The following is a 57671-nucleotide window of genomic DNA, read 5'->3' as shown; positions in this document are numbered from 1 at the left end:
GCCGTTGCTAAGGTTGAAGGTTCTTATACCAATGTAATGGGACTTCCAACTGCTAAAGTTTATGAATATTTGAGTACTTTAGATTAAAAAATAAGATTATGTTTACTTTTAAAGAGTATAGCCAGGAAATTATAACGACGGGAATTCTCCTTTTTACACTGATTAGTTTAAGAATGATTATTGCTAAATTAATCCGTCGTTATGCCAGTTCCAGTCAATTATTAGAGCATCGGACAAATTTGGTGATCAAATACATTCATTTGTTAATGAATATATTAGTGATCATCAGTCTGATTGTAATTTGGGGTGTTGATACGAAAGACATTTTTATCACTGTATCTTCAATTGCCACTGTAATTGGTGTCGCTATGTTTGCGCAATGGTCTATACTGAGCAATATTACTTCAGGGATGATTTTGTTCTTTTCATTCCCTTTTAGAATTGGTGACACCATAAAAATTCACGATAAAGATTTCCCGATCGAGGCCGAAATTGAAGATATCAGTGCCTTCCATGTGAATTTAAAAACCAAAGAGGGCGAGAAAATTATTTTCCCAAACAACTTATTGCTCCAAAAAGGAATTTCAATCATGCCGGTTCATTACGAAGAGAAAGAGTTTTTTGATTAATTAATTCAAATTCACGACTACACAATAACATTACGTTAAGGACTATCAAAAAAAGTCTCACGCAGATTTTAACGGATTAAAATAAAAAAATCCGCAAAATCTGCAGAATCTGCGTGAAAAAACATTTTAACTTAATCACATAATAGTTGAATGGGAATTTTATAATCTAAAGAAGAAAAGCTAAAACAATAGTATTAGAATAAAGTATAATATTTGTTAAGCAAACTTTTTAGTTTTATTTAAATCTCAAAAAATGACGGAACCTGTACAATTGCCATTTTATGCTAAACTTCCCCTTATACTGGTAAGTCTGCTGTCTTTTGCCTTTATTTTTTGCATTGGAAAAGATGTAATTACTCCTGTGTTAATGGCATTTCTGTTTGCAGTACTGTTACTTCCGGTATTTACACTTTTAAACACCAAATTCAAATTTCCTAGATATCTCGCTGCATTACTTTGTGTGTTGCTTTTTGCTTTATTTGTTGCCGGAATTTTCATTTTCATTTCTTATGAAGTCACGGATATGGCAAATGATTTCGAGACGATCAAAAAGAACGCAAGTGCATTTATTACTGACATTCATAAATTTATAAAAGACAATTTTAATGTTAGCATTGGGGAGCAGAAAAAATACATTACGAATGTGACGAAAGACTCTGTTGCCAATGGAAATGCAACTTTGGGCTCTGCCATAATCTCACTAAGTGATCTCCTTTTAGATTGTACCATTATTCCGATTTACACCTTTTTATTTTTACTGTATAAAGATCATTTTATACTCTTTCTCGCCAAACTAATCGACAGAGACAATCATTCCGTATTAAAGGATATCTTGACTCAGATAAAAGTTTCGATCAATAATTATATCGTAAGTTTAATTTTAGAAATGATTGTTGTTTCTGTTTTAACCAGCTTAGGTCTTTGGATTATTGGTGTCAAATATTTTATACTGCTGGGATTAATAACCGGCCTCTTAAACCTTATACCCTATATTGGGATCACAGCTGCAGGAATAATAACAATTTTAGCCTCACTTACCGGCTCAGCGGAAACATCCATAATACTGGGTATTTTAATTGTGAATCTTATTGTTCAGTTAATTGATAATAATGTACTCGTACCTTTAATTATCAATTCTAAGGTAGAAATTAATGCATTTGTCTCTATCATGGGAATTATAGTGGGAGGCGCGGCAGCCGGAATTTCAGGCATGTTCCTGGCAATACCGCTTTTGGCCATTTTAAAAATTATTTTTGACAGAATCGAATCACTGGAACCCTGGGGGTATTTAATGGGCAATCACATGCCAAAAAGGTTTATTTGGAGAATTAAAAAAGCAAAGATTGAAAACTAAATTACAAGCGATACAAAATATGAATAATATTTAGCTTATATTTCATTTAAAAATCATCTTAAGCTATCAAATAGATCTGAATGTTTCGAAAAATAAAAATAGTTATTATCTTACTCCTTTGTTTTAGTCTGCAAAGCCTCTGCGCGCAGGATACGAAACAAAAAAAAGACAGTACCGAAATATATACCAAAATTCGAAACTATTCTAAAAAAAACAAATTTACCAAAACGTTACACAAACTCTTTTTCAGAACCAGCAAACCTCGAAAAAAAGAAACGGAACCGGTAGAAAAAGACACCACTGATTACAATGGTAAAATCATTCGAAAAATAACAATTGTTACTTTAGATCCCTTTGGACATTCTGTTTCAGACACCACTGCCATGCCTCGGAATTGGGGAGAAAGAACCGGTAACAGGCTTCATTTAAAAACAAAAAAAATAGCCATTTACAATTTATTGCTATTAAAAAGGAATGCACCTTACGATTCCTATAAAATGCAGGAATCGGAACGTATTATACGATCGCAACGGTATGTAACTGCTGTGAAAATTTCAAACAAATTAGCCGGCAAAGCATCAGATTCTATCGATGTTACCATCCGCGTTTTAGATTCGTGGAGTACTATTCCGAGATTTTCAATTTCGAGCAGTCGGGTTGGTATCGGATTAAAAGAAAAGGACTTCTTCGGAACGGGTCAGCAATTAGATTACAAGTTCACAAATCGTTTTGCCGATGGTGCAGATGGGCATGATGGAACCTATACTATACCTAATATTGCACGCACTTTTGTCAGCACTGTACTGAAATACAATATAGACTTTGACAATAACTATAACAAAAGCATTGATATGGAACGTGCTTTCTATTCCCCTTTAACCAAATGGGCTGGCGGTGTTTACTTAGGTGAAAATTATAAAAAAGACAGTTTGCAGGGGCCGGATCTAAAATTTGCATTTCAGCCCTTTAAATACCGTTTTCAGGATTTTTGGGTCGGAAATGCTTCAAAAGTTTTTGAAGATGAACATCATGGAATAACCAATCTAATTGTCTCTACACGTTTCCTTAATATCGATTACAAAGAAAGTCCAACTATTGAATACGACTCTATTAATTTTTATTCTAATGAAAAACTCTTTTTAGGCGGAATCGGATTTAACACCCGGAAATTCGTTAAGGACAGTTATATCTTTAGAAATGGACGGACAGAAGACATTCCTATCGGGCGAATTTATGGTATCACCTTCGGTTATCAATACAAAAACACCATTTGGCGACCTTATCTGGGTGCTCAATTTTCTTTTGGTAATTATTACAGATTGGGTTTCTTAAGTATGAATTTTGAGGCCGGTACTTACTTTCATCAATCTAAAACCTATCAAACCTCAATATTGCTCGAATCCAACTACTTTACAAAATTATACAGTATTGGTAATTGGAAATTAAGGCAATTTGTTAATCCACAATTGATATTGGGAATCAATCGGGCAGACAGTATGGGAGATCGCTTAAATTTAAACGAACAGAATGGATTAGCAGGCTTCAATGCCCCACTCTACGGAACAAGTAAAATGGTTTTGGCACTGCAAACCCAAACCTATTCTCCTTATGAACTTTTGGGTTTTCGTCTGAATCCGTTTTTTAATTACGCGATAGGTGTTCTCGGAAGCCAGAATGACGCCATGTTTAAGAATAAAGCGTACTCTAAATTGACTATAGGTTTATTGATTAGCAATGACTATTTGGTTTTCAGCTCGTTTCAATTATCACTATCCTACTACCCTACTATCCCCATGCAAGGCGATAATCTATTCAAAACCAACACATTTGAAACCACTGATTATGGCGGTTTACAGAGTTTTGAACTTGCCAAACCAAGAATTGTAAAGTATAAATAAGCTGCAAGCTCCTATTTTGCTTTCCATTGAACTTTTTTTTAGATTTTTTTTAAATTCGCAACACTTTAAAAATCAAATACTTTACAAATCATTAACAAAATAATATCGATAAAAAGCATCATTTATCGATTAAAATGCATTTTGTTTTTATTTTTGGCACAGTATATGAATATTGCCTATTAGAGTTAAAATTAACAAAAAACTAAAAAAATGAAAACAGTTAAAATAGCAATCGCAGGATTATTACTTTTGGTTGCAAACGCCACGCAAGCCCAGGTATCTGTAAATGTTAACATTGGATCTCCACCAGCATGGGGTCCTGCAGGTTATGAACAAACAGAGTACTATTACTTACCCGACATTGAAGCTTATTATGATGTAAGAGCCTCGCAATTTATTTGTTATGGAGGAGGAAGATGGTCCAGAGTAAACCGTTTACCAAGACAATATCGCAACTACGATTTATACGACGGATATAAAGTAGTATTAACAGATTATCACGGTAGAACTCCTTACACCTACTTTAACAGACACAAAGTAAGATATTATAAAGGATATCACGGAGCGCCACAAAGAAGTTGCAGACCAAGACCGGTTTACGGTTATAATGACAATCACAGAAATCACAAAAACTATGATAAACATTATAAGAAACGTGACAGAGATGATGACGATGACGACGATGATGATGACCACGATCACGATCGCAGACATGATGGTCCTTACCGCCCGGGAAGAAGGTAATTCTTTCCTAAATAAAAAGAGAGTATCAGGATCCTGATACTCTCTTTTTGTCTATTTTAATAGCAAAAAAATCAACCGTTAACATTTCATTTGCACTATCTTCAATAATATAATTAGTATTTTTGAACTTCTTTCAAAAAACACCTAAACCAACCATGCGAAAAATACAGATACAAATTCTTCTTCTTTTTTTAGTCGGAACTTCCATTTCTTTTGCACAACAACCACAGAAACCAAATGCCGTAGAAATTTACAATCAAATCAAGAAATTAAACTTTCTGGGATCTGTATTGTATCTGGCTGCACATCCTGATGACGAAAACACCCGTCTGATCTCTTATTTCGCTAATGAAATGAATGCCAGAACCGGATATTTGTCTTTAACTCGTGGTGATGGAGGTCAGAATTTAATTGGTCCTCAATTGCGTGAATTATTAGGTGTTATACGAACTCAGGAATTAATTGAAGCAAGAAAAGTAGATGGTGGAGAACAATTTTTCTCCAGAGCGAATGACTTTGGCTACTCAAAAAATCCAGAGGAAACTTTGCATATTTGGGACAAAGACAAGGTTTTGGCCGATGTTATCTGGACGATCAGAAAATTCCAGCCGGATGTAATTATCAATCGATTTGATCACCGTACACCCGGTTCAACGCATGGGCATCATACTTCGTCTGCTATGTTAAGTGTTGAAAGTTTTAAATTGACCAATGACCCCAAAATATATCCTGAACAACTAAAATATGTAAAGCCTTGGCAGGTAAAACGCCAATACTTTAATACTTCGTGGTGGTTTTATGGAAGTCAGGAAAATTTTGAAGCGGCCAATAAATCTAAATTTGCAACCTTAGAAACCGGTGTTTATTATACCGGAATTGGTAAATCAAATCAGGAAATTGCTGCCCTAAGTCGCAGCCGCCATCAATCACAAGGTTTTGGAAGTACAGGAGTTCGCGGAAATGAAACTGAATATTTAGAACTGATTAACGGAGAAGCTCCCAAAGATCCGAATGTATTGTTTGAAGGAATTGACACCAGCTGGAATCGCGTTAAAAACGGAAAACCTATCGGTGAACTGATTTCTAAAATTATAACCAACTACAATTTCAGCAACCCGTCGGCAAGTATACCAGATTTGGTAAAAGCGTACACGATGATTGAATCTTTAGAAGATGAGCATTGGAAAAGTGTAAAATCTGCTGCCATAAAAAATATTATTGCGTCTTCTGCCGGCTTGTACCTTGAAGCTGCAGCAAGCGAACAGGAAGCTACCCCAGGAAGTATTGTTAAACTAAGTCTTGAAGCGATTAACCGATCTGCTGTAGAAATGGTACTGACAAGTGTAACGACTTTACCGGAACATAAAACTACGGTTCAAAACACGGTTCTAAAAAATAACAACGATCAAAAAATAAGCCTGCAAACTCAGCTACCCTCCACAATCGAGTATACGCAACCGTATTGGCTAAAAGAAAAAGCTTCAGAAGGAATCTATACCGTATCCAATCAAGAAAATATTGGAATTCCTGATATTATAAGAGAAGTAAAAGTTCTTTTTAATGTAAAAATTAGTGGTGTTGAGATTCCGTTTGAGCGTACTGTTATTTACAAATACAATGACGGCGTAAAAGGTGAAATGTACAATTTTCTGGATATTGTACCTGAAGCAACCACTTCAATCGTAGAAAAAGTATTGATCTTTAAGGATACCAAAAGCAAATTGGTTCCGGTAAAAGTTCGTGCCGGAAAAGACAACATAAAAGGAAACGTGCAATTAGAATTAGGAAAAGGCTGGTTGATTTCGCCAAACCAAATTTCATTTGCCTTAGAAAAAAAGGGAATGGAACAGACCTTTTATTTTGAAGTGACACCACCCGTTCAACCCGAAGAAGCCATTGCAAAAAGTGTCATTACCATAGATAAAGAACGTTTTGACAAAAGCATAACGATCATTGATTACAGTCATATAACCAAACAAATGATCCTGAAGTCAGCGGAATCAAAATGTATCCGTATTGACTTAAAAACTTCAGGAGATGCCGTTGGATATATTATGGGAGCGGGTGATGAGGTTCCTGAAAGTCTTACACAAATGGGGTATAAAGTAACTCTTTTGAAACCTGAGGAAATTACACCTGAAAAATTAGATTCTTTTAATACAGTGATTACCGGAGTTCGTGCTTATAATACCGTCAATGCTCTAGCCAACAAGCAAAAAGTACTCTTTGACTTTGTGAAAAGCGGTAAAAATATGATTGTGCAATACAATACATATGGTAGACTAGTAACCGATCAACTTGCACCATATCCATTAAAAATATCAAATGACCGAGTAACAGAAGAAAACGCAAAAATCACATTTTTAGCGCCAAATCATCCTGTTTTAAACACCCCAAATAAAATCAGTACTAAAGATTTTGAAGGCTGGACACAAGAGCAAGGTCTCTATTATCCGGATCAATATGACCCTGCCTTCACTCCTATTTTATCGTCACATGATAAAGGAGAGTCTGCTAAAAATGGAGCCTTATTAGTGGCACCATATGGAAAAGGATATTACATTTACACCGGTTTAAGCTTTTTTAGAGAATTACCTGAAGGTGTTGCGGGAGCATATCGTTTGCTTTCGAATATTATCTCATTGAAACAGCCTATTGAAGCTCCTAAACAGCAATTAAAGCAATAAATTTTCAAAAATGGAAGATAAAAAAACAAAAAAATGGAAAAAAAGCTACACCTACGTTTTGGTGGCCAATGCCATTTACATTCTGATTTTTCTCTTAATCATGCAATTATACTCATAACCTATGCAACTATTTGATTGGATCGTTCTAATTGTTACACTTTTATTTATTGTTGGATACGGCTCTTGGAAAACCAAAGGAAGTAAAAATGTCGAGGATTTTATTCTCGGCAACAATGAAACACCTTGGTATACCGTCGGACTTTCTGTAATGGCAACTCAGGCAAGCGCCATCACTTTCTTGTCAACACCCGGACAAGCGTATCATGACGGAATGGGTTTTGTACAGTTTTATTTTGGATTGCCAATTGCCATGATTGTCATTTGTGTAACTTTTATTCCGCTGTATCATAAAGCAAAAGTTTATACTGCCTATGAGTTTCTGGAAAAACGATTTGACCTTAAAACTAGGTCTTTAGCCGCAATTCTTTTCCTTGTTCAAAGAGGATTAGGAACCGGATTGACCATTTACGCACCGGCAATTATCTTATCGGCCCTTTTAGGCTGGAACCTGACCTTTATGAATGTTATCATTGGTTTGCTGGTAATTATTTATACATTTTCCGGAGGTACAAAAGCGGTAAACGTAACTCAAAAACAACAGATGTTCGTCATTATGACCGGAATGTTTATCACCTTTTTCCTAATTTTACATTACCTGCCAAATGATATGACGTTCTCCAGTGCCATGCATATTGCCGGAGCAAATGACAAAATGAATATTGTAGATTTCTCTTTTAATCCTGAAGAAAAATATACGTTCTGGAGCGGGATCACAGGAGGTTTTTTCCTTGCACTTGCTTATTTTGGAACAGATCAGTCTCAGGTGGGTCGTTATCTGTCCGGAAAATCAGTTCGCGAAAGTCAGATGGGACTAATAATGAACGGGCTTTTAAAAGTGCCTATGCAATTCTTTATCCTGCTAACGGGAATTATGGTTTTTGTGTTTTTTCAATTTAATCCGGTTCCGTTAAATTTTAATCCAAATAATAAAATTGTAATCGAGAAATCGGCATTCAAAGAAGAGTATCATACGTTAGAGAAAAAATTAAACACGCTTTCTGAGGATAAAAAAGTAATCAATCTGTTGTACATCGATCAGTTGAATCAGGATTATGATAACCCGATTCTTCGAAAAGAGTTGGTTGCTTTATCCAATAAGGAAAAAGACTTGCGTGACCGTGCCAAAGAAATCATTTCTAAGGCAGACAGCAACAGTGAAACCAATGATAAAGATTATGTATTTTTTCATTTTATTCTTCACTATCTGCCAAAAGGCCTTATCGGATTATTGTTAGCCGTAATTCTTTCGGCAGCCATGTCTTCAACCGCCTCCGGATTAAATGCATTGGCTTCAACAACCGCCATTGACATTTACAAACGAAACTTAAAAACCGAAAAATCAGAAAAACATTATCTGAATGCAACCAAATTTTTTACCCTTTTCTGGGGAATTATCGCCATACTTTTTGCCTGTGTAGGAACATTATTTGAAAACCTTATTCAGTTGGTCAATATTATCGGTTCTATTTTTTACGGAACAGTTTTAGGAATCTTTCTGGTTGGTTTTTACTTACGTCATGTTCAGGCAAAAGCCATGTTTTACAGCGCCATTATCAGTCAGATTACCATTTTTATCATCTATTATTTCATGATTCATATTTATCCGAGTGGTCAGGAAAAATTAGGGTATTTGTGGTTGAACTTTATCGGGGCAATTTTGACAATTGTTTTGGCTTTATTGATGCAGTTATTTGTTTTTAAGCGAAATGAGCTTGAATTGAATGAGTTATAGATTTGTTTTTTCGTGAGCAAAATTTCACGCAGATTTAGCTGATTTGGCAGATTTTATTAATCGAAAACTGAGCTTGGATAATCTTAAATTTATTTTTTTTATGAAAATTGTATTCGGAAAATCAATCGTACTTATTTTGTTCTGTTTTTGTCTGCACGTTGAAGGTCAAAATGTAAAGGACACTATATTTGAAGATCAATCAATTTCAACAAAACTGTATACGAAATGCTTTGAAAATTTAAATCAAGGAGCGGTTATTTTTGAAAAATATCCAGATTTTAAGCAAACAAATATATGTTCCTTGTCTTATTGTATGCTATTACTATCCTTTCCTGAAATAGATATACAATTGGCAGCTGAAGAGCTACTAAAGGGGATTGCTACACAACTTTATCGTGAAGGCAACCCCGTTTTTATGATCAACGGTATGGAAAGCTACACTTCAGCAATGAGAGAAAATGAAAATTTAGAAGATAATAATCATCTGGTTTATATCAGTTATGCAGAATGCCAAAGTCCCTATTTTCTATCAAGAGGTGCCAATGTGATAAACAAAGAAACTTTTAGATTAATAAATCAAAATAAAGTCGTTTCAAAATCCAATGTCACACGTATTCCTCAAACAGACTGAAATTAAGATAAAAAACAAATAGTCCTTAATTTCAAGGTTATTTTTCAATCTCAAAATCTCTATCTTTGAAAAACTAACCATTCCAAAAACGCCAATATGAAAGACTTAAAAAAATACAGCAACAAAACCAAAGCGGCTTTCATTCTGCTTATTGTCATGCTTCTTATTATTTTGAGTAATTTCAACACCTTACTAAACTCCAAAAATGTTAACGAAAACATTAATGCGATTTATAAAGATCGTTTAGTAGTAGCGCATTATATTTTTCAATACTCCAAAGAGCTTCATTTTATAAAAACAGAAGCCGAAAAATTAAACCTCAGCGATACCATCAAAAAGAATGAAATCGCAAGTACCTTAAAGATTATCCACACCATAGATGATCTATATGCCAAAACAGTTCTGACACCCAAAGAGAAAACTTATTTTCAAGCCTTTCTAAATTCATGCGAGACCATCCATAAACAATCCCAAGCTAAAAACTGGATTCAGATTTCAAAAGCAAGCGATGAAGCTTTAAAAACGTTAGAATTACTCTCTCAAATTCAAATTACAGAAGGAAAGGAAAAATTAAAAGCCGCGAATGCCATGCATAGCGGTAATAATAGTCTTGGACAACTTCAGATAGCCTTACTTGTCATTTTGGGTGGGATTACTTTTTACCTGCTGATTATTAAGAAAAAGAAAACTGTAAAAATTCCTGAATCTCCTAGCTTGAATTAAACTTAAAAGGGGGAGGGATTTTTTGTTTCTTTTGTTTCTTTTGTTTCTTTTGTTTCAGGTTTGAAGTTCCAGGTTTGAAGTTTGAAGTTTCAGGTTTCAGGTTTCGATATCCTAAGCCTCATCTTCGATTTAAGGCTTTCCAGGATCGTAAAGTTTATTCCTGATTTTTCTTTAAAGCTTTACCTTTTACGACCTTACCACTCACTTTTTGTCATTTCGAAGAATGAGAAATCACACAAGAAACTCCATCCAGTTTGTCATTCTGAGGAACGAAGAATCTACGTTTGCTGAATTGATAACGTTGAGCTTCACTTTACGGAATTACTTGTGAAGATACTTCGTTCCTCAGTATGACAAAATTGAGGAAAATAAAAACCCCATACAATTTATCATCCTGAGGAACGAAAAATCTACGTTTGCTAAATCGATACCGTTGAGCTTCACTTTACGGAGTTTCTTGTGAAGATACTTCGTTCCTAGGTATGACAAAATTGTGGAAAATAGAAACTCCGTACAGTTTGACATTCAAAGGAACGAAGAATCTACGTTTGCTGAATCGATACCGTTGAGCTTCACTTTACGGAGTTACTTGTGAAGATCCTTCGTTCCTCAGTATGACAAAATTGTGAAAAATAGAAACTCCGTACAGTTTGTCATCCTGAGGAACGAACAATCTACGTTTGCTGAATCGATACCGTTGAGCTTCACTTTATGGAATTATCTGTGAAGATACTTCGTTCCTCAGTATGACAAAATTGTGGAAAATAGAAACCCCGTACAGTTTGTCATCCTGAGGAACGAAGAATCTACGTTTGCAGAACCGATACCGTTGAGCTTGACTTTACGGAATTACTTGTGAAGATATTTCGTTCCTCACTATGACAAAATTGTGAAAAATAGAAACCCCGTACAGTTTGTCATCCTGAGGAACGAAAAATCTACGTTTGCTAAATCAATACCGTTGAACTTCACTTTACGGAATTACCTGTGAAGATACTTCGTTCCTAGGTATGACAAAATTGTGGAAAAGAGAAACTCCGTACAGTTTGTCATCCTGAGGAACGAAGGATCTACGTTTGCTGAATCGATACCATTGAGCTTCACTTTACAGAATTACTTGTGGAGATATTTCGTTCCTCGGTATGACAAAATTATGGAAAATAGAAACGGAGCAGCTAGTGTGATTTCTCATTCTTCGAAATGACAAGGTTGCAAGAAAAAATGCGTGACTAAGAATAAAATACTATTAGCTAATCCATTCGACCAAAGAAAAATAGCACACAAAAAAACCATATTGCAAAGCAATTTAAACCACAAAAAAAAAATCCCAAATCCCACTAAATTTGGAATTTGGAATTTTTAATATTTTGAAATTTTAAAAAGATTCAAAGAATCTTTTTTTATCTGCTCCACTCTGTGATGCTGTCTTTGTTCATTTTTACGTAATCCTGATTCTTGGCCGTTTCAGCAGCTGCTAAAGAGGCTTTTGCTGTTTCAATTGCTCCTTTTTTATCGCCTTGTTTTGCCTGAATTAGTGATTTTAATCTTAAAATGTAATATGGTTTTTCAGCACTCATGTCCAATGATTTGTCCACATAAGTTCTGGCATCGGCAATATTTCCGTTTGACTGAAATGTATATTGCGCTGCATCAAAGTAATCTCCTGATGATGGTCCTGCCAATACTTTCTCGATACTTGCCGTAGCTGTTTTTGCAGTTGGAACTTCAAATTTTAAAGCAACATGTGAGTTTTCCCATGCAATTTCCAGAAAACCAAAATTAGGATCTAAACCATTAATACCAATTGTAAAAGTTTCAACCGGTTTTGGCAAAGCGTCCTCTTTCACTGTAGTTCTTAAGGCAACATAAGCATCGTTCCAATTTTCAGGCAATCCCCAGTTGTCAGTAGAAAGATAGAAAATCACTTCCCAGCTTTCTATTTTAGGAATCGTATAAATTGCATATTTCCCTTTTTTTAATGTTTTACCATCAATTACAACATCATCGCCGAAGTTAATGATCGTATTTTCATTAGCGCCTGTTCTCCACAATTTTCCAAACGGAACTAAATTTCCAAATACAGCTCTACCTCTCGCTCCGGGTCTTGAATACGTAACCTCAACATCGGTTAAACCAACCGTTTGTTTGATATAAGCTTTTGGACTTGCCTGTGGTGTTCTAACCTGTGCTTCTGAAGCAAAAGGAGCCATAAAAAGGGCTAATGCAATAAGTAGTTTTTTCATTGTTTTAGGTTTATTTGTTTTATTCAAATTTACAATTCAATCAGCTAACAAATGTTAAATTTTACATAATTCAAGCGCCTAATTGCGATATTTTTTCAGCATTTAATTCCTTGAAGTCGTTGATAATTAAATCCGAAGCTGACAAATCCTGCATTTTAGAATGAGGGCTGTTGTAACCTACACAAAAGATGCCTGCTCCTTTGGCAGCCAGCACACCATTAGTGCTGTCTTCAATCACGATACAGTTCTCTTTCGGTGCTTTCGAAAGGGATGCCGCATGCAAAAAAATAGCCGGATTGGGCTTTGATTGCGGGAAGTCTTCCCCACTCACAAGATCCGTAAAATACTGATGTAAATTAAATCGGCTAAAAACACGTTCAATGGTTACTTTCGATGCTGAAGATGCTAAAATTAATTGGATTCCGCTCGTATATAAATCTTTAATCAAATCTTCCACACCCTCCAGCAGATACAAATCTTCTTTAGTATCGAAAGCATCGTTGAAAATTGTTCTTTTTCTTTGAATCAAATCCTCTACTTCCAGTGTTATAGTCGGGAAATGTCCTTTTAAAGTTTGAAATGTATTTCGCGTCGAAAATCCGGTAAACGAAGTGTACATTTCTTCTGAAACCTCAATATCGAGCTCAGAAAATTGTTTGTAATAGGCATAACGGTGAACGGGTTCCGTATCGACAATAACGCCGTCCATGTCAAAAATTACTGTTTTTATCATTTTTTTTAAGTCTCTGAGGTTCTGAGCTACTAAGGTTCTGAGTTTTTTTTAACTGTGTCTGTAAACTGTGACTGCAAACTGTGACTGCAAACTGTGACTGTAAACTGTGACTGTAAACTGTGACTGTAAACTGTGACTGTAAACTGCGACTAAACTTTAGTAAGCAAATATCTAATCACCGTCTCGGCAGCATGAAGACCAAATAAACCGGGCATATAACTGTTGGTTCCGTAGAATGATTTTTTGAAGTTTTTTCCGTCTGTTAATTTCAAACTTTTCTCGTCTTGAATTTCTGAAGAAAAAACGACTTTCAATTTATTGATTTTTGCCTCTTTCAAACGCTTGCGAATGGTTTTAGAAAAATAGCAATTTATGGTTTTAGAAATATCAGTAACTTTTACTTTCGAAGCTAACATTTTTCCACCGGCGCCCATGCTACTGATGATTTTTACTCTTTTTCGTTTTGCGGCAAATATTAAATTTAACTTCGGAGTAATACTGTCAATACAGTCCAGAACGTAATCAAATTCAGAAGTAACAATTTCAAAAGCACGCTCAGGGGATAAAAATTCCTGAACTCGCGTCAGTTTTAATTCCGGATTAATATCCAGCAAACGGTCTCCTACGATCTTTATTTTTGGCTCACCAACTGTAGAATGCAAAGCCGGTAATTGTCTGTTTATATTGGTAATATCTACTACATCGCCATCCACAATGGTCATACTCCCTACTCCTGCTCTGGCCAAAAACTCAGCTGCAAATGATCCTACACCACCTAAGCCAACTACCAAAACATTGGAGTTTTGCAGGTTTTCTAATCCTTCTTTGGTAAATAAAAGCTCGGCTCTTTCTGTCCACTCTGCCATATTATCTGTATTGTTTAAAAAATTAATATCTTTTGTTCTTTTTGTTCTTTTGTTTCTTTTGTTTCAGGTTTCTTTTGTTTCAGGTTTCGGGTTTCAGGTTTTTTGGAAGACTGCTTTATAGTTGTTTGAAATGATTGTTTCCAGTTCCTTACTGTTTAAATTCTTGTATGCTGATGCAAGCGTATATACTTCCTGAATTGTTTCTTGAGTAGTGTCTGTTTCCAGGAAAAAACGATCGTTTGGGACTTGCTGGAAAACCGTTTTCAATTCAGGATTTCTGAGTAGATACTTTCCAAACGAAATATAAAATCCTTCTTTAACAAGTTGGTTCGCGATCTGACTGTTTTTCGAAAAACCATGTACAATCATAGGAACAGTGATTTTCATTCTTTTTTTTATTGCGATCACTTCCTGAAAAGCAGCTACACAATGAATTACTACCGGTTTTCTGTATTTTTCTGCAAGAATCAATTGTTTTTCAAAAACTGTTATCTGCAAATCCAACGGAACTTCTGTACGTTTGTCTAAACCACACTCCCCGACAGCCAGACAATTTTTTGCTTGCAATTTTTCTTCAACAATTTTCAAATCGCTCTCTAGTCTGTCTTCCATAATGTACCACGGATGAATTCCGATGGAATAAAATGGAATGCTATCATCAAATTCTTGTGGATATTGATTCACCAATTCTAAGATATCAGATTGATTGGTAAACTGATGTGTATGAAAATTGAAGAATTCCATTAGTGAAAGGTTTTCACACCTGCTTTAATTTCAACCTTCAAATCATTCTCCAACGGAACAATCGGGCAAGAATATTTGTGATTATAGGCACAATACGGATTGTAGGCCTGATTGAAATCGATAGCAATTGTATTGCCTTTCGGAATTTCTAAGTCAATATATCTTCCTCCTATATAACTTTCTTTGCCACAGGTTAAATCTGAAAATGGCAAGAATAAATGATTCTTATACTCGGGATTTTTAGAGAGTTCTATATTTCTGTAGACATTTAATTGACATTGAACTCCATTTATCTTAAAAGTAACTGTTCCGTACTTAATATATTTTGGTGTTCTTGTTCCGGTGGTTTTCATTTCAAAAACCTTTTCATTTACTGCTTTTTCAAAAACAGCATTCACAAAAAAGGCTTGATTTATTGGATAAAAATCTAAAGCTTTAAAAGTTTTAAGATCCTCCGCCATTAACGGACTTGTCTTAGCATCAGCATATTCTGAATTAATTTTCTTCTGAAATTTTTCAGCATCGCTCTGCTTAAATTTCTTTTGGCTAAAACCTAAAGCACAGGTCAACAACAAAACAAATGCAATATATTTTTTCATCTTTAAAATTTTATGCAAAAATAGTTTAAAAGTAACAAAGCAGCAACCGCTCTACGTTACAAAGTTTTCTAACTTTGTTGTAAATAACCAATTTACAATGCTCAAAACTGCTTTTACCCACTACATCAATAATTTTAAAGGATTTTCAAGAGAAATTTGGATACTTACACTAGTCACTTTTATTAATCGTGCCGGTACTATGGTGCTTCCATTTTTATCAAAGTACTTAAAAGAGGACCTGCATTTTTCATACAATCAGGTAGGTTGGATTATGGTTTCATTTGGTTTAGGATCTATGTTAGGATCTTGGCTCGGAGGAAAATTATCCGATAAAATCGGGTTTTATAAAATCATGATTTTTAGTTTATTCACTAGCGGAGTATCACTCTTCTTTATTCAATATGTAACCACTTTCTGGGCACTCTGCGCTTCCATGTTTCTTCTAATGATCATTGCAGATATGTTTAGACCTGCCATGTTTGTTTCTTTAAGCGCTTACGCAAAACCGGAAAACAGAACCCGAGCCTTAACATTGGTTCGTTTAGCCGTAAATCTTGGCTTTGCTGCCGGACCCGCTTTAGGTGGTTTGATCATTATGGGAATCGGTTATTCAGGTTTGTTCTGGGTTGATGGAGCGTCTTGTATTGTTGCCATATTGATTTTTGCTTTATTGGTAAAAGAAAAGAAAAAAGTTCCACATAACGACAAAACTGAAAGTCCTGTGGCTATAAAATCTGTTTTTCATGATAAGATTTTTTGGGTTTTCTTATTTGTAAGCTTTGTAACAGGCATGATTTTCTTTCAGCTTTTTACGACCTTACCTTTATATCATAACGAAAAATTTAGTTTAACCGAATTCCAAACCGGTTTATTAATGACGTTAAACGGACTTATGATTTTTGCTTTTGAAATGCCAATAGTCGGTTTTATGGAGCGAAAAAGTTTCCCTAAAATAAAAATCATCTTACTGGGTTCACTTGTAATGTCTTTAAGTTTCTTCATGTTGCTTATTAATGTTTGGGCCGGAATACTGGTCATTAGTATGATTTGCATCTCTATTGGAGAAATCTTAACCTTTCCTTTCTCGAATGCTTTTGCTTTAAGTCGCGCTCCACATGGTCAGGAAGGCCGCTATATGGCACTTTACACCATGAGTTTTAGCTTGGCACATATTATGAGTTCCAAAATTGGTTTTGAAATTATTGCCAGACTGGGTTATCAGATAAACTGGTTTTTCATGGCTTCTATCGGAATCATCGCTACTCTTTGTTGCCTGTGGATCAAGAAAGCTTTGATTGACGAAAAGATTTCTTAACTACACATTCCTATTACAATAAGCCCACTTTCAATTTAACGCTACTAAATTGAGGCTTTTGCGTACGCTTAATTTTAACACATAGAGACATAGAAAAAGACTTTTTACAAGACTAAACTAAAACCGTTTACTACGATTAATTTCAACATATAGAGACATAGTTGGCAAAGCTTTAAAAAAGAAGTTTCACTTATAATAAATCACATAAACTATGTGAAAAAATCATGATTTTCTAAAACCCCTCAAATCATAAGCACTAAAATCTATGTTTCTATGTGTTAAAAAACATTTAGCTCAATTACGCTCTACAGGCCAATTTGAGAGGCTTTACAGCGCTTCAAACACAATACAAACGTAAAAAATAGTTAAATAACTATTTTTATAGTTGCGTAACTATAAAAATAGTTGTAGTTTTGAATTAAAATTAGAAAACATGCAAAAGCTAACGAACAAAGAAGAGGAAATCATGCACATTTTATGGAAGCTAAAAAAAGCTTTCGTAAAAGAAGTTCAAGCCGAGATTACAGAAGACCAACCGCACTACAATACGCTTTCGACTATAGTGCGTAATCTGGAAGAAAAAGGATATGTAAATCATAATGCCTTTGGAAACACCCACCAATATTATCCGATTGTAAGCATTGAAGACTATCGTAAAGGTTTTATGAGTACTGCTATCGATAATTATTTCAATAGTTCGTATAAAAGTATGGTGTCCTTTTTTGCTAAAGAAGAGAAAATTTCTGCCGCTGAATTACGCGAAATCTTAGCCATGATCGAAAGTCCAAAAGAAGAAAAATAATCATTTTATGGAAGCACTATTCATTTATATCGCAAAATCAGGTGGACTGTTATTCTTGTTTTATACTGCCTATTATTTTTTACTGCGCAAAGAAACCTTCTTTACCAGTAACAGATGGTTTTTATTGACCGGTTTAATCACTTCTGTAGTATTGCCCTTTATAGTGTACACCAAAAATGTATGGGTTGCCCCTACTTCAACACAAAATCCGGATTTTCAACCTGTTTTTGCGCAAACAATTGAAAATCCTCTTTTTGAAATCAATTGGAATTATGTGCTTTTAGCCTGTTATGGCATTGGCTTCCTGGCTTTGCTGATAAAATTCGCAATAGATTTTTATAGTTTAAATACTATTCTAAAAGGCAAAAAGGTAAAACAACAGGCCGATTTTAAATTTATTGATGTCAAGGAGAATATAGCTCCGTTCTCTTATTTTGAATACATCGTGTATAACTCATCACTATATACGGCTTCAGAATTAGAGAATATTATTGAACATGAAAAAGTACACAGCGATCAGAACCATACCGTAGATGTTTTAGTTTCCAGAATCTTCAGTATTTTGTTTTGGTTCAATCCCCTTGTCTGGCTTTATAAAAAAGCGATTACTCAAAATCTCGAGTTTATTGCAGATAATGAGGCAGCAAAAAGACTTTCCGACAAAAAAGCGTATCAGTACACGCTTTTAAAAATAACAACACACGAAAATTGTGTTGCCATCACCAATCATTTTTATCAATCATTAATCAAAAAACGAATCGTTATGTTAAATCAAAATCAATCAAAAAAGCGGAATTACTGGAAGTATTATACCGTAATTCCGGCACTTGTAGCATTTGTACTTCTATTTCAGATTGAAGTCGTAGCCCACGAAAAAGAGCAAACTCAAAAAAACAGTGCTACTGAAAAAGTAAAAGGAATGGATGTTTACGAAATCAAAAAAACAACCACAGATCAGGAGCTTGCAACAATCACCGAAAAGCTAAAAGCGGAGCACAATGTTGATGCCGTTATTTCTGAAACAAAAAGGAATTCAAATAATGAATTGACCTCTATTAAAGTTGATCTTAAAAACGGTAAAGAAGAAACGCAGGCCCTTCATATTTCGGGTTCTGATGCTATCAAAGACTGTGGCATTATCATTAAAACTGAGGAAAACGGGGCTAAGAAAATAATTGTAGTTACAAAAAACGAATTTCAAAAAGACGCGACCGAAGGATCAAAGATAAAAATCAAGAAAACTCAAAAAACTAATACCAATACCGATGTTAAAACTAATACTACTACTGGCAAAAGTGATCCTACAAATGGTACAACAAATACTCATGTAATCACAACCTTCAAAACCAATGTAAATACAAACGTGAATGTAAGTACTGATGGGGACAAAAACGAAACTACTTCTATAACCTACTACAGTCAATCTAAGCCAAAAGTTATCGTAAAATCAGGCGGAAGTTCTGCTAAACAACTTATCATCGTAGATGGTGTTGTACTGACAGATGGTACTTCTATGGATGATATTGACGCACTTGATATAGAAAAAATGAGTGTTTTTAAAGGCACTCAGGCTATAGAAAAATATGGCGACAAAGGGAAAAATGGTGTGATTGAAATCACAACCAAAAAGTAAGCACTACAGCTAATTTACAACCTTAAAACTATGCAAAAGCTAACCAACAAAGAAGAGGAAATCATGCACATTTTATGGAAGCTCAAAAAAGCATTTGTAAAAGAAGTTCAGGCCGAGATTACAGAAGAGCAACCACATTACAATACACTTTCGACTATAGTACGTAATCTGGAAGAAAAAGAATATGTGAGTCATACTACTTTTGGAAATACCCATCAGTATTATCCAATTGTAAGCATCGAAGAATATCGCACAGGGTTTATGAGTACCGCTATTGATCATTATTTTAATAGCTCTTATAAAAGTATGGTGTCCTTTTTTGCTAAAGAGGAAAAAATTTCTGCAGCTGAATTACGTGAAGTTTTAGCTATGATTGAAAATTCAAAAGAAGAAAAATAGTCGTTTATGGAAGCACTTTTCATTTTTATCGCAAAATCAAGCGCATTAGTTGCTTTGTTTTACCTTGCTTATTATTTACTATTACGCAAAGAAACTTTTTTCACCAGCAACAGATGGTTTTTACTAGCCGGATTAATTACATCGGTAATACTGCCCTTTATAGTGTATACCAAAATTGTATGGATTGATCCTGTACCGGTTTCAAATATGAGTTACTCTCCTGCTTCTATTGTCCATGCAATAGAAGAAGAGTCTTTCGAAATCAACTGGAATCTGGTTTACATTGCTATTTATACCATTGGTTTTATTGCTTTCTTAGTAAAATTCGGATTAGATTTTTACAGTCTGAATACTGTTCTTAAAGGCAAAAAAGTGCAACAACAAGCTGATTTTAAATTTATCGATACAAACGAAAACATTGCTCCTTTTTCTTATTTTGATTATATCGTTTACAACTCATCACTGTATACGGCATCAGAGTTAGAGAGTATTATTGAACATGAAAAAGTACACAGTGATCAGCATCATACAGTTGACGTTCTGATTTCAAGACTATTCTGTGTACTGTTTTGGTTCAATCCAATCATCTGGTTTTATAAAAAAGCCATTATTCAAAACCTTGAGTTTATTGCGGATAACGAAGCTGCAAAAAAACTTTCGGACAAAAAAGCGTACCAATACACGCTTTTAAAAATAACTACACATGAAACTTGTGTAGCAATCACCAATCATTTTTATCAATCATTAATCAAAAAACGAATTGTCATGTTAAACAAAAATCAATCAAAAAAGAGAAACTATTGGAAGTATTACGCCATACTTCCGGCACTTGTAGCTTTCGTAGTTTTATTTCAAATCAAAACAGTAGCGCAGGAAAAGAAACAAATTGAGGCAGTCGCCAAAGAAAAAGAGCAATCAGTAGAGATTTACAAAATCAAAAAAAACACCACAGATCAGGAATTAAAGGAGCTTTCCGAAAAATTAAAAGCAAATCATGATGTTGATGTAGTGGTGTCAGAAGTAAAGAGAAATTCAAAAAACGAATTAACCTGTATCAAAGTAGCTCTTAAAAAAGGAGCCGGAGAAGCACAAACTATTCAAATTAATGGTGATGAAGCCATTAAGGATTGCGGAATTGCCATTACAACAAACGATAATGGAACGAAAAAAATCAAACTAATCGCCGATGGACAACTCGATGGTTTAACCGATGAAGAAGGTCCTGCACAGGTTAGAGAAACCAGAACCGTATATCAAAACGGTACTTATACTGCACCTCCAACTCCGCCAACACCTCCGGTTTTCCCGGCCGGTGCAATGCCATCACCTCCAACTGCTATGGCCAATATGCCAAAACCTCCCGTTCCGCCTACAAATCTAAATGATAAAACGGCTATGAAAAATTACGAGAGAGAAATGGATGAATTCGAAAAGAAAATGGATGCCTTTGAACCGCAAATGGCTGCTTACGAAAAGGAGTTAAATGAAGTCATGTCAAAACGTGAAGCTATTTTTGAAAAAGAAATGGAAAAATACGAAGTAGCCATGGAGCAATTCAATGCGGATATGGGGAAATACGATCAGCAATCGAATGTTGATATGAAACAACATGAGATCGACATGAAACAGCATGAAAAAGATATGCGTCAACATGAGAAGGACATGAAACAATATGAAAGAGATATGAGACAACAAGAGCGAGACATGAGACTGCAACAAAGAACTATGATTCAGCAACAAAAGAATATGGCTAAAAAACAGCACTAATTAATACTCAGAAAGACTTTGTTAAATGACAAAGTCTTTTTTTATATCTTTGAAAAAAAATTAACCTACTATGTATAAAATTTTAGCCAAACTAAATAAAATTCTTTTACCAAGTTTGACCAAACAAGGTTTAGATATTACCAAAGCAAAAAAATGGCAAATGGCACTTATAGGGTACCGCTACTTTGTAACTAAACGTGCTTTAGATTAATTTTTTAAACTATTTCTCGCGGAAACGCGTAACTTTTCACGTACTACCTGCCGAATGTGTTGACTGTGATTGAGCTAAATCAATTTAACACATAGAGACATAGATTTTGACACTTATAACTTGAGGTGTGTTAAGAAAATCTCCATTTCTCCACATCGTCTTATACTACGTAAGATGTCTTTTTTAGGCTTTGTACTAGGCCTCTTTCTGTAAAAATTAATTGCTCCCAACGGATTAATTTTATACTATCCGAAAACCTTTTGTGCTTACTTATTTGTAGTTTTGCGTTTCAGCATAGACTTTCAATGAAAAACAAAGAATTCAACCTCCCACCGGTTCCGGCTGTGTTATTAGCCATCATAAGCGTACAATGTGGCGCTGCTATTGCTAAAACAATCTTCCCGGCTCTTGGTGCTGCAGGAACAGCTTCAATAAGAATCGGTATCTCTGCCCTGATCTTATTTGCTGCTTATCGTCCGAATCTGTTTAAAATTACGAGACAACAATGGAAAATTGTAATTCCATATGGTTTGAATTTGGGTGCGATGAATTTAATATTTTATCTGGCAATAGAAAGAATCCCAATTGGTTTATCTGTTACTTTAGAATTCATAGGTCCTTTATTACTCGCCATAGTCGGATCGAAGCGTTTACTTGATTATTGCTGGGTTGTACTGGCAGCAATCGGAATCCTTTTAATCGCCCCATGGACGAATAGCAGAATAGATACCTTAGGAGTAATTTTTGCCCTTTTAGCAGGAGGACTTTGGGCCAGTTATATTGTTCTGGATGGCAAAGTCTCTAAAATTATGAATAGCGGTGAGGCAGTTTCCGTCGGAATGCTTTTTGCTTCACTTTTAATTCTTCCTTTTGGTTTTTACGAAAATGGACTCATTAATCTTACTCCAAAACTTTTTGGATTAAGCATTGCGTTGGCTCTTTTATCAAGTGCTATCCCTTTTACACTTGAAATGAAAGCTTTAGGACAGCTACCTCCGCGAACGTTTAGTATATTAATGAGTTTAGAACCTGCTGCGGCCGCTATTTGTGGTTTTATATTTCTTCAGGAGCGTCTAAACTTTTATGAAATAATAGCGGTTGCCTGTGTTGTTATTGCTTCGGCAGGATCAACTTTAATGGCTAAACGATAAGATTCTTAGCCATCTAAAATAAAAAGAACCGTAAATAGTCATTTACAGTTCTTTTTATCTTGGCATTTAAATGCTGTTAATTAGCTTTTTGGCAATAATACAGTATCAACTACATGAATTACTCCATTAGATTGATTTACATCTGCAATTGTCACTTTAGCTTTGTTACCACTCTCATCGCTGATGTATAACGTTTTACCATCCATCCAGGCAGTTAATGTGCCACCGCTTACGGTTTTTAGCGTTGCTTTACCTTTACCCATTTTTATCGCTTTTGCAATATCCGAAGCATTCATTTTTCCAGCCACAACATGATAGGTTAAAATTGTTTGAAGCATTTTTTTGTTTTCCGGTTTCAACAATGTTTCTACTGTTCCTGCCGGTAATTTATCAAACGCTGCATTTGTTGGGGCAAAAACGGTGAATGGTCCTTTACTCTGTAAAGTTGCTACTAAATCTGCTGCTTTTACGGCAGCCACCAAAGTAGTATGATCTTTTGAGTTTACTGCATTTTCAATAATATTTTTGTTCGGATACATCGCCGCTCCACCAACCATTACTGTTTTTTGTGCGTTTGAAGTAAATGCAAATCCTAAGACTAAAACTGCTGCTGTTAAAAATTTTCTAGTTTTCATAATTAATGTTTTAAGTTATAAAGGCATTTACGCTGTAATAATCGTTTTGGTTTTAGGAAAAATTCAAAAATGCAAATCTTACATTGAATATTCCTCAAAACACACTAAACAACAACGCTTTAGAAAAATAATTAAATTTTAAAAATCGAATTCTTTTTTTCTTTTAACTTAAATCGCGGACTCTGTTTTATGAAGTAATTTTAATTATTGGTTTGTTTATATTTGAAATCAGATAGCATACACTCCATATTCTGAATTAGAATAGTATATTTTTTAATGGTCAAAGCATTGAAAAAGCAATTTAATTAGATGGGGCCATTTAAATTGGCGTAAAAATATTGCCCTTTTTCAAAGAATAGAAGTATTATTTTGGATTGCCTCCTGCTTTAGCTCAATGTCATTAAGTTAAGAGATTTTTTCACGCAGATTCTGCAGATTTTGCGGATTTTTTTTATTACATTCTGCAAAAATCTGCAGAATCTGCGTGAGACTTTTTTTAAACGATCCTTAACTTAATGACATTGTGCTTTAGCTTGAGGTTATAGTTTGATGGAAAAGTTAATGGCTTTAGCCAAAATAAGCCGCTAGTTTGGCTAAAGCCTATTATGCCTATCCGACTATTTAACTTCAGCTAAAACGCAATGCCATTAAGTTAATGTTATTTTTTCACGCAGATTCTACGGACTTTTTTTCAATCCGCTAAAATCTGCGTGAGACTTTTTTTTACATGCTTAACTTAATGATTATGGCAAGTGCAATTCCCCTATATCATGTATTGAATGATAACCCAATTTGCGATAGCTCTCAAACTGTGCTTCATCAAAAAACTGATCTGCTGTAGACTGCTGTGGAAAATCGGGATTCGCCAAAGCATATTCTCGTATATCAATAGGTTCATTACCTGTCAAACTAGCTTTGATATAAATTAACGTACCTGTGCTTTTTATACCCGGATAAGTGATTGTTCCTTTAATAATATGTTCCTTCGATATACCTTGATGTTTTGTAATATCTTCAAAATTATCAAAGGTAATTTCTACACCAAAATCAATTCGGCATCTCCTAATGGCGTTTGCTAAACCTTCGCAAGCGACGTCCTGATCCTGCTCACCATCTCCTAATATAATGTAGTGACAGCGTCTTCTGATGAGTTCGTACAAGCCCATATTATCGAAATGACCTCCATCCGAAAGGCAAACATAATCCATATTGATATCGGATTTACCGGTCAAATCATGAATTAGATACAATAAACCACCTCTTGGATCAGAGTCTTTCCATCTTTTAAGTCTCGTATTACCAATCCACCATCCCAGACGGACATTAAAGATTGTCAGTAAAAAAGCCATAGGTGCTGAAGAATGATAGCCCCAATTAGGATTCACTGCTGCTCCGGATATCGCCATTGCTGTTCCTATAGTTGGCCCACCTTTTTCATTAGAAAATTTATTGGTAGGACGATAGCCGTATTCATAAACATGGTCAACATCGTAAGTAGACGGACGCGTAGGGCTAAAATCATAGCCACAATATAAAGGTGTGAACACGAATGATTCTGCTTTTCGATCTTGCCGGTCCAAAGCAGAAACAACAGTCGCATTGAGGGCTGTATTAAGAATAGGATACGGACCAAAATAACCATCATCAACCTTCATAGACGATAGCAATATGTCGTCATTGGTATCAAAACCCGTAAATGCATTTGCTGTTTTAATACGATCTTCCCTGCTACGCGTGGCGCCCATGAAAGCTCTTATAAGACGGTTGCGATAAAAATGGTGAAGGGAAAACTCATTAACCCCCACACGCCAGCTAAGAAAAAGTGTTATCAAAAACAATCCTCCCGTTGTCAGGCGATTTATAACATCGCTATTCCCCTCTCTTATAAGGTTTATAATCCCGGAACCTATAAGCAGTACCCCAATCATGAAAATAAAGGGTACCACCTTAACAACAATATTCGTAATACCCTTAGACTTACCTGGATCATCATCCCCTTTGGATGCAAATGCTATTTTTACTCCCCAGGCAACTATACCGGCCCAACCTCCCCAGGCAGACAAAGTAATTTCCAAATTCATCCATAAAGAAGGCCATAAATTAGGCATAATGAATATGGCAAAACAAATAATAATCCAGAAAAGTACAAACCGGTTGATATAACCTCCCGTTCTTCCCCACCACTCGCGACGGTAATCGGGAAACATTTTGCCTAATATTGCCATTCTGGTTATTATCGCAAGCGAAAAAATCTCAAGAACGATGGGAAGTCCAAACAACAACATTACTTTATCTAAGCTTATCCTTCCGTTGAAATTTTTAATTGAAATCAATATCAAATCATAATTTTTCCAAAACAAGTACAGTAATACGCTTAGAATGGCTGCGGCCACAGCTGAGGATACTATTAATATTATTGGAAACCAATTGATAACTCCAACTTTGTGTATTTCATTTTTAACCTCTATTTTTTCTTCATCAGACAATTTTTCCTTCACTACATTGGCCTTTCCTAACTGAATAAGATCATATCTTTTGTGATAATTCCCCAGCAATGCCACTAAAATCAATGCGATAAATGCCGGCAATGAGACATTAAGACCAAACCATACATACAGGTTTTCACTCTTACGACAAATTTCATCTATACTTATATTAAACATAAATGTACTGACCAAAAAGGCGCAAATAATCGTCCAAACGATAAGCAAATATGGCAGAACACTTGTGATATTGGTAAGAAAGGGAATGTCAATATTAAAAATATTCCAAATCTTGGTAACCCGGGCAACTTTTCTCTTCTGTTTTACTTTATAAAACGATCGCATGGCAAAAGCAGCTGTAAGCGCTCCAAAAATCAGCATTGCTGTATTCAACCAAAAAAACGGAATTTCATCCTTCTTCTCCAATCCTTTAAATAGGAGTCCGAGAATTTCCCATCCTTTGTAAAGATCCAGAATGAAAGAGAAAACGGTTAATAACACCAATAATAACAAGGTCTGATTGACTAAAGTATTTCTTAACCAAGTCATTCCCGACGTCCAGGCATCGGGAGACATCATACCTACGTTTGGAGAAAGATAATTACTGAACATTCTAAGCCATCGGATCGGACGGACTTCATCAGCAAACGGATCGGATGATTTCTCCGGGCATAACTGATCCGTAACTTTACTGAAAGAACCGGATCGTTTTATCCACGATGTATACCAGGTACCGATATAACCACCTCCGGATACTGTCGATATATAATCAATTTTTTCTAAAACGTCCAGACTTGCCAGTCTTTGCAGTATACCAAGATTAAATGTGGCTGAACGAATACCTCCTCCGGAAAAAGCGATACCAGTAAGCTTCATATCTGTAGCCCGTACCATCGGATCGTATATTTTATCTCCGTCAGAAGTTACTTTTAGCAGATTCTCATTTGTACTTTCATCAACAGTTACGGATGCCTGCCATTCCTCGCCTCTCTTCTTACGTGCTTTATTAATTTCATCCAGCTCGTCATTAAATAAGGTTTCAAACGGTAAGGGAAACTCAGTTCTGATTTTTCTTTCCGAACTATTATTTAGCAATTGTCTAAGAAGTACTCTATCATCAGTGAGGTACTTTATAGCATCATCCTCGTTTTCATCCCACCATGTTTTATGATTTTTAAGATCGGTATCATTTAGAATATTTGAATAATCATATTCCTTCTCTTTTGCTGCATAAAATTGATAGAGACGAATATCATATGCTGATTTGTGCTGTCCGGTAATGGCCTGAACCACCTGTACCGGCATGTATCGAAGTACCGTTGCCAATTTTTTTCGCTCCTCTAAATTTTCTTTATAAAGTGCTGCCCGTATTCGCTGCCTCCAAAAAAAAGGCACCCTAAACAATAAAAGTTCACTGGATTCGGTCTTATCCATATACTTTTTATCAATATTGGTGGCGAGCCATTCTAAAAGATCATAAACGATGTCTAAATATACTTTTGTCAGATTCTTTTCTCCATTTTTATCAGCGCTATGCCAGACCAGGTCAGTTATTTCGTCTATCTGACCGGGAGTCAATTGATTTATACCATAATGGTTTTTGTCCATATTTTCATCCTTACTTACAAGGGTACTCCAAGAATCTTTTTTAAGAAACGCTTTAGGAAAAGTGTTCTGAGGATTGCTTTTTAATATATCCTGAAAAAGGGTAAGATAGGATATCGCTTCAGCGGTGAGGTCGGTTACAATGTCCATAACAAATAAGATTAGGTAATTACTATACTATAGATTCCGGGAGAAAATTCAAACTATTTAATCCTCAATAAAAAAGGAGAATTAATTATTCATTCCAATTATCAGTATTTCAAAAAAAGGATTTTCCAATTTTGAAAACCACATCTAAATTACGTCAAAAGCCCATTTAAAAAACGAGTATAATTACCTGTTTAGAAACCGTTTACTATCATTAAATTAAATACTTTACAACTATCATGTTAAACCACGTATAATCTTATATATTTTTTCTACTTTAACAACAAATTCACCAAACATGCAGCAACTCCCTAAAAAAGTCAGAAGTAAAAAATTAGGCCCAAAAATCGACTTAACTGCTATGGTAAGTGTCTCCTTTCTGTTGATAATATTCTTTATGGTTGCTACTGAATTGGCAAAGCCAAAAACACTGGATTTAAGTATTCCTGATTGTCGTGATACTTGCGGTCTGGGTTCTTGTGGTGAAAATCGTTCGGTAACAATATTACTGGATGATAATAATAAATTGGTAGTATATATAGGACTTCTGGCATATCCGATTATGGCTCCAAAAGAATTAAATTATGGAAAAGAGGGAATTCGCAAAGAACTTTTAATTAGAAATAAAAGTATGCTTGAATATTCTTCCCGTCGCGGGAAACCCGGAATTGGAATTACAGTAATTATAAAACCTACCAAAAAATCTAATTACGGCAATCTGGTCGATATTCTGGATGAAATGAAGATAACAGGAATTAACTCCTATGCAATTGCAAATGATTTTACTCCTGAAGAAACTAAATTATTAGCCTCTAACTAGTTTTGTCAACTTACGAAATCGCAAGTACATCCGATTTTAAATAAAAATGAGGAAACCGAAATCTCCTCATTTTAAAAAAGAACTTACTAAATAATCTGTTAATTCTCAGAACAGATCAAAACCTTGAGCAAATATCTTTCTTAAATAGACTAATTTTTATCCAAAAACGCTTTTAAAATAACAGTATAAGGTTTTTTCCAGCTATTATTTGAATAGTGAGTCTTCTGAAACCTAATTCTAAAAATTAGAACATAAAAAAAGTCCCACATTGCTGTGGGACTTTCTGTATGGATGTGTAAAGACGCACTGCTGTGCGTCTCTGAGAATTATTTTTTCTCAGTTTTTTCCATTTTAGCTTTTAATGCAGCTAATACATCATTGTTATCTCCTAAAGTTGCAGCTGGTGCATTTGTAGAAGTAGATGAAGTATTTTCAGTTGCAGTTTTCACATTTTTCTCTTCTTCTTCACGGAAGATAGCAGTGTGAGAAGCAACTACTCTTTTGAATTCTTTGTTGAATTCGATTACTTTGAAATCAGCAGTATCACCTTTTTTCAATTTCTTTCCGTCTTCTTTTTCAAGGTGACGAGTAGGAATGAAAGCAACGATATCATCTCCGAATTCTACAGTAGCTCCTTTGTCAACGATTTCAGAAATCTCACCATTGTGGATAGTTCCTACAGCGAAAGAATCTTCGTATTGATCCCAAGGATTAGCAGTAGTTTGTTTGTGACCTAAAGATAATTTACGTCCTTCAACATCTAATTCTAATACTACTACATCAAGTTTTTCACCAACATTTACAAATTCAGATGGGTGTTTGATTTTCTTAGTCCAAGATAAGTCAGAGATGTAAATTAATCCATCAATTCCTTCTTCTAATTCTACGAAAATACCAAAGTTTGTAAAGTTTCTAACGATACCTGTATGTTTAGAACCTACTGGGTATTTAGAAGTGATATCAGTCCATGGATCTTGAGTCAATTGTTTGATACCTAATGACATTTTACGGTCATCTCTATCTAAAGTTAAGATAACAGCTTCAACAACATCTCCAACTTTTACGAAATCCTGAGCAGAACGTAAATGAGTAGACCATGACATTTCAGAAACGTGGATTAAACCTTCAACACCTTCAGCAACTTCGATGAAAGCACCGTAATCAGCGATTACAACTACTTTACCTTTTACTTTATCACCAATAGTTAAATTAGCATCTAAAGCATCCCATGGGTGAGCGTTTAATTGTTTCAATCCTAATTGAATTCTTGTTTTCTCATCATCGAAATCAAGGATTACAACGTTTAATTTTTGGTCTAATTCAAGAACTTCACTTGGGTGGTTGATTCTACTCCAAGAAAGGTCAGTAATGTGAATTAATCCATCAACACCACCTAAGTCAATAAACACACCATAAGAAGTAATGTTTTTAACAACACCTTCTAATACTTGTCCTTTTTGTAATTGACCGATGATTTCTTTTTTCTGTACTTCGATATCAGCTTCGATAAGCGCTTTATGAGATACAACAACGTTTTTGAATTCGTGGTTAATTTTTACCACTTTGAATTCCATCATTTTGTTTACATATACATCGTAGTCTCTAATTGGCTTAACGTCAATTTGAGATCCAGGTAAGAAAGCTTCAATACCGAAAACGTCAACGATCATACCACCTTTAGTTCTGCATTTTACAAAACCATTAACGATTTCTCCTGTTTCATTTGCAGCAATAACTCTATCCCAAGATTTGATAGTACGTGCTTTTCTGTGAGATAATACTAATTGACCTGTTTTGTCCTCACGGATGTCGATTAATACTTCTACTTTGTCACCTACTTTTAAGTTTGGGTTGTAACGGAATTCGTTTAAAGAAATAACACCTTCCGATTTTGCGTTGATATCAACGATAACGTCTCTATCTGTAATTCTAACAACTACACCTTCTACTACTTCTTCTTGATCTGTAGCGATGAAAGTTTTTGAAACTAGTTCTTCGAATTCTAATAAGTTTTTCTCATCTACTGCATCAATTCCTTCTTGGAAGTTATGCCAGTTAAAATTTGCTAAAAACTCTTCTTGTGATTTTAATTGTTCAGACATGCTGATAAAAAATTTGTATTCTGTTTTTCTTGAGTTTCATAAAGCGATAGAAAAAACAGAAGTTGTTTTACATAAATTGTTGATACCTAGTGGAAACTCTACTCTGCCAAAAGGACTGCAAAATTACTACATTTATTTGTACTGACAAAATAAAATACAAATGATTATCAGGCTAGGCTTTCTGCGGTAGTACAGTTGGTGTTTTTTAAGTTCTAAAACCTTAAAAAATAATTAAACCCGACAGGTTTTAAAAACCTGTCGGGTTTGTAATAAAAAATAGTTTTACTATTTTAAGACATCTGGAAACTCTGGTCCTCTAATTTTACATTAAAATTAATTTCTGCCTTCAGCGCTGTAAAAACCTTAATTATAGTTGCAATTGTAGCGCTATTCGCACTGCTTTCTAACTTTGAAATTTGTGCCTTTTTCACACCAACCAATTCACCTAATTGTTCCTGAGTCAAATTTCGTTCTATTCGGACTGCTTTAATCATTTTGCCTAAAACATCCATTCGAAGCTCATATTCATACGCATCTCTTTCCTCGGTACCTGTTTCTCCGATATACTTATCTTTCATCTCAGAAAGAGAATAGGATTTGATTCCTGTCTTTGCCATTTCTTTCTATGTTATTCTTTTATAAAATAGTTCTTTCTTATTTTTACAGCTCTTTCAATTTCGTTCGCAGGAACTTTATCCACTTTCTTGATAAAACCATGAGTTGCAAAAACCAAAGTTTCTTTATCATCGGATTTATCCCAAAATGCTAGAAACCGAATTTGATTACCATAAAACATTGTTCTAAATTCCCAGATGTTGTTTTGCAGTTTCTTAAAAAGTCTTGGGTCATTTGTCTGTTCTGCTAAGTCAATAGTATACAAAACCTTAGCTATGGTTTTCCGATCCAATTTCGATAAAAATTCCTCCGCTTCTTCCAAAAATTTTGTTTCAAAATACCTCATGTAATTATCTATTAACAAAAATACCACAAAAGTTTCTAAAATTAGAAACTTTTGTGGTATTTTTTATGTTTAACAAATAAATTAAAATCAAAAATGACTTAACATTATATTTCATTTAATCGCTAAAATTAATCTCATTTAATGCCTTAAATTCTCAACCTCCTTTGGATCATGTTTATACTTAAAAAGAAAAGCAAACAAAATTAGAATTACAAATGCATAACCAGCAAATGAAAACCAAACATTAGACCATTGCACTGTATTTCCATCAGTAAAACAACCTACCGTTCTTCCAGCAAATTCGCCTCCTAAAATTGCTCCAATACCATTAGTCATTAGCATAAATAATCCTTGAGCACTTGATCTAATTTTGCTATCCGTTTCTCTTTCAACAAATAATGAACCTGAGATATTAAAAAAGTCAAAAGCCATTCCGTAAACGATCATTGATAAAACAAGGAAAATCACACCTGATCCAGGATTTCCGATACCAAATAAAGCGAAACGTAATACCCATGCAATCATACTAAAAACCATTACCTGTTTAATACCAAATCTCTTCAAAAAGAAAGGAATAGTCAGAATAAAAAGTGTCTCTGAAATTTGAGATAATGAAATAATAAATACGGAGTGCTCCACTCCAAAGGTTCCTTGATACTCAGGATTAGAACCAAAACTTCTTATAAAAGTATCACCAAACATATTAGTAACTTGTAATGCAGCACCTAAAAGCATCGCAAAAACAAAAAATATAGCCATTTTCTTTTGCTTAAAAAGCACAAAACTATCTAATCCGAATCTACTAGAAAATGATTGGTTTGTGTTTTTATTTTCAGCAGGAACATCAGGCATAGAGAATGAATATATACCCGTAATAATCATGGCAACGGCCGCAAAAACAAACTGATTCGTACTTGATTTCCAGTCTGTCAAATCGGTTACCCACATTGCTATAATAAATCCAACTGTTCCCCATACGCGAATTGGAGTAAATGCTTTTTGAACATCAAAACTAAATTTATTTAAGACCGCGTAACTAACGGAGTTGTTTAAGGCTATTGTTGGCATATAAAAACAACTTGTTACAAAAATAATCCAATACATTTCTGTTGAATTAGTCGCTTTAGTAGCAAAGAAAATTGCAATTCCCGCAATAACGTGAGCAATTCCCAAAACTTTTTGCGCACTAAAATATTTATCAGCAATGATCCCAAGTAAAGCAGGCATGAATAAACTTGCCCATCCCATAGAAGCATAAGTTCTTCCTATAGACAAGCCAATACTACCTCCTTCTAAAGGACCAAAAACCTGGCCCATATATCCACCTAATGAAATCAACCATATTCCCCAAACAAAAAATTGGAGGAAATTCATAATTGTCAGCCTTAATTTTATACTCATATAATAAAATTGTCTTTGTAAAATAATAAATGAAGCGGTAAAACTACCATTAAAAATGATATCTGCAAAAAATTAAACCGTTTTAACAACATCATTTACTAATTCAAGAACAGCTGAAAATTGTTCTTCTCTATTTAAATAAGAATTATCGATTTCAATTGCATCATCTGCAATTACTAATGGAGAATCTGCGCGATGTGTATCAATATAATCTCTTTCGACCACATTTTTCAAAACCTCTTCATACGAAACAGCATCGCCTTTTTCTTGCAATTCATCGAAACGCCTCTGCGCACGCGTTTCTGCACTTGCAGTCATGAAAATTTTAAGCTCAGCATCAGGAAAAACTACAGTACCTATATCTCTGCCATCCATAACGATAGCTTTGTTTATACCCATTTCTTTTTGTTGCTCTACCAATTTAGCACGCACTTCTGAAATTTCAGCCACTTTACTTACGTAGCTGGACACCTCAATGGTTCTGATTTGTTTTTCAACATTTTCATCATTCAGATACATTTCTGCAAATCCTAAATCTACATTGAATTTAAACTCTAATTGAATTTTTGGAAGGAAATCCACAAGGCCTGTTTTATCGAAGAATTCAGGTCCTATTAATTGATTTTGCATTGCAAATAAAGCGACTGCTCTGTACATTGCTCCCGTATCGACGTATACGTATTCTAATTCTTTTGCCAATTGTTTTGCTAAAGTACTCTTTCCTGTTGACGAAAATCCGTCAATTGCAATGGTTATTTTTTTCAAAATAATCTTTTTGATTTTATAAATTAATAATAAGTGTGGACGATTTTTTAGTAGTAAATATCTAAAATAATTCTTGATCTGGAAGTATCAATTATTTTTTCTATTCTTTTGAAGAAGGCTTCACTAACCATTGGGCAACCCTGGCTGCGTGAAATATAATAATCCTGTTCGTTTTCCGGAACAGCTGAATATCGATGTAAAACTATAGCTCTTTTCAAAGCGTTATTATTGGTTTCATCCAGACCAGCCAGTCTGTAGGCCTTGCCAAAAATTCCTTTATAACATTTTTCGATGGAGTATCTTCCTAATGCAGTTGCTTTAGATTCCGGTGTATTGCTAAATTTTAACTCCCCATCAACTCCTGTTTCTGATCCGGATCCGTGGGCAACAAGTCCTTGATCTATAATTTTATCATTTTCAATGTCGTACACAAAAAAACGATTTCTACCGGATTTGATTTTCATATCAACCAGAAAAGCAATTTTTTGATTGTAATTAGAGCTAATCGCAATCTTTTCCTTTACCTCATTGATATGGGTATTTATCCTTTCAATATCTATAGCAGTCAATACATCCTCATCTTCCAAAGCAATATTCGAGGTATTAAAAAAACCTGCAGTTACCAAGAGAATTAAATAAAATAGCTTCATAAAATCACCTATTGAAAGTTAAACATTAGTCCAAAAAGACTAGTATTAGCCGCTAAAGTATATTTTGAATATGAGTAATTAAACTTTAATCGATTCATTTTTAAACCAAACCCTAAAGAAACTCCCGAAAAATTACGTTGTTCTTCAATTCTTAACTCCTCACCTCTTCTAAAATTATACCCCAATCTGATATTAAATGCTTTTTTAGGAAAAAGCTCGACACCAACAATAACATGTCGTAAGGCGTTGTTTACAAAAGAAACTTTCTCTTTACTCGCCGTACCGTCTAAGTTTGTTTCGCCACGAACCGGATTCGAGAACGAAACATTCCATTGTTGCAAATTCTCTAAAGTAAGATGCCAGCGAAGCGGCACGTGCTCTAGTTCTTGCGATACTCCTGCAATAATTTCAAGGGGCAATTTTTCCTGTATTCCGGAATAAGTTGTGAACTGAGTTCCAATATTTCGAATTACAAGAGCCAAATTTAAATCATTTTTTTCAATTATATACAAAAAACCTAAATCAATTGCACCTCCAATAGAATTATAAGTTTCTAACGTTGAAGTTATTAGCTTCACATTCGCTCCAACATGAACATCTGTAAAAGGAATATTATACGCATACCCTAACGAAAGCGCTCCTTCATTACCTGTAAAATCTGAAGTGGCCTGACCGTTTTCGTCATACCCTTCAAATGTACCGTAATTCACATAACTTACTCCGGCATAAAAAGTCTGCAAGTGCCTGTCATACGTATAAGCATAGGAAGCCGTCCCGTAAGAGGCCTGACCGTAATAACTTCCGTAATTCATAGCCAGATGATTGTCCATATCTTCGTTTAAAGTCGCCGGATTAAACATAACCTGATTCACATCGTCGTCGTAAATTGTAATCGTTTTTCCACCTAACGCTGCCTGCCTTGGTGAAGTCGTTAAATTAAGAAACTGATACGTGTAACGTCCTCCTATTTGCCCGAAAGAAATCGAACAAATCAATAACATAAAAAATACAACAAGTCGTTTTAACATGCTTTTTGAGGCGTTCCTATAGGGAGATAACGCAACTGCGAAGATAAAATTATAAACTTATAAAAATAAATAAATCCCAAAAATATAAATTCCAAATTCCAAACTAAAAAAGGATCAGTTTATTGGAATTTGGAATTTATATTTTTGGGATTTTATATCGAAATTTATTTCAGCGTTTTAGCGTTTTTAACATTTTGATCTGTCAATGCCAAAGCCAATACTTCACTCATTTCTTTTACATAATGAAAGGTCAGTCCTTCTAAATATTCCGCTTTTATTTCGTCAATATCACTTTTGTTTTCGTGACATAAGATAATCTCTTTGATGTTGGCTCTTTTGGCCGCTAAGATTTTCTCTTTAATTCCACCTACCGGTAAAACTTTTCCACGAAGTGTAATCTCTCCTGTCATAGCAAGACTTTTCTTTACTTTCTTTTGCGTTAACAAAGAAACCAAAGAAGTCAACATAGCGATACCGGCACTTGGACCGTCTTTTGGCGTAGCTCCTTCCGGAACGTGTAAGTGAATGTTGTATTTCTGGAACAACTCAACACTAAGACCTAACTTCTTAGCATTTGCTTTGATATATTCTAAAGCAATTGTAGCCGATTCCTTCATTACATTCCCTAGATTTCCTGTAATGGTAAGAGCTCCTTTTCCTTCAGAAATCAAAGATTCAATAAATAAAATATCTCCTCCAACACTTGTCCAGGCCAAACCTGTTACAACTCCTGCAACATCGTTATTTTCGTATTTATCACGTTCTAATCTTGGTACACCTAAAACAGTTACGATATCTTCATCTGTAACTTTTTTATTGTATTCCTCTTCCATTGCAACTGCTTTTGCTGCATTACGAATGACCTGAGCAATTTTATTCTCCAGATTACGAACACCGGATTCACGTGTATATCCTTCTACAATTTTCTCCAATTGTTTTTTGCCAATTGTCAAATCTTTAGTCGTTAAACCGTGTGCTTCTAATTGCTTTGGAAAAAGATGTCTTTTTGCAATTTCTACTTTTTCTTCAATCGTATACCCTGACATTTTAATCACTTCCATTCTGTCACGTAACGCCGGCTGAATGGCTGACATATTATTTGAAGTCGCAATAAACATTACTTTAGACAAGTCATATCCCATTTCAAGGAAATTATCATAAAAAGAATTGTTTTGCTCCGGATCTAAAACTTCTAATAAAGCAGAAGAAGGGTCACCGCTGTTTCCACTTGAAAGTTTATCAATTTCATCTAAAATAAAAACCGGATTTGATGTTCCTGCTTTTTTCAAACTCTGGATAATTCTTCCCGGCATGGCACCGATATAGGTTTTTCTATGTCCGCGAATTTCTGCTTCGTCACGTAAACCACCTAACGAAATACGCACATACTCACGTCCTAAAGCCTCGGCAACAGAACGACCAATAGAGGTTTTACCAACACCCGGAGGTCCTGTTAAACAAATAATTGGCGATTTCATATCGTTACGAAGTTTCAGTACAGCCAAATGTTCTACCATTCTTTTCTTAACTTCTTCAAGTCCGAAATGATCTTTGTCTAATATTTTCTGAGCGTGTTTTAAATCAAATTTATCTTTAGAATATTCACCCCAAGGCAATTCTAAAAACAACTCTAAATAGTTACGTTGAATCCCGAAATCAGGAGATTGTGGATTCATTCTACGCATTTTTGACAGTTCTTTTTCGAAATGTTTTTGCGTTTTCTCGTCCCATTTTTTAGTTTTTGCTTTCAGCCCCATTTCGTCCATTTCCTCTTCCTGCGAAACGCCACCCAATTCTTCCTGAATGGTTTTCATTTGCTGATGAAGGAAATACTCGCGTTGTTGCTGATCTAAATCAAAACGAACTTTTGACTGAATGTCATTTTTCAATTCTAATTTTTGCAACTCTACATTCATATAACGCAAAGTTTCAAGGGCTCTGTCTTTTAATCCGTTTATCGATAATAAACCTTGTTTTTCTTTTACCGATAAATTCATATTAGAAGAAACAAAATTGATTAAAAACGATTGGCTTTCAATGTTTTTAATCGCAAAAGTAGCTTCGGAAGGAATGTTTGGACTTTCCTTTATAATTTGAATAGCCAACTCTTTAACAGAGTCTAAAATCGCTACAAATTCGGTATCATTTTCATCGGGACGTTCTTCTGAAACTTCTTTTATAGTAGCTGTAATATAAGGATCTTCTGAAACGACTTCGTCAATTTCAAAACGTTTTTTTCCTTGTAGAATTACAGTAACATTCCCGTCGGGCATTTTCAGAACACGCAGAATTCTTGCTACCGTTCCGATTTTATGAATATCATCTTTAGACGGATCTTCATCTTCTTCATTAATTTGAGAAACAACACCAATGATTTTTCCACCGGCATTGGCATCATTAATTAATTTTATAGACTTATCCCTTCCTGCCGAAATAGGAATCACAACACCAGGAAATAAAACAGTATTACGCAAAGGCAAGATCGGTAACGAAAGCGGAAGCTCTTCGTTATTCATTTCTTCTTCGTCTTCTGGAGTTAATAATGGAATTAATTCTGCCTCTGAGTCAAATTCTTGAAGTGACAGATTGTCAATAGTAAGTATTTTATGGTTTGACATAATAATATATAAGTCGTTTTGTCATTAAAAGTTCAATCCTAACTGTAGATATGGTCTTAGATATGCTAGTTTTTGATAAAACAATCCTAAGTATATCCTCCACAAGATAGACCGTAAAAATAGACAATCATTGTGCCAAAACAAATTTATACCTTAATTTTATTGTGTGGATAATCCTAAACCTTCTGACAGCTTTAATAAAAACACAAATCAGGAATAGACAATCAATTACAACCACTCCTACTCTCGAATGAACAACGACTATCAAACAAAAAAAGAATATTTCAGAAAAAAAATAAATTAATTTTCATTGAAACTGTAACAAACCAAAAAAAGCAAAGTCCTTATTAAAAACTAGCAACCATTACTTGAATATAACAAACCAAAATATCGAAGAATTAATCACGCTTTGTAAAGAGAACAATCAAAAAGCACAATTCGAAGTTTACAACCGTTACTGTAAAGCCATGTATAATGTGGCGTACAGAATTGTAAAAGACGAACATTTTGCACAAGATGTCATGCAGGAAGGTTTTTTGAAAGCTTTTACAAAAATTAACGACTATAAGCAGGAAGTTGCTTTTGGGGCGTGGTTAAAAAAAATAATTGTCAATTACAGTATTGATTTTTATAGAAAGAATAATGCTCTTCAAATCGAGGATTTAAGCAAGACACTTTACAAAATTGAGGAAGATGATAGTTTCTTTTCTGAAAGTATTGATTTGAACTCCTTAAAAGTAAAACAGGTCTTAGATGCCATTTTAGGATTAAAAGACAATTACAGAATGGTTTTGACCCTCTTTTTTATTGAAGGTTATGATCAGGAAGAAATTTGCGAAATTTTAAATATCAGCTATGCCAATTGCCGGACCACATTAAGCAGAGCTAAAGAAAATTTACGAAAAAAATTAGAGGAAATATGAAAAAGGAAAATGACAACTTAGAACAATTGTTTAAAAAATTGGAAAATCAGTGGGATGTACAGGAAATAAATCCGGATCACCAACTTGATTTCCTGAATAAACTAAACCATCAAAAGAAACCTAAGAGAAATAATTATGCCGTGTGGGGAATTGCAGCGTCTATTGCCTTACTGATTGGAATATCTGTTTTTTATAACAATGACACGAAGCCAAAGCAGTTTCAATTTGCGTCCAACGAAACCAAACGAACCGATTCTATATTCAATATTTTAATTGATAACGAACTGGTTAAACTAAAAGAAAAAAGTTCGCCTGAAAATGAGCAAATTATAAATGACGCTTTAAAACAGATGAAAGTTTTTGATGCCGATTATCAGAAAATCATAAACGAATTGCAGAAAAATGGTGAAAACAAACAGATTATTTACGCCATGATTAGCAATCTTCAAACCCGAATCTCTTTTTTACAAACGGTTTTACAACGAATAGAAGAAAACGAAAACTTAAAAAATACGACACATGAAAAAACACTATAACCTCCTGATGCTCTTTCTTTTGATTCCTTTCTTGGGATTTTCAAACGATGAAGGCTACATTTCAAAACAAAAAACAATCAAAAAAACCTATATCGTCAATTCCAATGCCGGAATAGATATTGACAATAAATACGGTAACATCACTGTGACAACCTGGGATGAAGATAAAATTGATCTGGACATTACCATCAAAGTAACCGGAGGGAATGAAAATTGGGTAAACGAAAGATTAAATAGCATAACGGTAGATATTACGGCTTTAAAAGCAATGGTTAGCGCTGTAACGTCGCTTGGAAGTTCTTCTTTTAAAAGCAGAGGAAGCAGCAATAGTTTTGAAATTAACTATGTCATTAAAATTCCAAAAAACGGGACAGTAAAACTTAGTAACAAATATGGAAACATTATTACGGGTGATCTGGCTTCTACTACTGATATTTTCTGCAAATACGGCAAAGTAGAACTTAGTAAATTAAACGGAAATGCTAATAACATTCAAATTGAGTACTGTCAAAATTCAACCATTGATTATATTAAAAGCGGAACTATTGAAGCCCGATATTCCGGACTAAAAATCAATGATGCCGGTAAAATTACCCTCGATACCAATTATACAGACCTAGTGATTGGTGATGGACAAAGTGTTAAGTACGATTGTAATTACGGGAAATTTAAGTTTGAAAAAATAGGCTCTGTTACCGGTTCCGGAAATTACCTTACAGTCAATGTTGGAGAGCTCTTAAGCAACTTAAGCGCCGATCTGACCTACAGTAAACTAAGTGTTGGAATCATAAACGAAAAAGCCAATAACGTAACTGTAACCTCTGAATACTCCGATATTTCATTGGGTTATGATACCAACTTCGCTTTTGATTTTGATATCAACAACCGATACGGTGGTATTAAAAATGATGGTTCATTAGATATCTCATCTTCAGAAACTAAAAACAGTAGTAAAAGAATAAGTGGCTTTTATAAGAAAAAAGGACAAAATAAAATCGCTGTCAATTCAAGTTATGGCAGTGTAACGTTAACTAAAAAACAATAACCAAAAAAAGTATAAATATGAAAAAATCAATTCAATTATTAGTTTGTGGTGCATTTCTTTTAAGCTTAACAGCTAATGCACAGTCGTCAAATAAGGTAACAGGAAACGGTAAAATAAGTACCGAAACCCGAAATACAAGTGATTATGACGGAATAAAAGTCTCAGGTTCTTTTGATGTTGACCTGGTTTCCGGAAAAGAAGGAAATATTACCCTCAAAGGAGAAGAAAATTTACTGCCCTTGGTGCAAGTTGAAGTTTCAGAAAATACTTTGAAAATTTCCATGAAGAAAAACACCAATATTCGTTCCCGTCAAAAAATACAGATTACGATTCCGTTCGAAAAAATATCTCAAGTGACATTATCCGGTTCGGGAGATATTCAAACTAAGAATAATATCAAAAACGATAAATTTTCGGCTAAACTTTCCGGTTCAGGAAACTTTAATTTAGGTATCGATTCCAATGATCTAGATCTTAATTTAAGCGGATCAGGAAATGTACGATTGAAAGGAACAGCCAATAATTTTACTACTAAACTATCAGGTTCAGGAGATATAGATGCAGCTGATCTTAAATCAAAAAATGCTGATATCAACATTTCAGGTTCCGGCAACGGTCGTGTTAACTGCAATGAAACTCTAACAGCAAGAGTATCCGGATCCGGTAATATCAAATATGAAGGGAATCCAGAGAAACGTGATGTAAAAGTTTCGGGTTCTGGAAACATTTCCAAGGCATAAAAACAGCTAACTAAAATCATAAAAAGCAATAATTAATAACGTAAAAACCATGAGAAATTTAATTATTGCTTTTTTATTAAGCATCGGTTTTCCATGTCTTAGCCAGCAAAAAGCAAACCCAATTACCGAAAAAGAGATCTTTGCCTCTCTCGATAAAAATGCCGCTACATTACTAACCAATTCAAAGGCTTATTCTGTCTCCATTGGTGTTGTAATTGACGATAAAGTCTACACCAGACATTATGGCGAAATCGACAAAGGAAAAGGAAACAAAGCTACTGACGAAACTCTTTTTGAAATCGCTTCTACCACAAAAATTTTTACAGGGACACTTGTTGCAAATGCAGTCCTGGACGGGAAAATAAAATTAGACGATGACATTCGGAAATACCTGAACGAAGAATTTTCAAATTTGGAGTTTAAGAAAAACCCAATAAAAATTAAAAATCTGGTTACCCACAGAAGCGGAATATTAACTCCTTTTCCGGATACCAAAGAAATAAGACAAAAATACAGTCCTGACAGCTTTCTCGTTCACAAAAACAGACTTGATAAATCGTATACCAAAACCGATTTTTTTACTGCTCTGAGACAGGTAAAAGTGGACACTCTTCCGGGAACAGCCTTTAAATACGGAGCACTGGGCCCTGAATTGTGTGCCCATATTCTGGAGAATGTTTACAAAAAGAACTACCAGGATTTATTACAGCATCATATTTTTGACAAAACCGGAATGAAATCCACAAAGGTCAAATTGGCTACTACCGATGTACTTGCCAATGGCTATAATGCAAGCGGATTACTAATGACTCCTTTATCCAGCAACCTTTGGGGTGCTTCGAAAATGCTCAAATCTACTATGAGCGACTTAATTAAATTTATAAAATTTGAACTGGACAGGACTAACAAGGTTGTCACTGAATCCCATCGAAGAATTTATACAAATGGCGATATGGGTTATTTTTGGGAAATTCAACAAGCTCCCGATAAAACTATTGCTTACGCCAAAGATGGAGGCTCTAATGGCACACAAAATATACTTAAAATACACTCAGAGTATAATTTAGGTTTTTCAATTATCATGAATCAAAGTGATAAAGATTCCGGCACACATCTGGAGGCTGTTGCCGAAGGTCTCTTGGCAGATTTAAAACCTGCTACTAAAAATGCTACGCCCTAAAAAATGCAAAGAATTAGTGTGATCTAAAAACCATTCCTTAAAAAACCGATAATAATGAGACGGACAATTTACATTTTCCTTCTGGTGCTTTCTTGTGCCCTATCTTTTGGTCAGAAAAAAGAAAATACAGCTGAAACAACAAATAAGATTAGTGCTTTAAATAGTTTAAAAGCCAACACAGCATCACTTATGACTCAACACAATCTAAAGGGTTTAAGTGTTGCAGTATTTGAAAATTACAAAATAATCTGGACAAGCGAATGGGGAATTAAAGCAGCTGACTCGTCAGAAAAAATCAATGCAAATACGGCTTTTTCTACCGCTTCCATTTCAAAGCCTATTACGGCAATAGTTTGCGCTATTCTGGAAGAAAAAGGTTTAATTAATCTGGACGATCCTATTTCCAACTACCTTAAAAGATGGGAATTACCCGAAAATGATTTCACAAAAAGCAGCAATGTAACCTGGAAACAGCTTTTATCTCACACTGCCGGAACAAGTCAAGGCGGTTTTGAAGATTATTATCAAGGTGATTCAATTCCAACAATTGTGGAGAGTCTGCAGGGAAAATTATTGCCCAGATCCAAAAAGGAAATTGAGTTTCTTTTTAAACCGGGAACTAATTGGGAATACAGCGGCGGTGGATATGTAATCCTTCAATGTGCTCTCGAAGATCAACTTGGAAAGCCATTGGCCCAAATTGTAAAAGAACAGCTGCTTGATCCTTTAAAATTGCAAAACTCAACCATGATTCAACCTAATGAAGATGATTTTTTAACCAATATTGCAAAAGTGCATAATTCAAAAGGAGAAATTATCAAAACCGGAATTCCGATTACTCCACAAGTAGCGCCTTCCGGTTTATGGTCTACCCCCACTGATCTGGCCTCTATTGCCATCGAAATGCAAAAGGCTTTATTGGGAAAAGGAAACACTGTAATTTCCACGGCCGTTGCTCAAAAAGTGACCCAAATCGTAACATTAAACGGACCAAGAGGCTGGAGTTACGGCTGGCAACGAAGTTTAGGTTGGGGCAATCTGGATTGGTTTACACACGATGGCTCTAACACAGGCGTTGGCGGAGAACTTTTAGCCACTATGAAAAAAGGGAACGGAATTGCGATTTTAGCCAATGGTGACAAACCTAATCGTTATCCTTTAATGAGTTATATCACTAAAGAAGTTATAAACAAACTTAATTGGACTATTCCGGTCGATGAACAAACAACCAAAGAAACTCCCTTCGCACTGCGTAATGCCATAAAAGGATATTACACCGAAATTCTTTACGGCTATAACCGTCTCGGAACGACAAAAATCTTCGAAGAAAACAAAAAACTATACCTCTATTCCCCTTTCTTCAAACAAAATTTTGATACCGAAAAAAGCAGAATGTACTACCTAGGCAATAATACTTTTAAGGTTAACAATTACCCAAATAACATTCAATTTAACTTGAATAACAAAAATGAGTTAAAAGGAATCACCATTTCCCGCCATGGTGATGCGGTTAAAAAACTGGAACTTACATTAGATGAAATCAGGACTCCACAAACCAGAATGATCGAAATTTTTGATAACTCTAAATTTGAAACTGCCGTTGTTGCATTCAAAAAGTTGAGACAAAAATATCCTGATTTTAATTTTGAAGAGGCCATCAACAATTTAGGATACAGTGTTTATAATAAAAAACAAACCGCTTTTTCAATACAACTATTTTCACTTAACTGCAGCGAATACCCACAATCTGCTAATGTGTACGATAGTTTGGGTGAAATCTATGAACTAACCGGAAAATTAGAATTAGCAAAACAAAACTATAAAAAATCATTGGAGCTAAATCCCCAGAACAATAATGCTAAACAGATGATTGCAAAAATTAATACCCTAATGAATCCGTAAAGGATTAATCAGGGTATTACTCTTTATTAAAATAGATTTACAACTGGTCTTTTGACCTACCAATTACTTTGAAGTTGCATTTTTTGGAACTCTTCTCAAAAGAAAAATAGATGTTAAGAAGAAAAGAGCTAAAATAACGATTGCCGCACGCGGGCTTCCGGTAATTTGATCAATAATTCCGTAAACACACATTCCGATTACGATTCCAATTTTTTCGGCAACATCGTAGAAACTAAAAAACGAAGCTGTATCTTCTGTTTCCGGCAATAATTTCGAATAAGTAGAACGAGACAAAGACTGAATTCCACCCATTACAAATCCTGCCATGGTTGCCATTACATAAAACTCAATTGGTAAAGTGATAAAATAGATCAAAGCACAAAATGTAGCCCAAATACCATTAATTACGATCAGGGTTGGGATATTACCCCATTTATTTGAAGCTCTTGAAGTACAAATTGCACCCACAACGGCTACCAACTGTATGATCAAGATACATTTTATTAAACCAATAGTACCATCTTCTTCTGTCTCCCATTGAATCTCCTGAGCCCCAAAATAAGTAGCAACTAACATAACGGTTTGAACTGCCATACTTGAAACAAAAAATCCTCCCAAGTAACGTTTCAATGGAATATTCTCTTTCATAAGACCCCAAACTTTTTTTAGCTCTTTGAAACCATTAAATATAACATCACGTGATAATTTCTGAGTAGTTTCTTTACTTCCTTTAGGCAAGAAAAAATAAGTATACTGACTGAACAGAACCCACCAAACACCAACCATGATAAAAGAATAACGCATTGCTTGCATCTTTGCTGCTCCATTTTCTGCCCCCATAATCATCACCAAATTAATAACTAACAAGAGAACACTTCCCACGTATCCTAATGAATAACCTTTGGCGCTAATTTTATCTTGCTGTTCCGGAAAAGCAATATCCGGAAGATAGGAATTATAGAAAACCAAGCTTCCCCAATAACCAATTAATCCTAAGAAATAGAAAGCCAACCCAACATAAATATTACCCAAATCAAACCAATATAATCCCATGCAGGACAAAGCTCCAACGTAACAAAAGAACTTCATAAAAGATTTTTTGTTTCCAACGTAATCCGCAATACCGGATAAGAAAGGGGAAATAAAAGAAACCACCAAGAATGCTGCCGCCGTAATAAAACTAATCAAAGCAGAATTTTTTAAGTGCATCCCAAAAACATCTATATAATGATTGTCATCTGAGAATAAGCTGTCGTAGAAAATTGGAAATACTGCCGATGCAATGGTAAGTGTATAAACAGAGTTTGCCCAATCGTAAAATGCCCAGGCATTTAGCAATTTTTTATCTCCTTTTTGTAAGTTCTTCATAAAAATGGGTTGGTTAATTAAGCTGCGAATTTATCTCTTTTTTATTAAGAATTCATTATTACAGTATTAAGAACATCATTTTTTATAAAAAAAGAAACTCATCGCACCTTTCAAAGATCAACAAAAATAATAGGGAAAGGCTTATTTTGTTTAAAGTGTATGGTTTTAAGTTATAGCTGTAGGGGCTTCGGCTTCGCTCAGCCTGACAAACGGTGCAAATAAAATGGAGACTTAAAATTGAGATGTCCTGTTGAGCGAAGCTGAATTGCTTCGCTCAACAGGACAATCGGTATAAAAAAAGCAAAGACTAAAAACACAACCCAAAACCTAAAGTGTCAGGCTGAGCGAAGCCGAAGCCCTATTTAATAACTCCTACCTTAAGTGCTGTAGCTTTTGCTTCAGGTATCAATGCTTTTATATTGGCAATCCTTGTAGCGTCAGACGGGTGTGTACTCATGAACTCGGGAGTTGATGCTCCACCGGATTTAGCAGACATTCTACTCCAAAATGCTACAGCATCATCCGGATTATAACCGGCAATTGCCATAAGTGTCAGTCCAATTTTGTCTGCTTCGGTTTCGTTTCCTCTGCTAAATGGCAGCATAACGCCAACCTGTGTACCAAGGCCATAGGCTTGCGAGAATATTTGTTGTGTTTGTTGTGTTTTTCCACTGGTAGCTGCTCCCAGAGCAACACTTCCAATTTGTTGCAATTGAGCCGCACTCATTCTTTGTGCTCCATGATTAGCCAAGGCATGCGAAACCTCGTGTCCCATTACGGTTGCTAAACCTGCATCGTCTTTGGTGATCGGCAAAATACCGGAATACACTACAATTTTACCTCCCGGCATACACCAGGCATTAACTTCTTTATTGTCAACTAACTTGTATTCCCAACGGTAGTCTTTTAAATATTGTGTTTGTCCTAAATACGTCAGGTATTTTTCTGCAGCAGCTTTAATTTTCATACCAACAAGTTCTACCTTTTTAGCATCTGACGTCCCCGTAATCACTTTATTTTCAGTTAAAAACTGGTTGTATTGCTGAAAAGAAGACGGAAACAATTCACTGTTTGAAACAAAGTTCAAATTTTGCTTTCCTGTAATCGGATTTGTTGCACAGCCCATCAAAAGAATAACAGCTGTTCCTCCTAACCAATATTTTTTCATAATTCCTGATATTTAAAGTAACAAAAATACGATTATTATGAAATCCTCATTTACATAATTCAATTAAAATATATCAAAATAGTACTATTCTCCTGTGATGTGGAGTTCGCTGAATTCTTTATTTACTATTAAAAATTGATTTTCTGAGAAGCTAACTTCATCAAAAGCTACTTTTTCATTATCAATTTCAATTGCCGTCACTTTAAAAGGCAGTCCGATTAAATTGATTTTATACTTGCTGTAATTTGTTTCGAATTTTCCTTCTTTGTGCAACTGCACAATCAGTTCTTTTTCTTTTCCGATTGTGGTGAAAGACAGAAAGCTATAACGTCCTTTTTTGTAATCGTAACCGTCTTGAGAATCTTCGTATACAAACGATTTTTCTTTTCCGTTTTTGAAATACAAATCCAGTGTCAATTCATCAAATTCCAACTCTCCGACATATTGCTGAACAGGGTATTTTGGAATGATAGCACCTGCTTTTACAAAAATTGGAATCTCATCAAATTTAGTATCTACCCACACTTCTCTTCCTCCGTTTGAGAACTCATTGGTCCAGTAATTGTACCACTCTCCTCGTGGAATGTACATACGTCTGCCTAACGAATTAGGTTCCAGTATCGGGCAAACTAATATCTGATTCCCAAAGATAAATTCATCATTGCGATAATGGGTTTGTGTATCTTCCTGATCGTAATAAACAAGCGGTTTCAGCATCGGAATCCCTTCTTCAATATACTGCCAGAACATGGTGTACAAATACGGCAATAACTGATAACGAAGGCTGACAAATTTTCGGGTAATATTGATCACTTCTTCGTCAAAAGCCCAAGGTTCCTGATTCCCATGGTCTCCCGAGGAATGCGTTCTGCAAAACGGATGAAATACACCTAATTGAATCCATCGCGCATACAATTCTCCTGTTGGTTGTTCAGCAAAGCCGCCAATATCAGAACCGGTAAAACCCATTCCTGAAATCGACATTCGCTGTACCTGAATATTAGCAATCCACAAATGTTCCCAAGTGGCAACATTATCCCCAGTCCAGGACGAGGTATATCGTTGTGCACCGGAATACGCCGATCTTGTAATCACAAACGGTCGTTTTGGATAAGCAAATCGTTTTACCCCATGATACGTCGCTCTGGCCATTTGCGTACCATAAATGTTATGCGCTTTTCTATGACTACACGGATTCCCATCATAAACATGACGAACATCCATCGGAAAAGTTTTATTTGGAACCTCCATTACGGCCGGTTCATTCATATCATTCCAAACTCCTTTTACACCAAAGTCCGAAATTAATTCTTTGAATAATCCCGCCCACCATTCTCTTACTGCAGGATTAGTATAATCGGGGAAATTACATTCGCCGGGCCATACTTTTCCTTTCATATAGGGACCATCGGCCCTTTTGCAGAAATAATCTTTCTCTAATGCTTCTTTGTAAACCCAATAATCTTTGTCAATTTTAATACCCGGGTCTATGATTACAACCGTTTTAAAGCCGTCTTCAGCCAATTCGGCTACCATACGTTTTGGATCGGGAAAATAGTCTTTATTCCAGGTAAAACAGCGAAAGCCTTCCATATAATCAATATCCAGATAAATCGCGTCACATGGAATTTTGAGTTCCCTAAATTTTGAGGTAATTTCTTTTACTTTGCTTTCCGGGTAATAACTCCACTTACACTGATGATATCCCAAAACCCACAGTGGTGGTAATTCGGGTTTACCTGTCAAATCGGTGTAGGTTGTCACAACATCCTGCATTTGGGGACCATAAACGAAATAATAATTCATCTCTCCTCCTTCTGCCCAAAAACTCGTAACATTCCTTCTTTCCTGACAGAAATCGAAAAAAGTTCTAAAAGTATTGTCAAAGAAAATCCCGTACGATTGTTTGTTATGTAAGCCAATATAAAATGGAACTACTTTATATAGCGGATCTTGTTCTTTTTGAAAAGCATATTGATCTGTGGCAAAATTTTCTACTCTTTTGCCTTTTAAATTCATCTGAGTTGCTTTATCTCCTAAACCATAAAAACATTCTCCATCTTTAGAAGATTTACTCATTTTTACGATGTTGCCACCATATTCATAACTTTCTTCCCAGTGAAAGCCAAGCTCGTCTTCCAAAATAAGAAAATCATTTAAATCATAAATGGATAAACGAAGATCAGCCTTTTGAATTTTACACTTTACTTTGCTGGTTCTGATTTGAAAATAAGTTGCTTCTTCTGTTAATTCGAGGAAATTATATCCGTGTAACTGTGTTTTATCAATTGCATATGAAAAATCAGTACTAAAATACCCTTTTGTAGTAAAGCGAAACCGAATTAAACTGTCCCTGAGAATGGTAACTTTTAAGATTACTTTATTGTCTGTGTGAAAAAAAATGGAATCTCCTTCATGTTCATACGAGACAATTTTTGATGGATATAAATCGCCTTTGTATTCTAATGATGTGTTTGTAATCATATCGCTGATAAATTAATTATAACAATTCTATCTCTTTCAAACATACAAAAAAACTAGTTAAACCTCTATAAATATGAGGTTTATTCACGAAAACGTTTTCTCTGTGGGAGTGAACAATTCCATCTTAAAAAAGCAAAAAATCGATAATTTACGAGCCAAAAAATGACAAAATCCCATCGTACAAAAACAGACTGATTTTATTCAAAAGAATAAATCGTTACACTCAAAGGCGGCAAGGTCAATTCAATCGAATAATCTCTTCCATCGTACGGCGATGCTTCTATTTTTAGAGATCCCGGATTACTGATTCCGCTTCCTCCATAACTTTTATCATCACTGTTAAATACCTGCTTCAGTTTCCCTTTTTGGTGAATTCCGATTCGGTACTTTTCCCGTATCACTTGCGTGAAATTACAAACAACAATCAAATTCTCTTTTGCAACATTTCCTTTTCGAATGTAAGCCAACACCGCATTTTGATGATCTGAATAATTAATCCATTCAAAACCCTCATTGTCAAACTGTTTTTCGTACAATGCCGGATGTGATTTATAGAACTGATTTAAATCTGTAATTACTTTTTTTATTCCCGAATGATAATCGTATTGTAATAGATGCCAATCAAGGCTTTTTTCAAAATTCCATTCATCACTTTGCCCAAATTCACAGCCCATAAACAACAGTTTGGTGCCTGGATGTGTAAACATATACCCGTACAACAAACGTAAATTGGCAAACTTTTGCCATTCATCACCCGGCATTTTATTGGCAATTGATTTTTTTCCATAGACCACTTCATCGTGCGAAAACGGCAACATGAAATTTTCGCTAAAAGCATAGGTCATCGAAAAAGTCAATTCATTCTGGTGGTATTTTCTGTAGACGGTTTCTTTTTGAAAATATTTTAAAGTATCGTGCATCCAGCCCATCATCCATTTCATTCCAAACCCCAAACCTCCTGAAAACACAGGTCTTGACACCATCGGAAAAGAAGTACTTTCCTCTGCAATGGTTTGAACTCCTTCGAAATTAGCGTAAATAACTTCGTTAAACTCTTTCAGAAAACTAATGGTCTCGAGATTTTCTCTTCCTCCATAAATATTGGCCTCCCATTCGCCCTCTTTTCTGGAATAATCAAGGTACAACATCGAAGCGACGGCATCGACCCTTAAACCATCTGCATGGTAGTGTTGCAGCCAGAAAACAGCATTGCTAATCAAAAAGGCACGAACTTCATTACGTCCGTAATTAAAAACCAGACTTTTCCAATCCGGATGATAGCCTTTTCTGCGGTCCGGATGTTCGTATAAATGTGATCCATCAAAAAAGCCTAAACCGTGTGCATCATCAGGAAAATGAGACGGAACCCAATCTAAAATCACCCCTATTCCGGCCTGATGTAATTTATCGACCAAAACCATGAAATCCTGAGGCTTTCCAAAACGGGAAGTTGGGGCAAAATATCCGGTTAGCTGGTACCCCCACGAAGGATCATAAGGGTACTCCATAATCGGCATAAATTCTACGTGTGTAAAACCTGTTTCTTTAACATAAGAAACTAAATCTTCGGCAAGCTCCAAATACGTCAAAAAACGATTGTTTTCTCCCCTTTTCCAGGAGCCTAAATGTACTTCGTAAACCGAATAAGGTTTATCGAGACCATTGTGTTCCTGACGCGATTGCATCCAGTTTTCATCCTTCCAGTCATAATTCAAATCCCAGACAACAGAAGCGGTATGCGGTGGTTTTTCGCAGTATAAAGAGAATGGATCAGCCTTTTCGGTTACCACCCCATTTATATTCGATCTAATTTTATATTTGTAAAGTGATCCTTTTTCGATATTGGGAATAAAACCCTCCCAGATTCCGGAAGAATCCCAGCGAACCTCTAGCTGATGCTCGTCCTGTGTCCAATAATTGAAATCACCAACAACAGAAACGGTAGCTGCTGTAGGTGCCCAAACCGCAAAATAAACTCCTTTTACTCCGTCAACTTCTGTCAAATGTGCTCCGAGCTTTTCATACAGTCTAAAATGCTTTCCAGCCTTGAACAAATCGATGTCAAAATCAGTAAAAAGAGAGTGCGTAATAACTTTATTCATAATTGGTTTTTAAAGGCAACAATTAGATTTTTTTTTATTCTATTCTAAAATTATCAGAAAGTATAACATCTTTTTTAATGACCACAATTCCGTCTTTGATACTGTATAATTCATTACTGAAGTTGTCCAAATGTTTTCCTCCGTTAATATGAACATTGTTTCCAATACGTACATTTTTATCGACCAGAACATTTTTTATAAAACAATTTTCTCCAATTCCGACATGAATTTTATTCTTTTCAGTATCCTCTTTCAATTCATCAAGATCCTGATAAAAATCGTTCCCCATTACATAACAGTTTTCTAGAATGGTTCCTTCGCCAATTCTGGAACGAATACCAATTACTGAACTCTTAATTTCTTTAGCATTAATAATACATCCCTCAGAAATCAAAGATTGATTGATAGTTGAATTTCTAAATTTAGACGGAGGAAGCAACCTCGGACGTGTAAAAATCTTATTGTCATTATCAAACAAATTAAACTCCGGGATATCTGCTGTCAAGCCAATATTCGCTTCAAAAAAGGATTCAATATTTCCAATATCCGTCCAATATCCTTCGTATTGGTAACTCAAAATTTTATGTTTACCAACGGCTTGCGGAATAATTTCTTTTCCGAAATCTTTTGTATCCGGATTGGCCATTAACTCTTCTAACAATTTTTTATTAAAGATGTAAATCCCCATAGAAGCCAGGTATTTTTTCCCTTTGGCTTGCATTTGTTCGCTTACTTCCGATTCCCATTGTGGCAAGAGCGAAGCTTCGGGTTTTTCAATAAAAGCTTCAACACAACTTTTATGATTCGTTTTAAGAATACCAAATTCAGGTGCGTCTTTTGCGTTTACAGGCAGTGTAGCTATAGAAATTTCTGCATTACTGGCAATATGAGCTTCTAACATTTCATTAAAATCCATTTGATACAACTGATCCCCTGATAAAATCAAAGCATGCTCGAAATCATGTTTTTGAAAATGTGCCATACATTGACGCACAGCATCTGCCGTTCCCTGAAACCAAGTTGGATTATCAGGAGTTTGTTCAGCGGCTAAAATATCAACAAAGGACTGACTGAAAATACTGAAATTAAAGGTGTTTTTAATGTGAGCATTCAAAGATGCCGAATTAAATTGTGTCAATACGAATATTTTAAAAATATCAGAATTAATACAATTTGAAATTGGAATATCAACCAATCTGTATTTTCCTCCAATCGGAACAGCCGGCTTTGATCTGGTTTCTGTTAAAGGGAACAAACGTGATCCTTGTCCTCCTCCTAAAATAATGGCAACTACATTTTTCTTTTTAAACTTCATTTTTCTGAATTATTAAGTTGTAAATTTCGATGTATTCCTCACACACCCTTTCCCAGGAATGGTCGGTCTGCATTCCCCTTTCAATTATTTTATTAAAATTTGATTTATCGGCATAAAGTTTAACCGCCCGATTAATCGAGTAACAAATATCCCCCACAGAAGCCTGATCATGACAAATTCCGTTTCCATTATCGCCAAAATCAATTACGGTATCACGCAATCCTCCGGTTCTTCTAACAATAGGCACTGTTCCGTAACGCAGCGCATACAACTGATTTAAACCGCAGGGTTCAACACGGGATGGCATTAAGATAAAATCAGAACCCGCATAAATCAAATGCGCTAATTCTTCATTATAACCAATAAAAACATTGTAATACCCTTTATAATCATTCCTCAATTGAACCAACTGAGCTTCTATATCTGAATTTCCGGATCCCAAAATCAGAATATTGATAATTTCAAAATTCTCTGATAAAGCCAGCGCCGAAGCCTGAGGCAATAAATCACCGCCTTTTTCTTCAAACAGCCTTCCAATAAAGCTAAACAAAGGTTTTGATGGATCCAATTCGAACTCCTCACATAACTTTTCTTTATTCTTCTGCTTTCCGGCACCAAAAGTTTCGACTGAATAGTTTTCTACAATCATCTGATCCTTAGACGGATCCCAGATTTCAATATCAATACCATTTAATATGCCTTTTGACTTGTCCCGAACCTGGTTAAATAATGCTTCCAAACCATTTGCAGAACGGTTAATTTCATCTAAATAACTTGGCGACACCGTAGTAACCGCGTGTGCACATTTAATACCAACAGCCAAAGAATTTATAGCAGTATTCCATTCTAAAAAGCCGACATGAATTAAATCAAACTCAGGCAAATAATGCAGCTTATCAAAACCAAACCAGCCCTGATACAAGCCGTTATGAATGGTAATTACCGTTTTAACGTTTTTTAATCGCTCATACTTATAGGCATACTTTACTAAAAAAGGAATTAATCCCGTATGATGATCATGACAGTTTATTACATCCGGAACCGTTTCTCGAGCTGTAATCCAATCTAAAGTAGCGATCTGAAAAGATAAAAACCGCTCAATATCATCCTCATAACCATAGATGTTTGGACGATCAAATAATTCTTTGATCTCAATCAGATACAGCTCATAACCTAACTGCTCTGTTGTTTCTTTTAAAACACTGAATGGAAAATCAAAATTCCCCAATTTAACATTTCCCCAATGAACAAATTCAAATTCATTTTCTCTTTTAAATTTAGTATCATAACAAGGCACAACCACACGAACCTGATGACCTGCCTTACTTTGATATTTGGGTAATGCTCCTACAACATCTGCCAGTCCACCAACTTTTGCCATAGGGTAACATTCTGCGCTTACATGAAATATTTCCATCCTAAAATTTTAAAAACACATTTACTAAACTAAATTCCTGCTGTTTTTTAAAGCAAAAATTTATTAATTGTACTACTTTTATGTTCTTTAAATTTAAGGAAAAATAACCGAAATCTGCGCTTGAGACAAAATTTACCAATATGACAAAAAAGGCTTCCAATCCTATTCAATCTTTAAAAATTCCCCAGTTTATTATTATATCCTGCAAAATTTGTGCTTTTTTCTCTACAAAATTGACCGTAAAGTATGCTGCAAAACTTTTTACAACCCCCATAAAACACAAGGTTCCTAAAAGAGAACTCGATATGGATCACAAAAGCATTCAACACACCATTCTTGTTCCGACAATAAATAAAAACATTGTGGTGTATGAATACGGAAAAAGCGATCGGAAGGTTATACTTGTACACGGTTGGTCGGGACGCGGTACTCAATTATTCAAAATTGCCGACGAACTTTTGCGAAAAGGGTATGCTACAGTAAGTTTTGATGCTCCCGCACATGGAAAATCGGATGGAAAAACAACTATAATGTCTGATTTTATAGAATCTGTTTTAGAAATTGAGAAGCTGTATGGCCCTTTTGAGTTTGCTATTGGACATTCATTAGGCGGAATGTCTGTTTTGAATGCAATAAAAGACGGACTAAATGTAAAAAAAGCTGTCATTATCGGAAGTGGTGATATTGTACAGGATATTTTGGATGATTTTACTTCAAAAGTTGGGTTAAAACCTAAAATGAGTACTCTTTTACGCGATCATTTTGAAAGCCAATATCAGACAAAAATGGATGATTATTCTGCTTACAGGGCTGCTACTAAAGTTAAAATTCCGGTCTTGGTAATTCACGATAATGATGATCCCGAAGTACCGGTAAAGGCTGCAATTCATATTCACAAACATTTAGAAAACGGAACTTTAGCACTTACAGATGGTCTGGGGCACCGAAAAATCCTTGGAAATCAAAATGTTATCAAAAAAACAATAGAATTCATCGAAACTACTTAATTTTGTGATAGTTATAATTTTTAATTAGTCACTTTTAAAGAAAAACAGAAATGGATTTATTTGAAGAAACACCAAATTGGGAAGTAAAACTTGGGCCAATTTTAAAAAAATACAAAGGTAAAAAGCATCCCTTAGACTATAAAAATACGTATCAGTTACTTGTAATGGTCGTGCTGTCGGCCCAAGATTCTGATGCCAATATAAACACAATCTCGCCCGCTTTATTTGAAAAATTTCCTACACTTGAAAGTTTAGCGTACGCAGATCCCGAAACATTTAAATCGTATATAACCAAGGTTAGAAATTATCCAACAAAATTGCAATGGCTGCTTGATATCGCTAAAACACTACAAAAGGATGAAAATATTCCTTTGAATATGAAAGAATTAACAGCTTTAAAAGGTATTGGAAGAAAATCTGCTAATGTGATTTTAAGAGAAACCAACAAACCTGCGGAAGGTATTATTGCAGATTTACATGTTATTCGTGTAGCTCCCAGAATCGGAATAATCAAAGAAGCAAAAGACGGGATTAAAGCAGAAAAAGAGCTTATGCTTGCGATTCCTAAATCAATTTGGTCTGAAATTGGAATGGCAATTTCCTTTCTGGGAAGAGAAACGTGCCGGCCAAAACCCAAATGTGAGGATTGTTTAATAACTGATTCCTGTCATTATTACACCACTCAAATACAATAGGTTAGTACTATTTTCTTCTTGTATCAATTAAATAAATGATTTTCCAGGTCTCTTTTTCTTTAAACAAAGTAAATGTATTTACTCCTGTATGACTCAATTTGCCATTAAGATAAAACTCATAAGGAGCCCAAACATGAGCCATAGATCCGTCTATTTGAATGTTATAATCTAAAATTTTCTCCTTAAAATTGACACTGGCAGGAATTGATACGATCGATTTGTAAAAATCTTTTGCTTTTTCATCAGATAATTTGTTTCCTTTCAGAGAATTCTCACTGATAGACTGCAAAATAATTTTATCCGAACAAACAGATTTAATTTTCATTGAATCTTTTTCGTGAAAACCTTCAAAAAACAATTCAATAGACTTTTGGACTTCTTGTTTTTGTGCATTCGTCACTAATCCAATCAGTAAAAATGCAATAAGGATATAATTTTTCATAAACCTTTCTTTTTTCTTAAACCCCAAACTGAGTTAGATGATGATCCAGATGTTTGGCAAACAGATTATTCCACTCTTTCGAAGTCAGTTTTCCAAAAGAATGTGATTCTTTACCATCAAATTCACTTTCTCCCAATTCCTGAGTTTTAATCAAATACGCAATCAATCTATTTTTTTCGCCCTCAAAATCACGATTCCCTGCAATTATAAATTGTGGCGCTGTTTGATTATTTTTTGAAAAAGGCTTATCACTGACTACTTTATTCTTCACCAATGTCTTAAGAATAAATTTCAAAAAGCCACTAGGTTTCGGATGAATCGTATCATAGACCATTTCATACGCTACATTGCAATGAGCAAACATCTGATCTACAGACATTTTACCCCAAAGTCCTTTTGAATCCAAGTTCAACTGATTAATTCGATTAATGAATTGATCACAATCTTCTCTAAGAAAAATATTTTGCATAATTCTACTATTCTATAGTTAAGTAAAAATATAAAATTTATTCCCAAAATAGTAAATAGGGTTTTAAAGTTGCCCTAATTTTTGCAAAAACTTCTATTTAGCAAGAAAACAAGGTTGCAAAATGGTGTCTCTTATATGTACTGTTTTTCTTTAACCGCAAGGACCGCAAGGGTTTACGCAAGGATCGCAAAGTAACTCTAAACTGAACTTACATCACTTATATGGTTTAAAAAAGAAAACAACCAAAAAGTATATAAAACAAAAAACCCTATCCGATTTGGATAGGGTTTTTAAAAAAAAGGCGACGACATACTCTCCCACATAACTGCAGTACCATCTGCGCAGGCGGGCTTAACTACTCTGTTCGGGATGGGAAGAGGTGAGCCCCGCCGCAATAACCACCTTAAGGTCGTTGTTACTTGAGGTAACGTACAATTAATTAAAAATTTAATATTAATAATTAAATAATTGCAACAATATCTTAACATACTGAGATAAAGAATATAAAAAAGTCCTTGACATGAGTCGAAGGGAGAAAGTTTCTTCCCCACACCAAAGTGTGGGGAAAAGGGTGTACATAAGCTTACGGATTATTAGTACTACTCGACTATGACATTACTGCCTTTACATCTATAGCCTATCAACGTGGTCATCTTCCACGATCCTTAAAAGAAATCTCATC

The 57671-nt window shown here is 35.0% G+C and carries 48 protein-coding genes and 2 rRNA genes (1 of these 50 running past the window's edge); 25 read left to right on the top strand and 25 right to left on the bottom strand.

Features of this window, described 5'->3' with window-relative positions:
• The 9 genes from ACHRV5_RS00250 to ACHRV5_RS00210 all read left to right on the top strand — a co-directional run.
• Positions 1-87, top strand: the 3' end of a protein-coding gene (locus ACHRV5_RS00250) for a Maf-like protein (RefSeq protein WP_047779128.1). The gene continues 498 nt to the left of window position 1, outside the view; the window shows 87 of its 585 coding nt (coding positions 499-585); its start codon lies off the left edge, out of view; the stop codon is at positions 85-87.
• 11 nt (positions 88-98) lie between these two features.
• On the top strand, positions 99-629 hold the full coding sequence (locus ACHRV5_RS00245) for a mechanosensitive ion channel domain-containing protein (RefSeq protein WP_047779129.1): 531 nt from the start codon (positions 99-101) through the stop codon (positions 627-629).
• A gap of 253 nt (positions 630-882) precedes the next feature.
• Positions 883-1983, top strand: coding sequence for an AI-2E family transporter (locus tag ACHRV5_RS00240; protein WP_395425312.1), 1101 nt, complete (start codon positions 883-885; stop codon positions 1981-1983).
• An 80-nt stretch (positions 1984-2063) separates the two neighbouring features.
• Positions 2064-3881 carry a hypothetical protein gene (locus ACHRV5_RS00235; RefSeq protein WP_395425311.1) on the top strand — a complete coding sequence of 606 codons (1818 nt, stop codon included), beginning with the start codon at positions 2064-2066 and terminating at the stop codon, positions 3879-3881.
• Positions 3882-4091: 210 nt separating this feature from the next.
• Positions 4092-4625, top strand: coding sequence for a hypothetical protein (locus ACHRV5_RS00230; protein ID WP_047779132.1), 534 nt, complete (start codon positions 4092-4094; stop codon positions 4623-4625).
• 155 nt (positions 4626-4780) lie between these two features.
• Entirely contained in the window at positions 4781-7312 is a 2532-nt protein-coding gene (locus ACHRV5_RS00225) for a PIG-L family deacetylase (RefSeq protein WP_395425310.1), read from the top strand.
• A gap of 121 nt (positions 7313-7433) precedes the next feature.
• Complete coding sequence (locus ACHRV5_RS00220; protein ID WP_047779134.1) at positions 7434-9164, top strand: sodium:solute symporter; 1731 nt, start codon at positions 7434-7436, stop codon at positions 9162-9164.
• Positions 9165-9264: 100 nt separating this feature from the next.
• A complete protein-coding gene (locus tag ACHRV5_RS00215; RefSeq protein ID WP_395425309.1) occupies positions 9265-9795 on the top strand; it encodes a hypothetical protein in 531 nt (176 codons plus the stop codon).
• 96 nt (positions 9796-9891) lie between these two features.
• On the top strand, positions 9892-10518 hold the full coding sequence (locus ACHRV5_RS00210) for an MCP four helix bundle domain-containing protein (RefSeq protein ID WP_047779136.1): 627 nt from the start codon (positions 9892-9894) through the stop codon (positions 10516-10518).
• 1400 nt (positions 10519-11918) lie between these two features.
• Here ACHRV5_RS00210 and ACHRV5_RS00205 read toward each other — a convergent pair.
• The 5 genes from ACHRV5_RS00205 to ACHRV5_RS00185 form a co-directional block, all read right to left on the bottom strand.
• Positions 11919-12761 (bottom strand): DUF2911 domain-containing protein, encoded by an 843-nt coding sequence (locus ACHRV5_RS00205; RefSeq protein ID WP_047779137.1) that lies wholly within the window; start codon positions 12759-12761, stop codon positions 11919-11921.
• 70 nt (positions 12762-12831) lie between these two features.
• On the bottom strand, positions 12832-13494 hold the full coding sequence (locus ACHRV5_RS00200; RefSeq protein WP_395425308.1) for an HAD family hydrolase: 663 nt from the start codon (positions 13492-13494) through the stop codon (positions 12832-12834).
• 149 nt (positions 13495-13643) lie between these two features.
• Positions 13644-14360, bottom strand: a complete 717-nt coding sequence (locus tag ACHRV5_RS00195) for a ThiF family adenylyltransferase (RefSeq protein WP_395425307.1) — start codon at positions 14358-14360, stop codon at positions 13644-13646.
• Positions 14361-14453: 93 nt separating this feature from the next.
• Positions 14454-15104 (bottom strand): TatD family hydrolase, encoded by a 651-nt coding sequence (locus tag ACHRV5_RS00190; RefSeq protein WP_395425306.1) that lies wholly within the window; start codon positions 15102-15104, stop codon positions 14454-14456.
• Positions 15104-15703 carry a DUF1684 domain-containing protein gene (locus tag ACHRV5_RS00185; RefSeq protein ID WP_230001862.1) on the bottom strand — a complete coding sequence of 200 codons (600 nt, stop codon included), beginning with the start codon at positions 15701-15703 and terminating at the stop codon, positions 15104-15106. Before ACHRV5_RS00185 ends, ACHRV5_RS00190 begins: the two co-directional genes overlap by 1 nt.
• A 97-nt stretch (positions 15704-15800) precedes the next feature.
• Here ACHRV5_RS00185 and ACHRV5_RS00180 point away from each other — a divergent pair, with 97 nt between their 5' ends.
• The 7 genes from ACHRV5_RS00180 to ACHRV5_RS00150 all read left to right on the top strand — a co-directional run bounded on the left by ACHRV5_RS00180 (position 15801) and on the right by ACHRV5_RS00150 (position 22981).
• The gene (locus ACHRV5_RS00180) at positions 15801-17018 is read left to right on the top strand and encodes an MDR family MFS transporter (RefSeq protein ID WP_395425305.1); all 1218 of its coding nucleotides are present in this window, start codon (positions 15801-15803) and stop codon (positions 17016-17018) included.
• 433 nt (positions 17019-17451) lie between these two features.
• Complete coding sequence (locus ACHRV5_RS00175; RefSeq protein WP_047779144.1) at positions 17452-17820, top strand: BlaI/MecI/CopY family transcriptional regulator; 369 nt, start codon at positions 17452-17454, stop codon at positions 17818-17820.
• Between the two features lie 7 nt (positions 17821-17827).
• Complete coding sequence (locus tag ACHRV5_RS00170; protein ID WP_395425304.1) at positions 17828-19453, top strand: M56 family metallopeptidase; 1626 nt, start codon at positions 17828-17830, stop codon at positions 19451-19453.
• Positions 19454-19483: 30 nt separating this feature from the next.
• Positions 19484-19852, top strand: a complete 369-nt coding sequence (locus ACHRV5_RS00165; RefSeq protein ID WP_047779146.1) for a BlaI/MecI/CopY family transcriptional regulator — start codon at positions 19484-19486, stop codon at positions 19850-19852.
• A gap of 6 nt (positions 19853-19858) precedes the next feature.
• On the top strand, positions 19859-21619 hold the full coding sequence (locus ACHRV5_RS00160) for a M56 family metallopeptidase (protein WP_395425303.1): 1761 nt from the start codon (positions 19859-19861) through the stop codon (positions 21617-21619).
• A 70-nt stretch (positions 21620-21689) separates the two neighbouring features.
• Entirely contained in the window at positions 21690-21830 is a 141-nt protein-coding gene (locus ACHRV5_RS00155) for a hypothetical protein (protein WP_047779148.1), read from the top strand.
• A 305-nt stretch (positions 21831-22135) separates the two neighbouring features.
• Positions 22136-22981, top strand: a complete 846-nt coding sequence (locus ACHRV5_RS00150) for an EamA family transporter (RefSeq protein WP_395425302.1) — start codon at positions 22136-22138, stop codon at positions 22979-22981.
• A gap of 80 nt (positions 22982-23061) precedes the next feature.
• On the opposite strand, the gene ACHRV5_RS00145 is transcribed toward ACHRV5_RS00150, so the two are convergent.
• The gene (locus tag ACHRV5_RS00145; RefSeq protein ID WP_047779150.1) at positions 23062-23616 is read right to left on the bottom strand and encodes a fasciclin domain-containing protein; all 555 of its coding nucleotides are present in this window, start codon (positions 23614-23616) and stop codon (positions 23062-23064) included.
• Between the two features lie 743 nt (positions 23617-24359).
• Positions 24360-27854 (bottom strand): patatin-like phospholipase family protein, encoded by a 3495-nt coding sequence (locus tag ACHRV5_RS00140; protein ID WP_395425301.1) that lies wholly within the window; start codon positions 27852-27854, stop codon positions 24360-24362.
• Between the two features lie 295 nt (positions 27855-28149).
• On the opposite strand from ACHRV5_RS00140, the gene ACHRV5_RS00135 reads away from it, so the two are divergent.
• A complete protein-coding gene (locus ACHRV5_RS00135) occupies positions 28150-28671 on the top strand; it encodes an ExbD/TolR family protein (protein WP_395425300.1) in 522 nt (173 codons plus the stop codon).
• Positions 28672-28997: 326 nt separating this feature from the next.
• Here the strand turns inward: ACHRV5_RS00135 and rpsA are convergent, their stop codons facing one another.
• The 8 genes from rpsA to lon all read right to left on the bottom strand — a co-directional run bounded on the left by rpsA (position 28998) and on the right by lon (position 38196).
• On the bottom strand, positions 28998-30773 hold the full coding sequence (gene rpsA, locus ACHRV5_RS00130; RefSeq protein ID WP_047779153.1) for a 30S ribosomal protein S1: 1776 nt from the start codon (positions 30771-30773) through the stop codon (positions 28998-29000).
• A 290-nt stretch (positions 30774-31063) separates the two neighbouring features.
• Positions 31064-31390 carry a helix-turn-helix domain-containing protein gene (locus tag ACHRV5_RS00125; RefSeq protein ID WP_395425299.1) on the bottom strand — a complete coding sequence of 109 codons (327 nt, stop codon included), beginning with the start codon at positions 31388-31390 and terminating at the stop codon, positions 31064-31066.
• Positions 31391-31401: 11 nt separating this feature from the next.
• Positions 31402-31734 carry a type II toxin-antitoxin system RelE/ParE family toxin gene (locus tag ACHRV5_RS00120; RefSeq protein ID WP_395425298.1) on the bottom strand — a complete coding sequence of 111 codons (333 nt, stop codon included), beginning with the start codon at positions 31732-31734 and terminating at the stop codon, positions 31402-31404.
• 138 nt (positions 31735-31872) lie between these two features.
• Positions 31873-33135 (bottom strand): nucleoside permease, encoded by a 1263-nt coding sequence (locus tag ACHRV5_RS00115; RefSeq protein ID WP_395425297.1) that lies wholly within the window; start codon positions 33133-33135, stop codon positions 31873-31875.
• Between the two features lie 72 nt (positions 33136-33207).
• A complete protein-coding gene (gene cmk / locus ACHRV5_RS00110; protein ID WP_395425296.1) occupies positions 33208-33900 on the bottom strand; it encodes a (d)CMP kinase in 693 nt (230 codons plus the stop codon).
• Between the two features lie 47 nt (positions 33901-33947).
• Positions 33948-34550: a murein L,D-transpeptidase catalytic domain-containing protein gene (locus ACHRV5_RS00105; RefSeq protein WP_395425295.1), complete on the bottom strand. Its 603-nt coding sequence runs from the start codon at positions 34548-34550 to the stop codon at positions 33948-33950.
• An 8-nt stretch (positions 34551-34558) separates the two neighbouring features.
• Positions 34559-35578, bottom strand: a complete 1020-nt coding sequence (gene porQ / locus ACHRV5_RS00100) for a type IX secretion system protein PorQ (protein ID WP_047779157.1) — start codon at positions 35576-35578, stop codon at positions 34559-34561.
• A gap of 164 nt (positions 35579-35742) precedes the next feature.
• Positions 35743-38196, bottom strand: a complete 2454-nt coding sequence (lon, locus tag ACHRV5_RS00095) for an endopeptidase La (protein WP_047779158.1) — start codon at positions 38194-38196, stop codon at positions 35743-35745.
• 368 nt (positions 38197-38564) lie between these two features.
• Between lon and ACHRV5_RS00090 the strand changes: the two genes are divergently transcribed.
• From ACHRV5_RS00090 to ACHRV5_RS00065, 6 genes are read left to right on the top strand one after another with little or no spacing between them, the layout of a single operon-like run.
• Complete coding sequence (locus ACHRV5_RS00090) at positions 38565-39119, top strand: RNA polymerase sigma factor (RefSeq protein WP_047779159.1); 555 nt, start codon at positions 38565-38567, stop codon at positions 39117-39119.
• Positions 39116-39655: an anti-sigma factor gene (locus ACHRV5_RS00085; protein ID WP_230001851.1), complete on the top strand. Its 540-nt coding sequence runs from the start codon at positions 39116-39118 to the stop codon at positions 39653-39655. Before ACHRV5_RS00090 ends, ACHRV5_RS00085 begins: the two co-directional genes overlap by 4 nt.
• Positions 39639-40700 (top strand): hypothetical protein, encoded by a 1062-nt coding sequence (locus ACHRV5_RS00080; RefSeq protein WP_047779161.1) that lies wholly within the window; start codon positions 39639-39641, stop codon positions 40698-40700. Before ACHRV5_RS00085 ends, ACHRV5_RS00080 begins: the two co-directional genes overlap by 17 nt.
• 17 nt (positions 40701-40717) lie before the next feature.
• Complete coding sequence (locus tag ACHRV5_RS00075) at positions 40718-41440, top strand: head GIN domain-containing protein (RefSeq protein ID WP_047779162.1); 723 nt, start codon at positions 40718-40720, stop codon at positions 41438-41440.
• A 49-nt stretch (positions 41441-41489) separates the two neighbouring features.
• Complete coding sequence (locus ACHRV5_RS00070; RefSeq protein ID WP_395425294.1) at positions 41490-42620, top strand: serine hydrolase domain-containing protein; 1131 nt, start codon at positions 41490-41492, stop codon at positions 42618-42620.
• Positions 42621-42674: 54 nt separating this feature from the next.
• Complete coding sequence (locus ACHRV5_RS00065) at positions 42675-44522, top strand: serine hydrolase (protein WP_395425293.1); 1848 nt, start codon at positions 42675-42677, stop codon at positions 44520-44522.
• Between the two features lie 63 nt (positions 44523-44585).
• On the opposite strand, the gene ACHRV5_RS00060 is transcribed toward ACHRV5_RS00065, so the two are convergent.
• From ACHRV5_RS00060 to ACHRV5_RS00035, 6 genes are all read right to left on the bottom strand, one after another.
• Positions 44586-45890 carry an MFS transporter gene (locus ACHRV5_RS00060; protein ID WP_395425292.1) on the bottom strand — a complete coding sequence of 435 codons (1305 nt, stop codon included), beginning with the start codon at positions 45888-45890 and terminating at the stop codon, positions 44586-44588.
• Between the two features lie 358 nt (positions 45891-46248).
• Positions 46249-47058: a M48 family metallopeptidase gene (locus tag ACHRV5_RS00055; protein ID WP_395425291.1), complete on the bottom strand. Its 810-nt coding sequence runs from the start codon at positions 47056-47058 to the stop codon at positions 46249-46251.
• Positions 47059-47142: 84 nt separating this feature from the next.
• Positions 47143-49542 (bottom strand): glycoside hydrolase family 31 protein, encoded by a 2400-nt coding sequence (locus ACHRV5_RS00050; protein WP_395425290.1) that lies wholly within the window; start codon positions 49540-49542, stop codon positions 47143-47145.
• 197 nt (positions 49543-49739) lie between these two features.
• Positions 49740-51644, bottom strand: a complete 1905-nt coding sequence (glgB, locus tag ACHRV5_RS00045; protein WP_395425289.1) for a 1,4-alpha-glucan branching protein GlgB — start codon at positions 51642-51644, stop codon at positions 49740-49742.
• Positions 51645-51678: 34 nt separating this feature from the next.
• On the bottom strand, positions 51679-52959 hold the full coding sequence (locus ACHRV5_RS00040) for a glucose-1-phosphate adenylyltransferase (protein WP_395425288.1): 1281 nt from the start codon (positions 52957-52959) through the stop codon (positions 51679-51681).
• Positions 52949-54376 carry a glycogen synthase gene (locus ACHRV5_RS00035; RefSeq protein WP_395425287.1) on the bottom strand — a complete coding sequence of 476 codons (1428 nt, stop codon included), beginning with the start codon at positions 54374-54376 and terminating at the stop codon, positions 52949-52951. Before ACHRV5_RS00035 ends, ACHRV5_RS00040 begins: the two co-directional genes overlap by 11 nt.
• Positions 54377-54516: 140 nt before the next feature.
• Between ACHRV5_RS00035 and ACHRV5_RS00030 the strand changes: the two genes are divergently transcribed.
• Together ACHRV5_RS00030 and nth are read left to right on the top strand one after the other, a co-directional pair.
• On the top strand, positions 54517-55383 hold the full coding sequence (locus ACHRV5_RS00030) for an alpha/beta hydrolase (RefSeq protein WP_395425286.1): 867 nt from the start codon (positions 54517-54519) through the stop codon (positions 55381-55383).
• 50 nt (positions 55384-55433) lie between these two features.
• Complete coding sequence (gene nth / locus ACHRV5_RS00025; RefSeq protein WP_395425285.1) at positions 55434-56078, top strand: endonuclease III domain-containing protein; 645 nt, start codon at positions 55434-55436, stop codon at positions 56076-56078.
• Between the two features lie 7 nt (positions 56079-56085).
• Here the strand turns inward: nth and ACHRV5_RS00020 are convergent, their stop codons facing one another.
• The 4 genes from ACHRV5_RS00020 to ACHRV5_RS00005 form a co-directional block, all read right to left on the bottom strand.
• The gene (locus ACHRV5_RS00020; RefSeq protein WP_395425284.1) at positions 56086-56520 is read right to left on the bottom strand and encodes a nuclear transport factor 2 family protein; all 435 of its coding nucleotides are present in this window, start codon (positions 56518-56520) and stop codon (positions 56086-56088) included.
• A 16-nt stretch (positions 56521-56536) separates the two neighbouring features.
• Positions 56537-56989 (bottom strand): DUF1569 domain-containing protein, encoded by a 453-nt coding sequence (locus ACHRV5_RS00015; protein ID WP_395425283.1) that lies wholly within the window; start codon positions 56987-56989, stop codon positions 56537-56539.
• A 296-nt stretch (positions 56990-57285) separates the two neighbouring features.
• Positions 57286-57395 (bottom strand): 5S ribosomal RNA (gene rrf, locus ACHRV5_RS00010).
• 167 nt (positions 57396-57562) lie between these two features.
• Positions 57563-57671, bottom strand: a 23S ribosomal RNA gene (locus ACHRV5_RS00005); the annotation flags it as partial.

Origin of the sequence: Flavobacterium sp. FlaQc-52 (genome assembly GCF_044007495.1) — a bacterium.
GTDB classification, from domain to species: domain Bacteria; phylum Bacteroidota; class Bacteroidia; order Flavobacteriales; family Flavobacteriaceae; genus Flavobacterium; species Flavobacterium cupriresistens.
The sequence above is the reverse complement of the archived record's forward strand: the minus strand, read 5'-3'. Positions and strand labels throughout refer to the sequence as shown.

Bases quoted from the DNA above. Each gene is read 5' to 3' on its own strand.
- ACHRV5_RS00145 (WP_047779150.1), bottom strand. From the start codon at position 23,616: ATGAAAACTAGAAAATTTTTAACAGCAGCAGTTTTAGTCTTAGGATTT.
- rpsA (WP_047779153.1), bottom strand. From the start codon at position 30,773: ATGTCTGAACAATTAAAATCACAAGAAGAGTTTTTAGCAAATTTTAAC.
- ACHRV5_RS00080 (WP_047779161.1), top strand. From the start codon at position 39,639: ATGAAAAAACACTATAACCTCCTGATGCTCTTTCTTTTGATTCCTTTC.
- ACHRV5_RS00125 (WP_395425299.1), bottom strand. From the start codon at position 31,390: ATGGCAAAGACAGGAATCAAATCCTATTCTCTTTCTGAGATGAAAGAT.
- ACHRV5_RS00175 (WP_047779144.1), top strand. From the start codon at position 17,452: ATGCAAAAGCTAACGAACAAAGAAGAGGAAATCATGCACATTTTATGG.
- ACHRV5_RS00225 (WP_395425310.1), top strand. From the start codon at position 4,781: ATGCGAAAAATACAGATACAAATTCTTCTTCTTTTTTTAGTCGGAACT.
- ACHRV5_RS00190 (WP_395425306.1), bottom strand. From the start codon at position 15,104: ATGGAATTCTTCAATTTTCATACACATCAGTTTACCAATCAATCTGAT.
- ACHRV5_RS00245 (WP_047779129.1), top strand. From the start codon at position 99: ATGTTTACTTTTAAAGAGTATAGCCAGGAAATTATAACGACGGGAATT.
- porQ (WP_047779157.1), bottom strand. From the start codon at position 35,578: ATGTTAAAACGACTTGTTGTATTTTTTATGTTATTGATTTGTTCGATT.
- ACHRV5_RS00065 (WP_395425293.1), top strand. From the start codon at position 42,675: ATGAGACGGACAATTTACATTTTCCTTCTGGTGCTTTCTTGTGCCCTA.
- ACHRV5_RS00030 (WP_395425286.1), top strand. From the start codon at position 54,517: ATGACAAAAAAGGCTTCCAATCCTATTCAATCTTTAAAAATTCCCCAG.
- ACHRV5_RS00180 (WP_395425305.1), top strand. From the start codon at position 15,801: ATGCTCAAAACTGCTTTTACCCACTACATCAATAATTTTAAAGGATTT.
- ACHRV5_RS00210 (WP_047779136.1), top strand. From the start codon at position 9,892: ATGAAAGACTTAAAAAAATACAGCAACAAAACCAAAGCGGCTTTCATT.
- ACHRV5_RS00035 (WP_395425287.1), bottom strand. From the start codon at position 54,376: ATGGAAATATTTCATGTAAGCGCAGAATGTTACCCTATGGCAAAAGTT.
- ACHRV5_RS00195 (WP_395425307.1), bottom strand. From the start codon at position 14,360: ATGGCAGAGTGGACAGAAAGAGCCGAGCTTTTATTTACCAAAGAAGGA.
- ACHRV5_RS00240 (WP_395425312.1), top strand. From the start codon at position 883: ATGACGGAACCTGTACAATTGCCATTTTATGCTAAACTTCCCCTTATA.
- ACHRV5_RS00115 (WP_395425297.1), bottom strand. From the start codon at position 33,135: ATGAGTATAAAATTAAGGCTGACAATTATGAATTTCCTCCAATTTTTT.
- ACHRV5_RS00055 (WP_395425291.1), bottom strand. From the start codon at position 47,058: ATGAAAAAATATTGGTTAGGAGGAACAGCTGTTATTCTTTTGATGGGC.
- ACHRV5_RS00070 (WP_395425294.1), top strand. From the start codon at position 41,490: ATGAGAAATTTAATTATTGCTTTTTTATTAAGCATCGGTTTTCCATGT.
- ACHRV5_RS00165 (WP_047779146.1), top strand. From the start codon at position 19,484: ATGCAAAAGCTAACCAACAAAGAAGAGGAAATCATGCACATTTTATGG.
- ACHRV5_RS00040 (WP_395425288.1), bottom strand. From the start codon at position 52,959: ATGAAGTTTAAAAAGAAAAATGTAGTTGCCATTATTTTAGGAGGAGGA.
- ACHRV5_RS00075 (WP_047779162.1), top strand. From the start codon at position 40,718: ATGAAAAAATCAATTCAATTATTAGTTTGTGGTGCATTTCTTTTAAGC.
- ACHRV5_RS00155 (WP_047779148.1), top strand. From the start codon at position 21,690: ATGTATAAAATTTTAGCCAAACTAAATAAAATTCTTTTACCAAGTTTG.
- ACHRV5_RS00050 (WP_395425290.1), bottom strand. From the start codon at position 49,542: ATGATTACAAACACATCATTAGAATACAAAGGCGATTTATATCCATCA.
- lon (WP_047779158.1), bottom strand. From the start codon at position 38,196: ATGTCAAACCATAAAATACTTACTATTGACAATCTGTCACTTCAAGAA.
- ACHRV5_RS00085 (WP_230001851.1), top strand. From the start codon at position 39,116: ATGAAAAAGGAAAATGACAACTTAGAACAATTGTTTAAAAAATTGGAA.
- ACHRV5_RS00215 (WP_395425309.1), top strand. From the start codon at position 9,265: ATGAAAATTGTATTCGGAAAATCAATCGTACTTATTTTGTTCTGTTTT.
- ACHRV5_RS00150 (WP_395425302.1), top strand. From the start codon at position 22,136: ATGAAAAACAAAGAATTCAACCTCCCACCGGTTCCGGCTGTGTTATTA.
- ACHRV5_RS00015 (WP_395425283.1), bottom strand. From the start codon at position 56,989: ATGCAAAATATTTTTCTTAGAGAAGATTGTGATCAATTCATTAATCGA.
- ACHRV5_RS00230 (WP_047779132.1), top strand. From the start codon at position 4,092: ATGAAAACAGTTAAAATAGCAATCGCAGGATTATTACTTTTGGTTGCA.
- glgB (WP_395425289.1), bottom strand. From the start codon at position 51,644: ATGAATAAAGTTATTACGCACTCTCTTTTTACTGATTTTGACATCGAT.
- ACHRV5_RS00170 (WP_395425304.1), top strand. From the start codon at position 17,828: ATGGAAGCACTATTCATTTATATCGCAAAATCAGGTGGACTGTTATTC.
- ACHRV5_RS00185 (WP_230001862.1), bottom strand. From the start codon at position 15,703: ATGAAAAAATATATTGCATTTGTTTTGTTGTTGACCTGTGCTTTAGGT.
- ACHRV5_RS00160 (WP_395425303.1), top strand. From the start codon at position 19,859: ATGGAAGCACTTTTCATTTTTATCGCAAAATCAAGCGCATTAGTTGCT.
- ACHRV5_RS00200 (WP_395425308.1), bottom strand. From the start codon at position 13,494: ATGATAAAAACAGTAATTTTTGACATGGACGGCGTTATTGTCGATACG.
- ACHRV5_RS00135 (WP_395425300.1), top strand. From the start codon at position 28,150: ATGCAGCAACTCCCTAAAAAAGTCAGAAGTAAAAAATTAGGCCCAAAA.
- ACHRV5_RS00120 (WP_395425298.1), bottom strand. From the start codon at position 31,734: ATGAGGTATTTTGAAACAAAATTTTTGGAAGAAGCGGAGGAATTTTTA.
- nth (WP_395425285.1), top strand. From the start codon at position 55,434: ATGGATTTATTTGAAGAAACACCAAATTGGGAAGTAAAACTTGGGCCA.
- ACHRV5_RS00220 (WP_047779134.1), top strand. From the start codon at position 7,434: ATGCAACTATTTGATTGGATCGTTCTAATTGTTACACTTTTATTTATT.
- ACHRV5_RS00020 (WP_395425284.1), bottom strand. From the start codon at position 56,520: ATGAAAAATTATATCCTTATTGCATTTTTACTGATTGGATTAGTGACG.
- ACHRV5_RS00235 (WP_395425311.1), top strand. From the start codon at position 2,064: ATGTTTCGAAAAATAAAAATAGTTATTATCTTACTCCTTTGTTTTAGT.
- ACHRV5_RS00105 (WP_395425295.1), bottom strand. From the start codon at position 34,550: ATGAAGCTATTTTATTTAATTCTCTTGGTAACTGCAGGTTTTTTTAAT.
- ACHRV5_RS00205 (WP_047779137.1), bottom strand. From the start codon at position 12,761: ATGAAAAAACTACTTATTGCATTAGCCCTTTTTATGGCTCCTTTTGCT.
- ACHRV5_RS00060 (WP_395425292.1), bottom strand. From the start codon at position 45,890: ATGAAGAACTTACAAAAAGGAGATAAAAAATTGCTAAATGCCTGGGCA.
- ACHRV5_RS00140 (WP_395425301.1), bottom strand. From the start codon at position 27,854: ATGGACATTGTAACCGACCTCACCGCTGAAGCGATATCCTATCTTACC.